Raw genomic sequence first — 55,209 nt, 5'->3', positions numbered from 1 at the left:
ACTCCTGGATCAAGTCATCAAGGCACACGCCCGCTGGCGTTGGCGCGCCTGAATTCTTTTGCCGGCCCCGCCGGACCTGTACCGCTTTGCCTTCTTCACCCGTATGACATACCGCTTTGCTGGCGCACCCGGCGACTGACAAAGCGCAGGACACTGCGGGTAATCATTCGAAGGCTGAATTAAAAGTCAGTGAATTCAAGAGGTTCCAAACGCCATGTTGCTGATGATCGATAACTACGACTCTTTTACCTACAACGTTGTGCAATACCTCGGTGAGCTCGGCTCCCAGGTCAAAGTCGTGCGCAACGATGAACTCACCATTGCCGACATCGAAGCCCTCAACCCTGAGCGCATCGTCGTGTCCCCCGGCCCTTGCACCCCGACTGAAGCCGGCATCTCGCTCGAGGTGATCAAGCACTTCGCCGGCAAACTGCCGATTCTCGGCGTCTGCCTCGGCCACCAGTCCATCGGCCAGGCCTTTGGCGGTGATGTGGTCCGCGCCCGGCAAGTCATGCACGGTAAGACTAGCCCGGTATTCCACGAGGACAAGGGTGTATTCGAAGGTCTGAACCGTCCGCTGACGGTGACGCGCTATCACTCGCTGATCGTCAAGCGCGAAACCCTGCCGGACTGCCTGGAGCTGACCGCATGGACCCAGCTCGAAGACGGTTCGGTCGACGAGATCATGGGCCTGCGCCACAAGACATTGAACATCGAGGGTGTGCAGTTCCACCCCGAGTCTATCCTCACCGAGCAGGGCCACGAGCTGTTCGCTAACTTCCTCAAACAAACCGGCGGCACGCGCTAAGGACTTTTCATGAATATCAAGACAGCCCTGAGCCGTATCGTCGACCACCTCGACCTCAGCACCGATGAGATGCGCGATGTGATGCGCGAAATCATGACCGGGCAATGCACGGATGCGCAGATCGGCGCGTTCATGATGGCCATGCGCATGAAGAGCGAGAGCATCGACGAGATCGTCGGCGCGGTGTCGGTCATGCGCGAGCTGGCGGACAAGGTCGAACTCAAGACCCTCGACGGCGTAGTCGATGTCGTCGGCACCGGCGGTGATGGTGCGAACATTTTCAACGTCTCGACGGCGTCCTCCTTCGTGGTGGCGGCAGCGGGTTGCACCGTGGCCAAGCACGGTAACCGTGCAGTATCGGGCAAAAGCGGCAGCGCCGACTTGCTTGAGGCAGCCGGTATCTACCTGAACCTGACCCCGGTCCAGGTGGCGCGTTGCATCGACAACGTCGGTATCGGTTTCATGTTTGCCCAGACCCATCACCGTGCCATGAAGTACGCCGCCGGCCCGCGCAAGGATCTTGGCCTGCGTACCCTGTTCAACATGCTCGGCCCGCTTACGAATCCGGCCGGTGTGAAACATCAGGTGGTGGGCGTGTTCAGTCAGGCGTTGTGCCGGCCATTGGCCGAAGTCTTGCAACGACTGGGCAGCAAGCACGTACTGGTGGTGCACTCGAAGGATGGCCTGGACGAGTTCAGTCTGGCGGCGCCAACCTTTGTGGCAGAGCTGAAGAATGACCAGATCACCGAATATTGGGTCGAACCAGAAGACCTGGGCATGAAGAGTCAGAGCCTGCACGGCCTGGCAGTGGAAAGTCCGGCGGCGTCCCTTGAGCTGATTCGCGATGCCTTGGGCAAGCGCAAGACCGAGAGCGGTCAGAAAGCGGCCGAGATGATCGTGCTCAATGCCGGTGCGGCGCTGTACGCCGCCGACTTGGCGACCAGTTTGAAAGAAGGCGTTGCCCTGGCGCACGATGCGCTGCACACAGGCCTCGCTCGGGAAAAACTTGAGGAGTTGGGTGCATTTACCGCGGTATTCAGAGTGGAGAATGAGGGATGAGTGTACCGACGGTTCTGGAAAACATTCTGGCCCGCAAAGTCCAGGAAGTTGCCGAGCGTAGCGCCCGTGTGAGTCTGGCGGAGCTGGAAAGTCTGGCCAAGGCGGCCGATGCACCCCGTGGTTTTGCCAAGGCGCTGATTGCTCAGGCCAAGCTGAAACAGCCGGCAGTCATTGCCGAAATCAAGAAAGCCTCGCCGAGCAAAGGCGTGATCCGCGAGCACTTCGTTCCCGCCGACATCGCGAAAAGCTACGAGAAGGGCGGCGCGACTTGCTTGTCGGTGCTGACCGATATCGATTACTTCCAGGGCGCTGATGCGTATCTGCAACAGGCGCGGGCGGCGTGCAGCCTGCCGGTGATCCGCAAGGACTTCATGATCGATCCTTACCAGATCGTCGAAGCCCGTGCCTTGGGCGCTGACTGCGTGCTGTTGATCGTCTCCGCATTGGATGACGTGAAAATGGCCGAGCTGGCGGCCGTGGCGAAAAGCGTCGGTCTCGATGTGCTGGTGGAAGTCCACGACGGCAACGAGCTGGAGCGGGCCTTGAAAACCCTCGACACGCCACTGGTAGGCGTGAACAACCGCAACCTGCATACCTTCGACGTCAGCCTGGAAACCACGCTGGACCTGTTGCCGCGTATCCCGCGAGATCGTTTGGTGATTACCGAAAGCGGCATCCTCAACCGGGCCGATGTGGAACTGATGGAAATCAGCGACGTGTACGCGTTCCTGGTGGGCGAGGCGTTCATGCGCGCCGAAAGCCCGGGCACCGAGTTGCAGCGTCTGTTCTTTCCTTAGCGCGGCGGTCCGGTCAGCGGTTCTACGCTCGACTGAACACAGATCGGAAGCCGGGGTGCCACCATTCGCGAGCAAGCCCGCTCCCACATTAATCCGCGCTAGTACAGACTAACGCCGATCCAATGTGGGAGCGGGCTTGCTCGCGAAGAGGCCCTCAAATTCCCCAAAGACCTCATGTCTTACGGAGTTGTTCATGTTCAAACCCACCTCACTGGCTGTCGAAGCTGGCCTCTTGGCCGAGCAGGACCTATTAGGTTCAGTCTGCACCGGCGATTCAGAGTTTGGTCTGCTGTTCTGGCAACCCGGCGATCAAGCGCTGGTCATGCCTCGGCGCTTGAATCGTCTGCCTGGCTTCGAGGCAGCATGCGAAGTATCGGCTGCAGCAGGTTGGCCAGTGCTGTTGCGTGAAACCGGCGGTGAGCCAGTGCCGCAATCGGCCTCCACCATCAATATCGCCTTGGTCTACGCACCCCCGCGTAGCGAAGGCGATCAAAACCGCATTGAAACCGCTTATCGCCGACTCTGCGATCCAATCTGTCAGTTGCTGGATGAGCTTGGCGGCGTTTCGTCATTGGGCGAAGTCGACGGCGCATTTTGCGATGGACGTTTCAACGTCAACCTCGACGGCCGCAAGATGGTCGGCACCGCTCAGCGCTGGCGCCAAAGCAAGGGTGGTCAGCGCCCGGTGGGATTGGTGCACGGTGCTTTGTTGCTCGATAACGAGCGTGAATCAATGGTCGCCGCGGTCAATCGCTTCAATGAAACGTGCGGTCTTGAACAGCGGGTGCGCGCCGAAAGCCACATTGCCCTGCATGAGAAGTTTGCCGCCCCCGATGCGTTGGATCGGCTTGACACGCTTTATCGCCAGTTGCTGGCAGACATGCTCGGCGCTTGAGTGTTCGAGCTTAGCGCGTACCGAAGACCACCATGGTCTTGCCTTTGACGTCCACCAGGTTGCGTTCTTCCAGATCCTTGAGCACGCGACCGACCATCTCACGTGAACAACCGACAATTCGGCCGATTTCCTGGCGGGTCACTTTTATCTGCATGCCGTCCGGGTGGGTCATGGCATCCGGCTGTTTGCACAACTCCAGCAGGCAGCGGGCGACGCGGCCAGTGACGTCGAAGAAGGCCAGGTCACCGACCTTGCGCGTGGTATTGCGCAGACGCTGTGCGATTTGTCCGCTGAGCACGTAAAGAATGTCTGGATCTTGCTGGGACAGCTCGCGGAATTTTGCGTAGCTGATTTCCGCCACTTCACACTCGATCTTCGCGCGCACCCAGGCGCTGCGCTCCTGTTCCAGGCCAGCCTGTTCGAACAGACCCAACTCACCGAAAAAGTCCCCGGAGTTCAGGTAGGCGATGATCATTTCGCGGCCGTCGTCATCCTCGATCAGGATCGTGACGGAGCCTTTGATGATGAAGAACAGCGTTTCCGAGCGATCACCGGCACAAATGATGTTGCTCTTGGCCGCATAACGACGGCGCTGGCAATGCATCAACAGCTTGTCGAGGTTCTTGATTTTGGGGGTTGGGGCAATAGCAACCATGGTTGTATCCCGAAAAGACTTCACGGTGTGTTTGGTTTTTTTATGAGTCGCAGACGACGGTTGCGGCAAAGGCTGGCCAAGCGCCAGCGAATTGGCGCCAGCTTAACAGACACTTCCTGCAATATTCGAGCATTTACCTACGGCTCGGAAGGTTATGTCCTATAAATGCCGGGCACTGTCAATCCGGGGCCCTGTGCTAAGCTGGCGACCCTTTTTTATGCAGTGGAGTCTGGCGATGAAGGCACGCATCCAATGGGCTGGCGAAGCCATGTTCCTCGGTGAATCCGGCAGCGGTCACGTCGTGGTCATGGACGGTCCGCCCGATGCAGGCGGTCGCAACCTGGGTGTCCGGCCGATGGAAATGCTCCTGCTGGGTGTCGGCGGTTGCAGCAATTTCGACGTGGTCAGCATCCTCAAGAAGTCCCGTCAGGCCGTCGAAAGCTGTGAAGCCTTCCTCGAAGCCGAGCGTTCAACCGAAGATCCGAAAGTCTTCACCAAGATCCACATGCACTTCGTGGTCAAGGGTCGCGGGCTGAAAGAGGCCCAGGTCAAACGCGCTATCGAACTGTCCGCCGAGAAGTATTGCTCGGCGTCGATCATGCTTGGCGCGGCGGGCGTAGCGATTACCCACGACTACGAGATCATCGAACTCGGTTGAATCGACATTCAACTATCATAAAAGCAGTGCAGACTCTGGCGATCCCAAGCTGACGTCTGCATAATGCGCCACTTTTTTCAGGGTCGTGGCCCGTCATCGACAGGCTGCGCACCCGAACAGACAACCAAAATCGCCATCGCGAAGAGGTGTTAACCGTCCTACGCAGGTGCGTTGATCGCATCTGACGGGCATGCTTGATCACGCGGCCCGGGCCGCAATACATAGAGAGTTTTTAACGGTGAAAAGCAAACTCAAGCTCCACGGGTTCAATAACCTGACAAAGACCTTGAGCTTCAACATCTATGACATCTGCTATGCGGAAACCCCGCAAGACCAACAGGCTTACGTTGAGTACATCAATGAAGAGTACAACGCGAAGCGCCTGACGCAGATCCTCACAGAAGTTGTCGATATCATTGGTGCCAACATCCTGAACATCGCCAGTCAGGACTACGATCCACAGGGTGCCAGCGTCACGATTCTGATCTCTGAAGAGCCGGTGACCCCGACCGACAGCCAGATCGAAGAATCCCCGGGTCCGTTGCCCGAGATTATCCTGGCCCACCTCGACAAGAGCCACATCACGGTGCATACCTACCCGGAAATCCATCCGGACGACGGCATTGCGACATTCCGTGTGGACATCGACGTGTCGACATGTGGCGTCATTTCACCGCTTAAGGCGCTCAACTTCCTGATTCACCAGTTCGATTCGGACATCGTGACCGTGGATTATCGCGTGCGCGGTTTCACCCGTGACGTCGAAGGCAATAAGCACTTCATCGATCACGAAATCAACTCGATCCAGAACTACCTCTCCGACGACACCCGCGACGCGTACCAGATGACCGACGTGAACGTGTACCAGGAAAACCTGTTCCACACCAAAATGCTGTTGAAGAACTTCGAACTGGATAACTACCTGTTCGGAGACGCGACCAACAACCTGTCCCCTGAGCAGCGTGCTCAAGTGACCGATCGTGTGAAACACGAAATGCTCGAAATCTTCTATGCGCGCAACATGCCGACCTAAGATTTTCAGGTACAAAAAAGGCGACTACCTCACGGTAGTCGCCTTTTTCATGTCTGTCGCAAACTCCTTGTAGGAGCGAGGCTTGCCCGCGAAGAACGATAACGCGGTGTTTCGGTGAAACCTTGTAGCGGCCTCCGCGGGCAAGTCGGGTCGCCGCATCGCACGCTCCTACGAAAAGCCCCTTGAATCAGATCCGATAAGTACTCTTGGTCATCACTTTAGCCATCAAACTCATCCCGAACTTCACCGGTGCCGGAAAACGAAAGCCTCCAGCCTCCAGCGCGCTTTCAGCATGGTGCTCTTCATCAACCCGCATCTGCTCCAGAATCGCCCGGGATTTTTCGTCTTCCGCCGGCAATTGTTCAAGGTGCTCGTTCAAGTGTTTGCACACCTGATGCTCGGTGGCGGCCACGAAACCCAGGCTGACCTTGTCGCTGATCAATCCGGCCACCGCACCAATTCCGAACGACATGCCGTAGAACAGCGGGTTGAGAATGCTGGTGTGGCTGCCCAGTTGTTTGATGCGTTGCTCGCACCAGACCAGGTGATCAATTTCTTCTTCGGCAGCATGTTCCATGGCGGCACGCACGTGCGGCAGCTTGGCGGTCAGGGCCTGACCCTGATACAGCGCCTGGGCACAGACTTCACCGGTATGGTTGATGCGCATCAAGCCGGCAACGTGGCGGGTGTCTTCGTCACTCATTTGCGCATCCGGCTGCACGATGGCGGGCGACGGACGGTACGGCTGGCCACTGAAGGGCAGCAACGTACGCATCGCGGCATCGGCTTGCAGCAGAAGACGGTCAATCGGCGAGTAGTGACGCTGGTTAGTCATGCTGACCTCCGGGAAGAATCTCGGCGGCCAGTTTAACCCAATCGGCCGGGGAAGGTTTGCGCTGGGTCATTTCCAGTGGGAGCACCAGCAAACCTGTAGGAGCGAGCGGTGCGGCGATCCGACTTGCCCGCAATTGGTGCGACGCAGTCATCCAAATCGACCGCGTTATCGTTCTTCGCGGGCAAGCCTCGCTCCTACAAAGGGCAGGGTCTGTGGATCAGCCCGGCGGCCAGTGCATCTGGCGCTGACCCAGCACATGCATATGAATGTGATAGACAGTCTGCCCACCTTCTTCATTGCAGTTCATGACAACGCGGAAGCCTTTTTCGCAGCCCAGTTCCAGGGCGAGGCGCTGGGCAGTGAACAGAATATGCCCGGCCAATGCCTTATCGTCCTCGGTGAGGTCGTTAAGGGTGCGCACCGCTTTTTTCGGAATGACCAGAAAATGCACCGGTGCCTGTGGGGCGATGTCGTGGAAGGCCAGTACCTGGTCGTCCTCGTAAATGATCTTGGCCGGGATTTCCCGGTTGATGATCTTGGTGAACAGAGTATCCACAGCTGTTTTCTCCGTTGTTTGGGCTGGCCTGAGTGTACTCATGGGTTACCCTCGAGCCCAGCCATTTACTTTCAGGTCTGGTCAGCGCGGGCAGTAGGCCTTGTTGACCATGCCAGCGATTGTCCGGATCAACCAGCGAGAGCCGAGCCGCGGCAGAAGGGCGCGCCAGCGGTTCCCTCGACCCGGAATGATGATCGCGCGATTTTTCTCCATGGCCCGCACGGTATACAGCGCCACTTCTTCGGGACTCATCAGCATTTTGCTGTCGGCCAGTTTGCCGGTGTTCAATTGCGCGGTGCGGAAGAACCCCGTACGTGTCGGGCCGGGGCAAAGCACCGAGACCTTGACCGCACATTTTTTCAGCTCGACGCGCAACCCTTCGGAAAAGTGCAGCACGTAGGCTTTGCTGGCGTAATACGTGCTCATCCACGGCCCGGGGTGGAATGCCGCCATTGAAGCGACGTTCAGAATCTGCCCGCCCCCCTGCAAGGCCATGCTGTTTCCGATGGCATGGCACAAACGGGTGAGTGCCAGGATGTTCACTTCGATCAGGTCCTGCTCGGTCATCCAGTCCTGGGCCAGAAATGGCCCGCAGGTGCCGATGCCGGCGCAGTTGATCAGCAAATCGATTTGCCGGTCACCTTCTTCCAGTTCCAGCAGGAACCCGGACAGTCGTAACGGCTCACCAAGGTCGCAGGCGCGGAACAAGACTTCCACGCCAAACCGTTGGGTCAGTTCAATTGCAATACTTTCCAGCTGATCACGTTGACGGGCCACCAGAATCAGGCTGCGGCCACGGCGGGCCAGCGCTTCGGCCATCGCCAGGCCGATGCCGCTGGAAGCACCAGTGATCAGAGCGTAACGGGTCATGCAGTTCTCCATCGCAACAGCTCCGCGCCGGCGACGCGGGTGTCACGGGCGGGGAGCGCTGTTCATACTTTCGCAGAGTCTACAGGGGCGGGGGCTTATTCGGCTTCATCGTCTGCAGAGTCGGGTGCTTGCTCGGCCTCTGCGGCCGGCTCGACTTCAACTTCTTCGGTAGTCACCGAGCTACTGTCAAAGCTGGTTTCGGCCGCGGTTTCATACTCTTCCTGGATCGCCGTAAGACCTCCTGCCAGTGCGCCAATCAAGACGATGGCAATCAACACGACCCACAGCGAAGACAGCACTTTGACCGCTGTGGTGTTAGGTGGAGGTGGTGCGCCATATTGATTGGCGATGTTGGTGCCCGGAGCGATCATGATCACAAACGGGAAGAAGCTGCCCACGAACGGGACCAGGTTCAGCAGCCAGAGCCAGCCGGACCAGCCGATGTCATGCAGACGCTGAACGCTGATCTGAATGCTCACGACCGCCATGGCAATGAACAGGATGAATGCCACCAAGCCCCCGAGAATCAGGCCAGTGGTCGAATCGGCGCTGATGATGGCGAAGGCGAAAATGGCCAATAGCGAACCGACGGCCAGCGTGACCAGCGTCAGGGACATCGTCCAGGCCAGATAACGCAAACGACCGATGCGGCCTTCGACGCTGAATGGCTTGAGTGGAGCGTACGCGGGCAAGCTTTCGCCGACAGTGGCCCGGGGCGGTGCGTAAGGGGATGCGGGGTCGGCGAATACCGGTTGGCTGCTGGCGGGCGCGTGTTCGCGGGCGTCGGCCAGGTTCAGCTCTATGGATGATTCACTTTCGATGCGAGCATCGATGCCGGTTTTGTTCAGCGCCTGAAGGTAAGTTTGCGCGTCAACTTGCGACAGGTCTTGTTTGAGCGTAACCGTCTTGCCAGTGAACAGTCGCTCGACAGCCGCGACCTCACTTTTGTACAGCGCGGCCAGATTCTGTCTGGCGGTGGTGACGTCAACGCCTGGCAGCAGAGCGCCGTCGAACACGATCTTGAAACGGTTGTCGCTCATTGCGAGGCATCCTTGTCGCGAGTTTTTGAATGAGGAAATGTTACGGGCATGGAGTGTAAGGCCAGCCGGAGCGGGCTGGCCAAACTTTCATCTCAGCGCGGCCAGCGTTTAGGCAGCTGTGCCGCCAGTTCCAGTGCCTTGCGGTACTCCGCGTCCAGCCGTGCGACCAATTGATCGACGCTCGGCAAATCATCGATTTCCCCGACACCCTGGCCCGCGGACCATACGGTTTTCCAGGCTTTGGCTTCATCGCTGATGGGTTTGAGTTTGGAGCCGAAGTCGACCTCGCCTTTGCCTTGCAGTGCCGCCATGTCAAAACCGGCAGCCTCCAGGCTTTGACGCATGAAACTCGCCGGTACACCCGAGACCGCCGGAGTATGGACGATGTCCGCGGCTCTGGAATTCAGCAACATCTCTTTGTAGGCGTCAGGCGCATGACTTTCAGTGGTGCCGATAAATCGCGTACCGAAGTAGGCCAGATCCGCGCCAAGCAATTGCGCCGCAAGAACCTCGTGGCCGTGGTTCAGGCAGCCCGCCAATAGCAGGGTCTTGTCGAAAAACTGTCGAATCTCGGCAATCAGCGAGAACGGGCTCCAGGTCCCGGCGTGTCCACCGGCGCCTGCTGCCACGGCGATCAAACCGTCCACACCGGCTTCGGCGGCTTTCTCGGCATGTCGACGCGTTGTCACGTCATGGAACACCAGGCCGCCATAGCTGTGGACGGCGTCGACCAGTTCTTTCACGGCGCCGAGGCTGGTGATCACGATCGGCACTTTATGCTCGACGCAGATAGCAAGGTCCGCTTGCAGTCGCGGGTTGCTGTTGTGGACGATCAGGTTCACCACGTAAGGCGCCGGGTTCTCCAGTGTCGCCAACCCTGCTTCGATCTCTTCCAGCCAGGCCTTGAAGCCACTGCTCTCGCGCTGGTTCAGCGCGGGGAAACTGCCCACCACGCCGTTACGGCAGCAGGCGAGCACCAATTGCGGATTGGAAATCAGGAACATCGGCGCAGCCACCACGGGCAGGCGCAAACGTTGTTCGAGCAAAGCGGGCAGCGACATTGGAAGTACCCCGGTGAGTTGTGCCTATTGGAGTTAGAACGGCCGAACGACGACCAGAATTACGATAGCCAGCAATATCAGAACCGGCACTTCATTGAACCAGCGATAAAAGACATGGCTGCGGGTGTTTTCGCCACGGGCAAAACGTTTTACCTGTGCGCCGCACATGTGGTGGTAGCCAATCAGGATCACCACCAGCGTCAACTTGGCATGAATCCAGGCACCTTGACTGAAAATGCTTGGGTTAAGCCAGATCAGCGCGATACCGAAAATCAGGGTGGCGATCATCGCCGGGCCCATGATGCCGCGGTACAGCTTTCGCTCCATGATGCTGAAGCGTTCCTTGCTGACGGTGTCTTCGCTTTGGGCGTGATAAACGAACAGGCGCGGCAGGTAAAACAGGCCGGCAAACCAGCAGACCATGCTGATGATATGAAGCGCTTTGAGCCACAGATAAAGCATTTTTAGTTATTCCCAGGTTCACGGTAGCCCGAATAGTAGAGGCTTGAGCCGCCGCACGTCACCTTGACAGTTGTCGCAGGGCTGCGCGGCCCCTATTATCGACGGCTTTCCAGTGGGTTCGTTGAGGGCAGGTTTATGGTCAAGGTCGGTATCGTCGGCGGTACGGGTTACACCGGTGTCGAATTGCTGCGTCTGTTGGCACAGCATCCGCAAGCTGAAGTGGTAGTGATCACTTCCCGATCCGAGGCCGGACTTGCCGTGGCTGATATGTACCCGAACCTGCGAGGCCACTACGACGGCCTGGCTTTCAGCGTTCCGGACATCAAGACGCTGGGTGCGTGTGATGTGGTGTTCTTCGCCACGCCTCACGGTGTTGCTCATGCGCTGGCTGGCGAACTGCTGGCAGCCGGGACCAAGGTCATCGATCTGTCGGCGGACTTCCGTCTGCAAGACCCTGTCGAGTGGGCCAAGTGGTACGGCCAGCCGCACGGTGCGCCGGAACTGCTGGAAGAAGCGGTCTACGGTTTGCCGGAAGTCAATCGCGAGAAAATCAAGGAAGCTCGCCTGATCGCCGTCCCGGGTTGCTATCCAACGGCGACGCAGTTGGGTTTCCTGCCGTTGCTCGAAGCGGGCCTGGCCGATACCAGCCGTTTGATCGCTGACTGCAAATCCGGTGTCAGCGGTGCGGGCCGTGGCGCCTCTGTGGGTTCGCTGTACTCCGAGACGTCGGAAAGCATGAAAGCCTACTCCGTCAAAGGTCACCGTCACTTGCCGGAAATCCGCCAGGGCCTGCGTCGTGCAGCGGGCAAGGACGTCGGCCTGACCTTCGTTCCACACCTGACGCCTATGATTCGCGGCATTCACTCGACGTTGTACGCGACCGTCGTCGATCGCTCGGTGGATCTGCAAGCGCTGTTTGAAAAGCGTTACGCCAACGAACCGTTCGTCGACGTAATGCCGGCCGGCAGCCATCCGGAAACCCGCAGCGTGCGCGGTGCCAACGTTTGCCGTATTGCCGTGCATCGTCCGCAGGACGGTGATCTGGTAGTGGTGTTGTCGGTGATCGATAACCTGGTCAAAGGTGCGTCGGGTCAGGCGGTGCAGAACCTGAACATCCTGTTTGGTCTGGATGAACGTCTGGGCCTGTCCCACGCCGGTATGCTGCCGTAGGGCTTTATCCTGGTCAGCAAAAAGGCCCGTCTGACGGGCCTTTTTGCGTTTTGCGCCGGCAATCGGGTTTATTGATATACCGTAACAATAGTTGACCGATTTTCTAGGAGAAGCGGATAATGCGCGTCATCACGCATTATGGCGGCGTAACGCCGGGAGATAGTCAGCATGAGCGTCGAATCCTTCACCCCCACCGCTTTGCAATTCACCCACGGTGCCGCGCACAAGGTGAAGAGCCTGGTCGATGAAGAGGGGAATGATCGCTTGAAGCTGCGCGTATTCGTTACGGGTGGCGGTTGTTCAGGTTTTCAGTACGGCTTCACCTTCGATGAAGAAGTGGCCGATGACGACACCATCGTCGAGCGCGAAGGTGTGAGTCTGGTCGTAGATCCGATGAGCTTCCAGTACCTGGCCGGTGCCGAGGTGGATTATCAGGAAGGTCTGGAAGGTTCGCGTTTCGTGATCAAGAACCCGAACGCCAGCACCACGTGTGGCTGCGGCTCTTCGTTCTCGATCTGATCGCGCTTCACCGCATTATCAAGCGCCGCATGGCTTCAGGGCTTTGCGGCGTTTTGCTGTGTGGAGTTTATGCCGGGTAGATGGCGCCGAGTACGCGCAGGCCGCGGGCACCGGTGACGCTTGGGCGATTGGCAGCGATGCCTTCCAGGCAGCAATGGGCCAGCCAGGCGAAGGCCATGGCTTCGACCCAGTCCGGGTCCACGCCGTAAGCGGCGGTGCTGCTGACGGTCGCGTTTGGCAACAGGCTGGCCAAGCGCTTCATCAGTGTGGCGTTGTGCGCGCCACCACCGCAGATCAGCAATTCCTGAGTGTCCGATTGGGCGTGCTGCAGTGACTCGACGATGGTCAGTGCGGTCAGCTCAAGCAGAGTTGCTTGCACGTCTTCAGTCGCGAAGGGTGGCAGTTTCGCTAAATGTTGTGTCAGCCATGACAGGTTGAACACTTCGCGGCCGGTGCTTTTCGGGCCTTTGGTTACGAAGAACGGATCACTCAGCAATTCATTCAGCAGAACCGGTTCAACCTTGCCGCTGGCAGCCCATTGGCCGTCACGGTCAAAGTTGTCGCCGCGCTGCTGATGAATCCAGGCATCCAGCAGGACGTTCCCCGGGCCGCAGTCGAAACCGGCGACAGGCTTGCCGGGCTCGATCAGGCTGAGGTTGCTGAATCCGCCAACATTCAATACCGCGCGATTGCCGACACGTTTTTCAAACAAGGCTTCGTGGAAGGCTGGAACCAGAGGTGCGCCTTGCCCGCCAGCGGCAACATCACGGCTGCGGAAGTCGCTGACCACGGTGATTCCGGTCAACTCGGTCAGCAGCGCAGGGTTGCCGATTTGCACCGTGAAGCCGCGTGCCGGTTCATGGCGAATGGTCTGGCCGTGGCTGCCAATCGCGCGAATGTCTTCGGGCTTCAGGTTGTGCTGGTGGAGGAGGGTGTTAATGCCCTGCGCTGCCAGTTTCACCCAGTTTTGCTGGGCGATGGCGGAACGGGCTATCTCGTCCGGGCCGCTGGCGCACAAGCCAAGCAGCTCGGCGCGCAGGGAATCAGGCATCGGGGTGTAGTGCGTGGCGATCAGGTTGATCGCCGGAGTCAGCTCGATCAGCGCGATGTCCAGGCCATCGAGGCTGGTCCCGGACATCACACCTATATAGAGCGTCATGATTTAGCGCTTCGAAGCCAGCATGGTGGCTTTCTCTTGGTCCATGCGCGCCATTAACGGCTGGCTCTGCGCGAGGAAGCGTGCGCGTTCCGCTTTGGAGATGGGGTCAGCCATCGCAACCTTCTGGCCCAGTGGGTCGACGTGCACGCCATTGACCTGGAACTCGTAGTGCAAGTGCGGGCCGGTGGAGAGGCCGGTAGTACCGATGTAGCCGATCACTTGGCCTTGTTTGACGGTGCCGCCTGTCTGCACGCCTTTGGCAAAGCCTTGCATGTGGCCGTACAGCGTACGGTAGGTATTGCCATGCTGAATGATCACGGTATTGCCGTAGCCGCCGCGGCGACCTGCCAGCAACACCTTGCCGTCACCGGCCGCTTTGATCGGCGTGCCGCGTGGTGCTGCGTAATCCACGCCTTTGTGGGCGCGGATCTTGTTCAGGATCGGGTGCTTGCGGCCCATGGAGAACTTCGAACTGATGCGGGCGAAGTCGACCGGAGTGCGGATAAACGCCTTGCGCATGCTGTTGCCATCAGCGGTGTAGTAGCTGCTGTTGCCTTGCTTGTTGGTGTAACGCACGGCGGTGTAGGTCTTGCCGCGGCTGGTGAAGCGTGCGGAAAGGATCGGACCGTTGCCGATAGCCTTGCCGTTGACGACTTTCTGCTCATAGATCACATCAAACTCGTCACCCTGGCGAATATCCTGGGCGAAGTCGACGTCATAGCCAAACACACTGGCCATGTCCATGGTCAGGCTGTGGGACAGGCCGGCACGCGCGGCAGACTGCGACAGCGAGCTGTTGATCACGCCATGAGCGTAGGCAGAACGCACGGTAGGCTTGGCGGTAATGCGGTTGAACGTATAGCCCTTGTCACTCTTGGTCAGCGTGATGCTTTCGAGGTCGCTCACCTTGCTGTGCAAGTTGGTCAGCTGGCCGTCGGGGGTCAGTTCGAATTCGAGTTTCTGGCCGTGTTTGAGTTGGCTGAATTGCTTGGCCTGCTTATCGCTGGCCAGTACTTCATGCACGGAAGTGGCTGGAAGGCCGACTTTCTCAAACAGCGTGGAGAGAGTATCGCCTTTGGAAACGATCACTTCCTTATGGCCTGGTGCCTTCTTTTCTTCGACGACAGGTGCCGGCGCTGGTGCAGCCTGGGCTGTTTTCTGAGGTTCTTCCGCACTGTTTTCGATCTGCGCGAAAGGGGAGGCTGCCGGCTCATTTGTGGCTTGAACGGCTTCGGCAGCGTCTTGATCTTGTGTCAGTTGTTCAGCAGGGCTTTCCAGTTCAAGACTCAGGGTCGTCTTTTTGGCTTCTACATCACTGGAAGGGAATACCAGAAGCGCCAAGCTCAGAAGAGCGGCGATACCACTTGCTGCGAGCAGGTGGGTCTTCGGGTAAAGCGGTGGCGCTTTAGACGATTCTTTGGTCATAGGTAATTTTTGACTTTGAAAAAAGATGAATTGGAAAAGATGAATGACATGATGAAGATGAAATAACTGTATAAAATATAACCAAATCATCTCTGAAGCAAGTCCGTGGTCACTCTGCCAGCGGATTGGCGTCATTGCGCCGGCCAAACTTTGTATTTGACGCGTGATCTTGTATGGTTGGTTCCCTTTGAATTCGAGCCTTGCGGGTCTGTTATGAAGTCGGTTGAAGAGCAGCTAGCGCTGATAAAACGTGGTGCGGAAGAACTGTTGGTCGAGTCCGAGCTGATCGAAAAGCTCAAGCGTGGCCAGCCGCTACGTATTAAGGCAGGCTTCGATCCGACTGCGCCGGATTTGCACCTGGGTCATACCGTGCTTATTAATAAGCTGCGCCAGTTCCAGGAGCTGGGTCATCAGGTCATCTTCCTTATAGGTGACTTCACCGGGATGATCGGTGATCCGAGCGGCAAAAGCGCGACACGTCCTCCGCTCACTCGCGAGCAGGTTCTCGAGAATGCCGAGACCTACAAGACTCAAGTCTTCAAGATTCTTGATCCGGCCAAGACCGAAGTGGCGTTCAACTCCACTTGGATGGATCAGATGGGGCCGGCGGACTTCATTCGTCTGACTTCGCAGTACACCGTGGCTCGCATGCTTGAGCGCGACGACTTCGACAAGCGCTACACCACCAACCAGCCAATCGCTATTCACGAGTTTCTCTATCCGTTGGTTCAAGGGTATGACTCGGTCGCTTTGCGCGCGGATGTCGAGTTGGGCGGTACCGATCAGAAGTTCAACCTGCTGATGGGACGTGAGCTGCAGCGCAGTTATGGTCAAGAGGCTCAATGCATCCTGACTATGCCGCTGCTCGAAGGTCTGGATGGCGTGAAGAAGATGTCCAAGTCCTTGGGCAACTACGTCGGTATCCAGGAGGCGCCGGGTGTCATGTACGGCAAGCTGGTCTCTATTCCGGATGCGCTGATGTGGCGCTACTTTGAGTTGCTCAGTTTCCGCTCCATGGATGAGATCAATGCATTCCGTGCCGATGTCGAGGCGGGTGCCAACCCGCGTGATATCAAGATCAAGCTGGCCGAAGAGATCGTTGCACGTTTCCATGGTGAAGAGGCTGCGGCCAATGCTCACCGTGCGGCGGGCAACCGTATGAAGGAAGGCGAGCTGCCGGACGATCTGCCAGAGATCGAATTGACCGCGACTGAAGACATGCCGATCGCTGCCGTCCTTAATAAGGCGGGCCTGGTCAAGAACTCGGCCGTCGCTCGAGACCTGCTGGGTTCCGGTGGTGTGCGTATAGATGGTGAGGTTGTCGATCGCACCTTTATATACGTACTGGGCGCGACCCATGTTTGCCAGGCGGGAAAGAAGGCATTTGCGCGTATTTCGCTCAAATCCGAGTAAAGCTGAAATTAGGGGTTGACGGCAGATTCTGGAAGTCTATAATTCGCCCCACTTCCGGCGCAGTCGAAACGGAAAACTCCTTGGTAAACAAAGAGTTACGCAGTTTTCGACAGCGAGTTGCTTCAGATCATCGGAGCGCAGAAGGAGTTGATCAAGCAGGTGGGTTTGGCTTGATTGACGGTTCGATCTTCTCGGTCGAAAGCGGAGAAAAAGAGGTGTTGACAGCAGCGAGTAACGCTGTAGAATTCGCCTCCCGCTAACGAGAGATCGGAAGCGCAAGTGGTTGAAGTTGCAAGGAAACTTTGAAAACTTCTGAAAATAACCGCTTGACAGCAACAGAGGCTGCTGTAGAATGCGCGCCTCGGTTGAGACGAAAGATCTTAACCAACCGCTCTTTAACAACTGAATCAAGCAATTCGTGTGGGTGCTTGTGGAGTCAGACTGATAGTCAACAAGATTATCAGCATCACAAGTTACTCCGCGAGAAATCAAAGATGTAACCAACGATTGCTGAGCCAAGTTTAGGGTTTCTTAAAAACCCAAAGATGTTTGAACTGAAGAGTTTGATCATGGCTCAGATTGAACGCTGGCGGCAGGCCTAACACATGCAAGTCGAGCGGCAGCACGGGTACTTGTACCTGGTGGCGAGCGGCGGACGGGTGAGTAATGCCTAGGAATCTGCCTGGTAGTGGGGGATAACGCTCGGAAACGGACGCTAATACCGCATACGTCCTACGGGAGAAAGCAGGGGACCTTCGGGCCTTGCGCTATCAGATGAGCCTAGGTCGGATTAGCTAGTTGGTGAGGTAATGGCTCACCAAGGCGACGATCCGTAACTGGTCTGAGAGGATGATCAGTCACACTGGAACTGAGACACGGTCCAGACTCCTACGGGAGGCAGCAGTGGGGAATATTGGACAATGGGCGAAAGCCTGATCCAGCCATGCCGCGTGTGTGAAGAAGGTCTTCGGATTGTAAAGCACTTTAAGTTGGGAGGAAGGGCATTAACCTAATACGTTAGTGTTTTGACGTTACCGACAGAATAAGCACCGGCTAACTCTGTGCCAGCAGCCGCGGTAATACAGAGGGTGCAAGCGTTAATCGGAATTACTGGGCGTAAAGCGCGCGTAGGTGGTTTGTTAAGTTGGATGTGAAATCCCCGGGCTCAACCTGGGAACTGCATTCAAAACTGACAAGCTAGAGTATGGTAGAGGGTGGTGGAATTTCCTGTGTAGCGGTGAAATGCGTAGATATAGGAAGGAACACCAGTGGCGAAGGCGACCACCTGGACTGATACTGACACTGAGGTGCGAAAGCGTGGGGAGCAAACAGGATTAGATACCCTGGTAGTCCACGCCGTAAACGATGTCAACTAGCCGTTGGGAGCCTTGAGCTCTTAGTGGCGCAGCTAACGCATTAAGTTGACCGCCTGGGGAGTACGGCCGCAAGGTTAAAACTCAAATGAATTGACGGGGGCCCGCACAAGCGGTGGAGCATGTGGTTTAATTCGAAGCAACGCGAAGAACCTTACCAGGCCTTGACATCCAATGAACTTTCCAGAGATGGATTGGTGCCTTCGGGAACATTGAGACAGGTGCTGCATGGCTGTCGTCAGCTCGTGTCGTGAGATGTTGGGTTAAGTCCCGTAACGAGCGCAACCCTTGTCCTTAGTTACCAGCACGTAATGGTGGGCACTCTAAGGAGACTGCCGGTGACAAACCGGAGGAAGGTGGGGATGACGTCAAGTCATCATGGCCCTTACGGCCTGGGCTACACACGTGCTACAATGGTCGGTACAGAGGGTTGCCAAGCCGCGAGGTGGAGCTAATCCCAGAAAACCGATCGTAGTCCGGATCGCAGTCTGCAACTCGACTGCGTGAAGTCGGAATCGCTAGTAATCGCGAATCAGAATGTCGCGGTGAATACGTTCCCGGGCCTTGTACACACCGCCCGTCACACCATGGGAGTGGGTTGCACCAGAAGTAGCTAGTCTAACCTTCGGGAGGACGGTTACCACGGTGTGATTCATGACTGGGGTGAAGTCGTAACAAGGTAGCCGTAGGGGAACCTGCGGCTGGATCACCTCCTTAATCGACGACATCAGCTGCTCCATAAGTTCCCACACGAATTGCTTGATTCATTGAAGAAGACGATAGAAGCAGCTTTAAGCTCCAAGCTGATAGCTCACAGCTAACAGTTACGCGCTCGAAATTGGGTCTGTAGCTCAGTTGGTTAGAGCGCACCCCTGATAAGGGTGAGGTCGGCAGTTCGAATCTGCCCAGACCCACCAATTTTGTATGGGGCCATAGCTCAGCTGGGAGAGCGCCTGCCTTGCACGCAGGAGGTCAACGGTTCGATCCCGTTTGGCTCCACCATTAACTGCTTCTGCTGTTAGAGTTTAGAAATGAATATTCTGAAGTGAATATTGATTTCTAGTCTTTGATTAGATCGTTCTTTAAAAATTTGGGTATGTGATAGAAAGATAGACTGAACGTTACTTTCACTGGTAACGGATCAGGCTAAGGTAAAATTTGTGAGTTGCTCTTAATTGAGTATTATCGAATTTTCGGCGAATGTCGTCTTCACAGTATAACCAGATTGCTTGGGGTTATATGGTCAAGTGAAGAAGCGCATACGGTGGATGCCTTGGCAGTCAGAGGCGATGAAAGACGTGGTAGCCTGCGAAAAGCTTCGGGGAGTCGGCAAACAGACTTTGATCCGGAGATGTCTGAATGGGGGAACCCAGCCATCATAAGATGGTTATCTTAAGCTGAATACATAGGCTTAAGAGGCGAACCAGGGGAACTGAAACATCTAAGTACCCTGAGGAAAAGAAATCAACCGAGATTCCCTTAGTAGTGGCGAGCGAACGGGGACTAGCCCTTAAGTGGCTTTGAGATTAGCGGAACGCTCTGGAAAGTGCGGCCATAGTGGGTGATAGCCCTGTACGCGAAAATCTCTTAGTCATGAAATCGAGTAGGACGGAGCACGAGAAACTTTGTCTGAATATGGGGGGACCATCCTCCAAGGCTAAATACTACTGACTGACCGATAGTGAACTAGTACCGTGAGGGAAAGGCGAAAAGAACCCCGGAGAGGGGAGTGAAATAGATCCTGAAACCGTATGCGTACAAGCAGTGGGAGCCCACTTTGTTGGGTGACTGCGTACCTTTTGTATAATGGGTCAGCGACTTATTTTCAGTGGCGAGCTTAACCGAATAGGGGAGGCGTAGCGAAAGCGAGTCTTAATAGGGCGTCTAGTCGCTGGGAATAGACCCGAAACCGGGCGATCTATCCATGGGCAGGTTGAAGGTTGGGTAACACTAACTGGAGGACCGAACCGACTACCGTTGAAAAGTTAGCGGATGACCTGTGGATCGGAGTGAAAGGCTAATCAAGCTCGGAGATAGCTGGTTCTCCTCGAAAGCTATTTAGGTAGCGCCTCATGTATCACTGTAGGGGGTAGAGCACTGTTTCGGCTAGGGGGTCATCCCGACTTACCAAACCGATGCAAACTCCGAATACCTACAAGTGCCGAGCATGGGAGACACACGGCGGGTGCTAACGTCCGTCGTGAAAAGGGAAACAACCCAGACCGTCAGCTAAGGTCCCAAAGTTATGGTTAAGTGGGAAACGATGTGGGAAGGCTTAGACAGCTAGGAGGTTGGCTTAGAAGCAGCCACCCTTTAAAGAAAGCGTAATAGCTCACTAGTCGAGTCGGCCTGCGCGGAAGATGTAACGGGGCTCAAACCATACACCGAAGCTACGGGTATCACTTAGGTGATGCGGTAGAGGAGCGTTCTGTAAGCCTGTGAAGGTGAGTTGAGAAGCTTGCTGGAGGTATCAGAAGTGCGAATGCTGACATGAGTAACGACAATGGGTGTGAAAAACACCCACGCCGAAAGACCAAGGTTTCCTGCGCAACGTTAATCGACGCAGGGTTAGTCGGTCCCTAAGGCGAGGCTGAAAAGCGTAGTCGATGGAAAACAGGTTAATATTCCTGTACTTCTGGTTATTGCGATGGAGGGACGGAGAAGGCTAGGCCAGCTTGGCGTTGGTTGTCCAAGTTTAAGGTGGTAGGCTGGAATCTTAGGTAAATCCGGGATTCTAAGGCCGAGAGCTGATGACGAGTGTTCTTTTAGAACACGAAGTGGTTGATGCCATGCTTCCAAGAAAAGCTTCTAAGCTTCAGGTAACCAGGAACCGTACCCCAAACCGACACAGGTGGTTGGGTAGAGAATACCAAGGCGCTTGAGAGAACTCGGGTGAAGGAACTAGGCAAAATGGCACCGTAACTTCGGGAGAAGGTGCGCCGGTGAGGGTGAAGCATTTACTGCGTAAGCCCATGCCGGTCGAAGATACCAGGCCGCTGCGACTGTTTATTAAAAACACAGCACTCTGCAAACACGAAAGTGGACGTATAGGGTGTGACGCCTGCCCGGTGCCGGAAGGTTAATTGATGGGGTTAGCTAACGCGAAGCTCTTGATCGAAGCCCCGGTAAACGGCGGCCGTAACTATAACGGTCCTAAGGTAGCGAAATTCCTTGTCGGGTAAGTTCCGACCTGCACGAATGGCGTAACGATGGCGGCGCTGTCTCCACCCGAGACTCAGTGAAATTGAAATCGCTGTGAAGATGCAGTGTATCCGCGGCTAGACGGAAAGACCCCGTGAACCTTTACTATAGCTTTGCACTGGACTTTGAATTTGCTTGTGTAGGATAGGTGGGAGGCTTTGAAGCGTGGACGCCAGTTCGCGTGGAGCCAACCTTGAAATACCACCCTGGCAACTTTGAGGTTCTAACTCAGGTCCGTTATCCGGATCGAGGACAGTGTATGGTGGGTAGTTTGACTGGGGCGGTCTCCTCCTAAAGAGTAACGGAGGAGTACGAAGGTGCGCTCAGACCGGTCGGAAATCGGTCGTAGAGTATAAAGGCAAAAGCGCGCTTGACTGCGAGACAGACACGTCGAGCAGGTACGAAAGTAGGTCTTAGTGATCCGGTGGTTCTGTATGGAAGGGCCATCGCTCAACGGATAAAAGGTACTCCGGGGATAACAGGCTGATACCGCCCAAGAGTTCATATCGACGGCGGTGTTTGGCACCTCGATGTCGGCTCATCACATCCTGGGGCTGAAGCCGGTCCCAAGGGTATGGCTGTTCGCCATTTAAAGTGGTACGCGAGCTGGGTTTAGAACGTCGTGAGACAGTTCGGTCCCTATCTGCCGTGGACGTTTGAGATTTGAGAGGGGCTGCTCCTAGTACGAGAGGACCGGAGTGGACGAACCTCTGGTGTTCCGGTTGTCACGCCAGTGGCATTGCCGGGTAGCTATGTTCGGAATAGATAACCGCTGAAAGCATCTAAGCGGGAAACTAGCCTCAAGATGAGATCTCACTGGGACCTTGAGTCCCCTGAAGGGCCGTCGAAGACTACGACGTTGATAGGTTGGGTGTGTAAGCGCTGTGAGGCGTTGAGCTAACCAATACTAATTGCCCGTGAGGCTTGACCATATAACACCCAAGCAATTTGAGCGTAAAAGCCAGATTGCGGTGTGTGAAGACGAAACGAACCGAAAGTTCGAGATACTCACAAAACACCAAACTATCGCATACCCATTCGCTGGAGCGTGAACCTGAAAAGGCCCACGACCTGGCTACCGAATTTCTTGACGACCATAGAGCATTGGAACCACCTGATCCCATCCCGAACTCAGCAGTGAAACGATGCATCGCCGATGGTAGTGTGGGGTTTCCCCATGTGAGAGTAGGTCATCGTCAAGATTAAATTCCGAAACCCCAATTGCGTAAGCAGTTGGGGTTTTGTTTTGTCCGCAGGAAAGTGCTGGCTCTCGGGTTTTCTATGCAACAGCTCGGGGCATGGCTATCATGCGGGCCTCATTGTGAGGCGAGACTTGCATGCTGACGTTGTTAAAGCTTCTTAAGGATGGCAAGTTCCATTCGGGTCAGGCCCTGGGTGTCGCCTTGGGTATTAGTCGTAGCGCGGTATGGAAGCAGCTTCAGCATTTAGAGGCTGAGCTAGGCTTGTCCATCCACAAGGTGCGCGGTCGCGGCTATCAAATGGCTGCGCCATTGACGCTGCTTGATTCTTCCGACATAAAATCGCAGGCATCCTCATGTGACTGGCCTATTCTGGTCTTCGACTCCATTGACTCCACTAACGCTGAAGCCTTGCGCGCAATCGAGCGTGGCCAGGCTGCGCCATTTTTGGTGCTCTCCGAGCGGCAGACTGCGGGGCGCGGCCGACGTGGCCGTAATTGGGCCAGCCCTTTCGCGGAAAACATCTATTACAGCCTCGTATTGCGTATCGAAGGTGGAATGCGTCAGCTCGAGGGCTTGAGCCTTGTGGTTGGGCTTGCTGTCATGCAGGCTTTGCGAGATCTCGGTATTCCGGGCGCGGGCTTGAAGTGGCCCAACGATGTTTTGGTTGGCCAGAAAAAAATTGCCGGAATATTGCTCGAGTTGGTGGGAGATCCTGCTGATGTGTGTCACGTAGTGCTGGGCGTTGGAATTAATGTGAACATGCAGGCGACCGATGAGATTGATCAGCAATGGACATCCATGCGGCTGGAGTCGGGCAGGGTGTTTGATCGCAATCACCTCGTCGCGCAATTAGGGTTAATGCTTCAGAAGTATCTGGCTCGTCATCAGATCGATGGGTTTTCCGCCATACAGCGGGAATGGGAGCAGAACCATCTTTGGCAAGGGCGGGCAGTCTCGTTGATTGCTGGCGTTAACCAGATAGATGGCGAAGTATTGGGTATCGACAGTCAAGGTGCCTTGCGCTTGAAGGTAGATGGTGTGGAAAAAGTCTTTAGTGGTGGTGAGCTCAGCCTGAGGTTGCGTGATGATTCTTGAGCTCGACTGCGGAAACAGTTTCATAAAGTGGCGTGTTCTCCATGCTGATGCCGGGCAGGTGTTTGGTGAGGGCGTGGTGGATTCGGATCTCGCATTGCTGGAAAGCCTGAATGGACTTGAAGGGCTGGTCCTCAAGCAGTGCCGGCTGGTCAGTGTCAGAACGACCGAAGAGACTGGCGGGTTGACTTCTCTGCTGGCGCAAGCATTCTCTGTGTCCGCGATATGCGCTGCACCGGCGTGCGAAATGGCTGGCGTTCGAAATGGGTACGAGGAGTTCGAGCGGTTAGGGCTTGATCGCTGGCTTGCGATGCTCGGTGGATTTCACCTGGCCGCAGGAGCGTGCCTGGTACTCGATTTCGGAACTGCAGTGACTGCTGATTTCATTGCGGAGGATGGAGAGCATCTTGGTGGGTTTATTTGTCCAGGAATGCCTTTAATGCGCAATCAGTTGCGAACCCATACCCGCAAGATTCGCTACGGCGATATTGCTGCCGAGCGCGCCCTGGAAAGCCTCGTGCCTGGCCGAACAACTGTTGAAGCGGTTGAACGGGGATGTTCGCTTATGTTGAGGGGCTTCGTTCTGACTCAACTGGAAATGGCGCGTAGTTATTGGGGGGAGGATTTTGCTGTATTCCTCACGGGAGGTGATGCGGCGCTCGTCTCTGAAATCGTGCCTGATGCCAGGCTTGTTCCGGACCTGGTATTTGTAGGTCTGGCGATGGCATGTCCTTTGTCTTGAGGTTTTTATGCGTTGGTTGTTCCTGCTGCTGCTTGTTCTCAATGTCTTCTATTACATCTGGCATCAACAAGAAGCTCCGCTGCGTGCCAAAGACGTCACGCCATTGAGTTTGTATCGAGGATCGCAGCAGGATATCCGCTTGCTGAGCGAGGCGACTGATACGGCTCGTGAGAAAGGAAAGTCGGCGTCGGCGGACAGTGGGTGCCTTTATCTGGGTGGATTTACTCGTCAGGAGATCGCACTGGCAGCTGAGCGGCGATTGGGCGGGATGGATATCAAATTTCAGTCTTTGCCAAAAGACTCCTCTGATTCTGCTGGTTACTGGGTCCGCGTAGCGCCCGAAAGCCGGCGTTTAGTGGATGATCTTCAGCTGCTAAACCTTTCTAGAGAATTCAATGAGTTAAAACATAAAATAATGCCGTGCGAGGGGGTTGCGCCTGCGGAATAGTTTGCATAGAATGGCGCCCGCTTCGCAGTGAAGACTTTTAAAGGTCAACGGTGCAAAGCGGTGTCAACGCAGCTAACCTCAGGTTTTTAATGAGAAAATGCTTGACAGAAGGTCGGCATGATATAGAATGCCGGCTCGCTTAGGAGGGGTTCCCGAGCGGCCAAAGGGATCAGACTGTAAATCTGACGTCTACGACTTCGAAGGTTCGAATCCTTCCCCCTCCACCATTTTTAGCGAGAGCTGCAAGCTCCGCGGGTATAGTTTAGTGGTAGAACCTCAGCCTTCCAAGCTGATGATGCGGGTTCGATTCCCGCTACCCGCTCCAAGTTTGCAGGTCCTGCAAGGCGTTACGCTCTTGTAGCTCAGTTGGTAGAGCACACCCTTGGTAAGGGTGAGGTCAGCGGTTCAAATCCGCTCAAGAGCTCCATATAACAAGGCAGATATGAAAATATCTGCCTTTGTTTTAATGGCTGGTATTACTGCTTAATTCTTCTGCTGGGGGTTGCTTCGATGGCTAAGGAAAAGTTCGAACGTAATAAGCCGCACGTCAACGTAGGCACCATTGGTCACGTCGACCACGGTAAAACTACCCTGACCGCTGCGCTGACCCGTGTCTGCTCCGAAGTTTTCGGTTCGGCAAAGGTTGATTTCGACAAGATCGATAGCGCCCCAGAAGAAAAAGCACGTGGTATCACCATTAACACTGCTCACGTTGAATACGATTCGGCCGTACGTCACTACGCACACGTTGACTGCCCAGGTCACGCCGACTACGTAAAGAACATGATTACCGGTGCTGCTCAGATGGATGGCGCTATCCTGGTTTGCTCGGCCGCTGACGGTCCTATGCCGCAAACCCGTGAGCACATCCTGTTGTCCCGCCAGGTAGGCGTTCCGTACATCGTTGTCTTCCTGAACAAGGCTGACATGGTTGACGACGCTGAGCTGCTGGAGCTGGTTGAGATGGAAGTGCGCGATCTGCTGAGCACTTACGATTTCCCGGGTGACGACACTCCGATCATAATCGGTTCGGCGCTGATGGCGTTGAATGGTCAAGACGACAACGAGATGGGCACCACTGCCGTCAAGAAGTTGGTCGAGACACTGGATAGTTATATTCCGCAGCCTGAGCGTGCCATTGATAAGCCGTTCCTGATGCCGATCGAGGATGTGTTCTCGATCTCCGGTCGCGGTACTGTTGTGACCGGTCGTGTTGAGCGTGGCATTGTCCGCATTCAGGAAGAAGTTGAGATTGTTGGTCTTCGTGACACTGTCAAAACTACTTGTACTGGTGTTGAAATGTTCCGCAAGCTGCTCGACGAAGGTCGTGCTGGCGAGAACTGCGGCGTACTGCTGCGTGGTACCAAGCGTGATGATGTTGAGCGTGGCCAGGTTCTGGTCAAGCCGGGCACCGTCAAGCCGCATACCAAGTTCACTGCTGAAGTTTACGTTCTGAGCAAGGAAGAAGGCGGGCGTCATACTCCGTTCTTCAAAGGCTACCGCCCGCAGTTCTACTTCCGTACGACTGATGTGACCGGTAACTGTGAGCTGCCAGAAGGCGTTGAAATGGTGATGCCAGGTGACAACATTCAGATGACTGTCACTCTGATCAAAACCATCGCGATGGAAGATGGCTTGCGTTTCGCTATCCGTGAAGGCGGTCGTACCGTCGGCGCTGGTGTCGTAGCCAAAGTCATCGAGTAAATTGTTGTAATGTCTTTTTCGGGCCGGCATAATGGTCGGCCTGATTTTGTTTTAGGTCAGTAGCTCAATTGGCAGAGCGACGGTCTCCAAAACCGTAGGTTGGGGGTTCGATTCCCTCCTGACCTGCCAGATTCACTTCGTGTGTCTGGCTTTCTTTTCACAGGATCTTCATAGATGACTCCTAAAGCTGAAGCTCAAGGCTCTCGCTTCGATCTACTCAAGTGGCTTGTAGTAGTCGCCTTGGTGGTTGTTGGCGTTGTTGGCAATCAGTATTACTCTGCTTCGCCGATCCTGTACCGCGTACTTGCATTGCTCGCCATTGCTGCTGTAGCTGCCTTTGTAGGCCTGCAGACAGTCAAGGGCAAGTCTTTCTTTGTACTGGTCAAGGAAGCTCGCACCGAAATTCGTAAAGTCGTATGGCCAACTCGCCAAGAAACCACGCAGACCACGCTGATTGTTGTGGCTGTTGTTCTGGTTATGGCGTTGCTGTTGTGGGGGCTTGATTCCCTGCTCGGCTGGCTTGTTTCCTTGATTGTCGGCTAAGGGTGTCCCGTGGCTAAGCGTTGGTACGTTGTGCATGCTTACTCCGGTTACGAGAAGCATGTCATGCGCTCGTTAGTAGAGCGCGTAAAGCTGGCTGGCATGGAAGATGGCTTTGGCGAAATTCTGGTTCCCACTGAAGAAGTGGTTGAAATGCGTAATGGCCAGAAACGCAAAAGCGAGCGCAAGTTCTTCCCAGGTTATGTGCTGGTTCAGATGGACATGAACGAGGGTACTTGGCACTTGGTCAAGGATACTCCTCGGGTGATGGGTTTCATCGGCGGTACCGCTGATAAGCCTGCACCGATCACAGATAAAGAGGCAGAAGCGATTCTGCGTCGTGTTGCTGATGGTAGCGACAAGCCGAAGCCGAAGACGTTGTTCGAGCCGGGTGAGTCGGTACGTGTCAATGACGGTCCGTTTGCCGATTTCACTGGCACGGTCGAAGAAGTTAACTACGAAAAGAGCCGGATCCAAGTGGCAGTGCTCATTTTCGGTCGCTCTACTCCGGTAGAGTTAGAGTTCAGTCAGGTCGAAAAGGTCTAGCTGAACAAGCATCCCAACCCCGCAGCCCAGGCTGTGGGGTTTTGTCGTCACTGGGATAAACGCGCAAGTAACCGGGGAGCCTTTCGAGGCGTTCGAACCCGTAATTGGAGTGCCTCATGGCCAAGAAGATTACCGCTTACATCAAGCTGCAAGTGAAGGCCGCTCAGGCTAACCCAAGCCCACCTGTTGGTCCTGCTTTGGGTCAGCACGGCGTGAACATCATGGAATTCTGCAAGGCTTTCAACGCCCGTACTCAGGGTATTGAGCCAGGTCTGCCGACTCCAGTGATCATCACTGTCTACAGCGACCGTAGCTTCACTTTCGAAACCAAATCCACCCCTGCTTCGGTTCTGCTGAAGAAGGCTGCTGGTCTGACTAGCGGTTCCGCTCGTCCGAACACCGTTAAGGTTGGCACCGTGACCCGTGCTCAGCTGGAAGAAATCGCGAAAACCAAAAACGCGGATCTGACTGCAGCTGATATGGACGCAGCCGTGCGTACTATCGCCGGTTCTGCTCGTAGCATGGGCCTTAACGTGGAGGGTGTGTAATGGCTAAGTTGACCAAGCGTCAAAAGGCTATCGCCGGCAAAATCGAAGCAGGCAAGTCCTACAACTTTGTAGACGCTGCTGCTCTGCTGGCTGAGCTGTCGACTGTCAAGTTCAGCGAGTCGTTCGACGTTGCTGTAAACCTGGGTGTTGACCCGCGTAAATCTGACCAGGTTGTTCGTAGCGCTACTGTGCTGCCACACGGCACTGGCAAGACCGTTCGCGTAGCTGTGTTCACCCAGGGTCCAGCTGCTGAGGCCGCTCTGGCTGCCGGCGCTGACCGTGTTGGTATGGACGACCTGGCTGCTGAAATGAAAGGCGGCGACCTGAACTATGACGTAGTTATCGCATCCCCGGATGCAATGCGCGTTGTGGGTCAGTTGGGTCAGATCCTCGGCCCACGTGGCCTGATGCCTAACCCTAAAGTCGGCACCGTAACTCCAGATGTAGCTACCGCGGTTAAAAACGCCAAGGCTGGTCAGGTTCGTTATCGCACCGACAAAAACGGCATCATTCACACCTCCGTTGGCAAAGTCGGCTTTGATGCCGTCAAGCTGAAGGAAAACGTTGAAGCCCTGATCTCTGATCTGAAGCGTATCAAACCGGCTTCCTCGAAAGGCATTTATGTCAAGCGCATCACCCTGAGTACCACCATGGGGCCGGGCCTGGTCATCGACCAAGGTTCGCTGGAAGCGTAAGACAAAAATTGGCGCAAGCGATTGCGCCAATTGAAAGATTGGGGTCCCTGCCTGGCGGGGGCTATCCAAGACCGTAGGCGACGCAAGTCTTAAACCTCAAGCCTACGCAGATGGTGCTCCCGGTTCCTTACCGAATCAGACACCAAAACGACATCTGGCCTCGGTTGGATGAAACGGTAACAAGCAGGAGTTTTTCCCGTGGCAATTAAACTTGAAGACAAGAAGGCCATCGTCGCTGAAGTCAACAAGGCTGCCCAAGTTGCTCTGTCCGCTGTCGTGGCTGATGCCCGTGGCGTAACAGTAGGCGCTATGACCGGACTCCGTAAAGAGGCTCGTGAAGCTGGCGTTTACGTACGTGTTGTACGTAACACCCTGCTCAAGCGCGCCGTTGCTGGCACTCAATATGACGTGCTCAACGACGTGTTCACTGGCCCGACCTTGATTGCATTCTCCAAAGACCATCCGGGCGCTGCTGCCCGTATCTTCAAAGAGTTCGCAAAAGGTCAGGATAAGTTCGAGATCAAGGCAGCTGCGTTCGAGGGCAAGTTCCTCGCAGCTAATCAGATCGACGTACTGGCAAGCCTGCCGACCCGTGACGAAGCAATTTCTCAGCTGATGAGCGTGATTCAAGGCGCAACCAGCAAATTGGCTCGTACTCTGGCGGCTCTTCGCGACCAGAAAGAAGCAGCTGCAGCCTAAGGCTGAGCGACTCCTTTCAGCGTTTATTGTTTATTTCGATGGCCGCGTAGGCTGTCACCCCAATACAGGAATTTATAGTCATGTCTCTGACTAACGACCAAATCATCGAAGCAATCGGCGAAAAATCCGTTCTGGAAATCGTTGAGCTGATCAAGGCCATGGAAGAGAAGTTCGGCGTTTCCGCTGCCGCTGCTTCCGCTGGTCCAGCTGCTGTCGCTGCCGTTGTTGAAGAACAAACTGAATTCAACGTCATGCTGCTGGAAGCTGGCGAGAAGAAAGTTAACGTGATCAAGGCAGTACGTGAACTGACCGGTCTGGGCTTGAAAGAAGCCAAGGCTGTAGTTGACGGCGCTCCTGGCATGGTTCTGGAAGCTGTTTCGAAAGACGCAGCTGACAAAGCCAAAGCCACTCTGGAAGAAGCAGGCGCTAAAGTCGAGCTGAAGTAAGCATCGACTTTGCTCCTCCAGCCCGAGCGTTAAGCGAAAGGCTGATGGCTGGTGGCTCTTGCCACCGGCCTTTTTCCGTTATTGGCAGCCGACTGGGTCGGTGCTGGTAACGAGCTGTAACCACCCGATGCGGTGGCGCAAACCATGGGGTTTGCACGATTTTCTGGCTGCTCCCGTCGGGAGGGGCCAAACAAGCAGGTGACCAAGCTGGGGAACGCTGATGGCTTACTCATATACTGAGAAAAAACGTATCCGCAAGGACTTTAGCAAGTTGCCGGACGTCATGGATGTGCCGTACCTCCTGGCCATCCAGCTGGATTCGTATCGTGAATTCTTGCAAGCGGGAGCGACTAAAGATCAGTTCCGCGACGTGGGCCTGCATGCGGCCTTCAAATCCGTTTTCCCGATCATCAGCTACTCCGGCAATGCTGCGCTGGAGTACGTCGGTTATCGCCTGGGCGAACCGGCATTTGATGTCAAAGAATGCGTATTGCGCGGTGTAACTTACGCCGTACCTTTGCGGGTAAAAGTGCGCCTGATCATTTTCGACAAAGAATCGTCGAACAAAGCGATCAAGGACATTAAAGAGCAAGAAGTCTACATGGGTGAAATCCCCCTGATGACTGAGAACGGTACCTTCGTAATCAACGGTACCGAGCGTGTAATCGTTTCCCAGCTGCACCGTTCCCCGGGCGTGTTCTTCGACCACGACCGTGGCAAGACGCACAGCTCGGGTAAACTGCTGTATTCCGCGCGCATCATTCCTTACCGCGGTTCGTGGCTGGACTTCGAGTTCGACCCGAAAGACTGCGTGTTCGTGCGTATCGACCGTCGTCGCAAGCTGCCTGCATCGGTACTGCTGCGCGCGCTCGGCTATACCACCGAAGAAGTGCTCGACGCGTTCTACACCACCAACGTTTTCCATCTGAGCGGCGAAACCCTCAGTCTGGAACTGATTGCTTCGCGTCTGCGTGGTGAAATTGCGGTTCTGGATATTCAGGACGAGAAAGGCAAGGTCATCGTTGAGGCTGGTCGTCGTATTACTGCGCGCCACATCAACCAGATCGAAAAAGCCGGTCTCAAAACCCTGGAAGTGCCTCTGGACTACGTCCTGGGTCGCACTACCGCCAAGGTCATCGTGCATCCGGCAACCGGCGAAATCCTGGCAGAGTGCAACACCGAGCTGAACACCGAGATCCTGGCGAAAATCGCCAAGTCCCAGGTTGTTCGCATCGAAACTCTGTACACCAACGACATCGACTGCGGTCCGTTCGTCTCCGACACGCTGAAGATCGACTCCACCAGCAACCAATTGGAAGCGCTGGTCGAGATCTATCGCATGATGCGTCCAGGCGAGCCGCCAACCAAAGACGCTGCCGAGACTCTGTTCAACAACCTGTTCTTCAGCCCTGAGCGCTATGACCTGTCTGCGGTCGGCCGGATGAAGTTCAACCGTCGTATCGGTCGTACCGAGATCGAAGGTTCGGGCGTGTTGTGCAAAGAAGACATCGTCGCGGTACTGAAGACTCTGGTCGACATCCGTAACGGTAAAGGCATCGTTGATGACATCGACCACCTGGGTAACCGTCGTGTTCGCTGTGTAGGCGAAATGGCCGAGAACCAGTTCCGCGTTGGCCTGGTACGTGTTGAGCGTGCGGTCAAAGAGCGTCTGTCGATGGCTGAAAGCGAAGGCCTGATGCCGCAAGACCTGATCAACGCCAAGCCAGTGGCTGCGGCGGTGAAAGAGTTCTTCGGTTCCAGCCAGCTTTCCCAGTTCATGGACCAGAACAACCCGCTGTCCGAGATCACCCACAAGCGTCGTGTGTCTGCACTTGGCCCTGGCGGTTTGACTCGTGAGCGTGCTGGCTTTGAAGTTCGTGACGTACACCCGACTCACTACGGTCGTGTATGCCCGATTGAAACGCCGGAAGGTCCGAACATCGGTCTGATCAACTCCTTGGCTGCCTATGCGCGCACCAACCAGTACGGCTTCCTCGAGAGCCCGTACCGTGTGGTGAAAGACGCTCTGGTCACCGACGAGATCGTGTTCCTGTCCGCCATCGAAGAAGCTGATCACGTGATCGCTCAGGCTTCGGCCACGATGAACGACAAGAAAATGCTGGTCGACGAGCTGGTAGCTGTTCGTCACTTGAACGAGTTCACCGTCAAGGCGCCGGAAGACGTCACCTTGATGGACGTTTCTCCGAAGCAGGTAGTTTCGGTTGCAGCGTCGCTGATCCCGTTCCTCGAGCACGATGACGCCAACCGTGCGTTGATGGGGTCGAACATGCAGCGTCAAGCTGTACCAACCCTGCGCGCTGACAAGCCGCTGGTCGGTACCGGCATGGAGCGTAACGTAGCCCGTGACTCCGGCGTTTGCGTCGTGGCTCGTCGTGGCGGCGTGATCGACTCCGTTGATGCCAGCCGTATCGTGGTTCGTGTTGCTGATGACGAAGTTGAAACCGGTGAAGCTGGTGTCGACATCTACAACTTGACCAAGTACACCCGCTCCAACCAGAACACCTGCATCAACCAGCGTCCGCTGGTGCGTAAAGGTGATCGGGTTCAGCGCAGCGACATCATGGCTGACGGCCCGTCCACCGACATGGGTGAACTGGCGCTGGGTCAGAACATGCGCATCGCGTTCATGGCCTGGAACGGTTACAACTTCGAAGACTCCATCTGCCTGTCGGAACGAGTTGTTCAAGAAGACCGCTTTACCACGATCCACATTCAGGAACTGACCTGTGTGGCGCGTGACACCAAGCTTGGGCCAGAGGAAATCACTGCAGACATCCCGAACGTGGGTGAGGCTGCACTGAACAAACTGGACGAAGCCGGTATCGTTTACGTAGGTGCTGAAGTAGGCGCAGGCGACATTCTGGTCGGTAAGGTCACTCCGAAAGGCGAGACCCAGCTGACTCCGGAAGAAAAACTGTTGCGTGCCATCTTCGGTGAAAAAGCCAGCGACGTTAAAGACACCTCCCTGCGCGTGCCTACCGGCACCAAGGGTACCGTCATCGACGTACAAGTCTTCACCCGTGACGGCGTTGAGCGTGATGCTCGTGCACTGTCGATCGAGAAGACTCAACTCGACGAGATCCGCAAGGACCTGAACGAAGAGTTCCGTATCGTTGAAGGCGCCACTTTCGAACGTCTGCGTTCCGCTCTGGTCGGCCATAAAGCCGAAGGCGGCGCCGGTCTGAAGAAAGGTCAGGAAATCACCGACGAAGTTCTCGACGGTCTTGAGCATGGTCAGTGGTTCAAACTGCGCATGGCTGAAGATGCTCTGAACGAGCAACTCGAGAAGGCTCAGGCCTACATCGTTGATCGCCGCCGTCTGCTGGACGACAAGTTCGAAGACAAGAAGCGCAAACTGCAGCAGGGCGATGACCTGGCTCCAGGCGTGCTGAAAATCGTCAAGGTTTACCTGGCAATCCGTCGCCGCATCCAGCCGGGCGACAAGATGGCCGGTCGTCACGGTAACAAAGGTGTGGTCTCCGTGATCATGCCGGTTGAAGACATGCCGCACGATGCCAATGGCACTCCGGTCGACGTCGTCCTCAACCCGTTGGGCGTACCGTCGCGTATGAACGTTGGTCAGATCCTTGAAACCCACCTCGGCCTCGCGGCTAAAGGCTTGGGCGAGAAGATCAACCGGATGATCGAAGAGCAGCGCAAAGTCGCTGAGCTTCGTAAATTCCTCGACGAGATCTACAACCAGATCGGCGGTCGTAACGAAGATCTGGATAGCTTCTCCGACCAGGAAATCCTGGATCTGGCGAAGAACCTGCGTGGCGGCGTTCCAATGGCCACTCCAGTGTTCGACGGCGCCAAGGAAAGCGAAATCAAGGCCATGCTGAAACTGGCAGACCTGCCAGAAAGCGGCCAGATGCAGCTGACCGACGGCCGTACCGGCAACAAGTTCGAGCGCCCGGTTACTGTTGGCTACATGTACATGCTGAAGCTGAACCACTTGGTAGACGACAAGATGCACGCTCGTTCTACCGGTTCGTACAGCCTGGTTACCCAGCAGCCGCTGGGTGGTAAGGCGCAGTTCGGTGGTCAGCGTTTCGGGGAGATGGAGGTCTGGGCACTGGAAGCATACGGTGCTGCTTACACTCTGCAAGAAATGCTCACAGTGAAGTCGGACGATGTGAACGGCCGTACCAAGATGTACAAAAACATCGTGGATGGCGATCACCGTATGGAGCCGGGCATGCCCGAGTCCTTCAACGTGTTGATCAAGGAAATTCGTTCCCTCGGCATCGATATCGATCTGGAAACCGAATAACACGTGACGCGAATCGAGAGCGGGGCAGGATTGCCCGCTCTCTGCTCCGCCAGGAGGAAAGGCCTTGAAAGACCTACTGAATTTGCTGAAAAACCAGGGTCAAGTCGAAGAGTTCGACGCCATCCGTATTGGATTGGCATCGCCTGAGATGATCCGTTCGTGGTCGTTCGGTGAAGTTAAAAAGCCGGAAACCATCAACTACCGTACGTTCAAACCTGAGCGTGACGGCCTGTTCTGCGCCAAGATCTTTGGCCCGGTAAAGGATTACGAGTGCCTGTGCGGTAAGTACAAGCGCTTGAAGCACCGTGGTGTGATCTGCGAGAAGTGCGGCGTTGAAGTCGCGCTGGCTAAAGTTCGTCGTGAGCGCATGGCGCACATCGAACTGGCCTCGCCAGTTGCCCACATCTGGTTCCTGAAATCGCTGCCGTCGCGTATCGGCTTGCTGATGGACATGACCCTGCGTGATATCGAACGCGTTCTCTACTTCGAGAGCTATGTCGTTATCGACCCAGGCATGACCACCCTTGAAAAAGGTCAGCTGCTGAACGACGAGCAGTACTTCGAAGCGCTGGAAGAGTTCGGCGACGATTTCGATGCCCGCATGGGTGCCGAAGCTGTCCGTGAACTGCTGCACGCTATCGACCTGGAACACGAGATTGGCCGTCTGCGCGAAGAAATTCCGCAAACCAACTCCGAAACCAAAATCAAGAAGCTGTCCAAGCGTCTGAAGTTGATGGAAGCCTTCCAGGGTTCCGGCAACCTTCCAGAATGGATGGTGCTGACCGTTCTGCCGGTTTTGCCGCCAGATCTGCGTCCACTGGTCCCGCTGGATGGCGGTCGCTTCGCGACTTCCGACCTCAACGATCTGTATCGACGAGTGATCAACCGTAACAACCGCTTGAAGCGCCTGCTTGATCTGTCCGCTCCGGACATCATCGTGCGCAACGAAAAGCGTATGTTGCAGGAGGCCGTCGACGCACTGCTCGACAACGGTCGTCGTGGCCGCGCTATCACCGGTTCGAACAAGCGTCCTCTGAAATCCCTGGCTGACATGATCAAGGGTAAGCAAGGTCGTTTCCGTCAGAACTTGCTCGGTAAGCGTGTTGACTACTCGGGTCGTTCGGTAATTACCGTAGGTCCGACCCTGCGTCTGCACCAGTGCGGTCTGCCGAAGAAAATGGCTCTCGAGCTGTTCAAGCCGTTCATTTTCGGCAAGCTGGAAATGCGTGGTCTCGCAACCACCATCAAAGCTGCCAAGAAGATGGTCGAGCGCGAGCTGCCGGAAGTTTGGGACGTTCTCGCTGAAGTAATCCGCGAACACCCGGTTCTCCTCAACCGTGCACCGACCCTTCACCGTCTGGGTATCCAGGCGTTTGAACCGGTACTGATCGAAGGTAAGGCTATCCAGCTGCACCCTCTGGTCTGTGCTGCGTACAACGCCGACTTCGACGGCGACCAAATGGCCGTGCACGTACCGCTGACACTGGAAGCCCAGTTGGAAGCGCGTGCGTTGATGATGTCGACCAACAACATTCTGTCGCCAGCCAACGGTGAGCCAATCATCGTTCCGTCGCAGGACGTTGTATTGGGTCTGTACTACATGACTCGTGAAGCGATCAACGCCAAAGGCGAAGGTCGTGTGTTCGCGGATCTGCAAGAAGTTGACCGTGTGTTCCGTGCTGGCGAAGCCGCACTGCACGCTAAAGTCAAAGTGCGGATCAACGAAACCGTCAACGATCGTGATGGTGGCAGCGTCAAGAACACCCGTATCGTCGACACCACTGTCGGCCGTGCGCTGTTGTTCCAGGTTGTTCCACCTGGTCTGTCGTACGACGTCGTCAACCAGCCGATGAAGAAAAAGGCGATCTCCAAGCTGATTAACCAATGCTACCGCGTGGTTGGTTTGAAAGAGACCGTGATCTTCGCTGACCAGTTGATGTACACCGGTTTTGCCTATTCGACCATTTCCGGCGTTTCCATCGGTGTTAACGACTTCGTTATCCCGGATGAAAAAGCCCGCATCATCGGTGCTGCTACCGACGAAGTGAAAGAGATCGAAAGTCAGTACGCCTCCGGTCTGGTAACCCAGGGCGAGAAGTACAACAAGGTGATCGACCTTTGGTCCAAGGCGAACGACGAAGTTTCCAAGGCGATGATGGCCAACCTCTCGAAAGAGAAAGTCATCGACCGTCATGGCGTCGAAGTCGACCAAGAGTCCTTCAACTCGATGTACATGATGGCCGACTCGGGCGCACGGGGTTCTGCTGCGCAGATCCGTCAGCTCGCCGGTATGCGTGGCCTGATGGCCAAGCCGGACGGTTCCATCATCGAAACGCCGATTACTGCGAACTTCCGTGAAGGTTTGAGCGTACTTCAGTACTTCATCTCCACTCACGGTGCTCGTAAAGGTTTGGCGGATACCGCGTTGAAAACTGCGAACTCCGGTTACCTGACTCGTCGTCTGGTAGACGTGGCGCAGGATCTGGTTGTGACCGAGATCGATTGCGGCACCGAACATGGCCTGGTAATGACTCCGCACATTGAAGGCGGTGACGTTGTTGAGCCGTTGGGTGAGCGCGTATTGGGTCGTGTCATTGCCCGTGACGTGTTCAAGCCGGGTACCGAAGAAATCATCGTTCCTGCCGGTACGCTGGTAGACGAGAAGTGGGTCGAGTTCATCGAGCTGAACAGCATCGACGAAGTGATCGTGCGTTCGCCGATCAGCTGCGAAACCCGCTACGGCATTTGCGCCAAGTGCTACGGCCGTGACCTGGCTCGTGGTCACCAGGTGAACATCGGTGAAGCGGTCGGCGTTATCGCTGCCCAGTCCATCGGTGAGCCGGGTACCCAGCTGACCATGCGTACGTTCCACATCGGTGGTGCGGCAAGCCGGACTTCCGCAGCCGACAGCGTTCAGGTGAAGAATGGCGGTACCGTCCGTCTGCATAACCTGAAGCATGTTGAGCGAGTGGATGGTTGCCTGGTTGCTGTGTCCCGTTCCGGTGAGCTGGCGATCGCTGATGACTTCGGTCGTGAGCGCGAGCGTTACAAGCTGCCGTACGGTGCTGTGATTTCGGTTAAAGAAGGTGACAAGGTCGACGCTGGTGCAATCGTGGCCAAGTGGGATCCGCACACTCACCCAATCGTTACCGAAATGAAAGGTACCGTGACCTACGTGGGCATGGAAGAAGGCATCACGATCAAGCGTCAGACTGACGAATTGACCGGTATGACCAACATTGAAGTACTCGACGCCAAAGACCGTCCAGCTGCCGGTAAAGATATCCGTCCTGCTGTGAAGATGGTTGATGACAACGGCAAGGATCTCTTGCTGCCGGGTACCGACGTAATTGCTCAGTACTTCCTGCCTGCCAACGCCCTGGTCGGTGTAGCGGACGGTGCGAAAATCGCGATCGGTGATGTTATCGCTCGTATTCCGCAAGAGACTTCGAAGACCCGTGACATCACCGGTGGTCTGCCGCGTGTTGCTGACCTGTTCGAAGCTCGTCGTCCGAAAGAAGCCTCGATTCTGGCTGAAGTCAGCGGCACCATCGCGTTCGGTAAAGAGACCAAAGGCAAGCGCCGTCTGGTTATCACCCCGAACGACGGTAGCGATCCGTACGAAGAGCTGATTCCGAAGTGGCGTCACCTGAACGTCTTCGAAGGCGAACAGGTAAACCGCGGCGAAGTTATCTCCGACGGCCCGAGCGATCCACACGACATCCTGCGTCTGCTGGGTGTGAGTGCGCTGGCCAAGTACATCGTGAACGAGATCCAGGACGTTTACCGTCTGCAAGGCGTGAAGATCAACGACAAGCACATCGAGACCATCCTGCGTCAGATGCTGCGTAAAGTTGAAATCGCTGAATCCGGCGATTCCAGTTTCATCAAGGGCGACCAGATGGAATTGACTCACGTTCTGGTAGAGAACGAGCGTCTGGCTGGCGACGAGAAATTCGTTTCCAAGTTCACTCGTGTGCTGTTGGGTATCACCAAGGCGTCGTTGTCCACCGAATCGTTCATCTCGGCGGCTTCCTTCCAGGAAACCACTCGCGTACTGACCGAAGCGGCGGTAACCGGCAAGCGCGATTACCTGCGCGGCCTGAAAGAAAACGTGGTCGTGGGTCGTCTGATCCCGGCAGGTACCGGTCTGGCTTATCACAGCGAGCGCAAGCGCCGTCGTGATGCTGACAAACCGTTGCGCGTAAGCGCCAGTGAAGTGGAAGCTGCACTGACCGAAGCGCTGAACTCGAGCGGTAACTGAGTTCTGCGGTAAATGAGCGTAAGGCCCTGGCCGTTCCGTTCATCGAATCGAGACAATTTGTCGAGGTTGGATGAGCGGGGAGGTCGGGGCCTTGCCTTGACTGGGGACAAGATCCTCTTTAGACTCTTGTACCCCTAAATTTGGCGGGAATTCGTTCCTGCCATTTTGCTTTTCTTGCAAGACAATAGCGTCGCAAGACAACAGTGGAGCTAGTAGATGGCAACTATCAACCAGCTGGTACGTCAGCCGCGTAAGCGTATCGTCGAGAAATCCGACGTACCTGCGCTGCAGAACTGCCCGCAACGTCGTGGCGTATGCACCCGTGTGTATACCACCACGCCGAAAAAACCTAACTCGGCACTGCGTAAAGTATGCCGCGTGCGTCTGACCAACGGTTTCGAGGTTTCCTCGTACATCGGCGGTGAAGGCCACAACCTGCAAGAGCACAGCGTCGTACTGATCCGTGGCGGCCGTGTAAAAGACTTGCCAGGTGTTCGTTACCACACCGTTCGCGGCTCTTTGGATACTTCCGGCGTTAAAGGTCGTAACCAAGGTCGTTCGAAGTACGGTACCAAGAAGCCTAAGTAGTAGTGGCTTTTTGTAAAACTGATTTTCTATTTTTCTGAGTCGATAAGAGTAAGGTCGGAGGCGTCCCGAAAGGGCACCGATTCCGAGCGAACCTGAAGACCGTTTGAGGGCTTATCCATGCCAAGAAGACGCGTAGCAGCCAAGCGCGAAGTGCTTGACGATCCAAAATACGGCAGCCAGATTCTGGCCAAGTTCATGAACCACGTGATGGAAAGCGGCAAGAAAGCCGTTGCCGAGCGTATCGTTTATGGCGCGCTGGAAAAGGTTAAAGAACGCAAGAACAGCGATCCCCTGGAAATCTTCGAGAAAGCTCTCGACGCCATCGCTCCGCTGGTCGAAGTAAAGTCGCGCCGTGTAGGCGGTGCTACTTACCAGGTTCCGGTCGAAGTTCGTCCGTCCCGTCGTAACGCTCTGGCAATGCGCTGGTTGGTAGACTTCGCCCGTAAGCGCGGCGAGAAGTCTATGGCTCTGCGTTTGGCTGGCGAACTGTTGGACGCCGCTGAAGGCAAAGGTGCTGCAGTTAAGAAGCGTGAAGACGTGCACCGTATGGCTGAAGCCAACAAGGCTTTCTCGCACTACCGCTTCTAATTTTAGCGTCACTAATTTTGCGAGGGCTTTATGGCTCGTACAACACCGATTAACCGCTACCGTAACATTGGTATCGTTGCTCACGTGGATGCTGGTAAAACCACCACCACCGAGCGCGTCCTTTTTTACACTGGCAAAAGTCACAAAATGGGCGAGGTGCATGACGGCGCCGCGACCACAGACTGGATGGTTCAGGAGCAGGAGCGTGGTATTACCATTACTTCTGCTGCCATTACCGCCTTCTGGCAGGGTTCCGAGAAGCAGCACAAGGACCAATACCGCTTCAACGTCATCGACACCCCGGGCCACGTTGACTTCACTATTGAAGTTGAGCGTTCCCTGCGTGTTCTCGACGGCGCGGTCGTTGTGTTCTGCGGCACCTCGGGTGTTGAGCCTCAGTCGGAAACCGTATGGCGTCAAGCCAACAAGTACGGCGTTCCACGTCTTGTTTACGTAAACAAGATGGACCGTGCTGGTGCGAACTTCCTGCGCGTGATCGGTCAGATCAAGCAGCGTCTGGGTCACACCCCGGTTCCTATCCAGTTGGCTATCGGTTCCGAAGACAACTTCCAGGGTCAAATCGACCTGATGTCCATGGAAGCTGTTTACTGGAATGACGCTGACAAAGGCATGGTTCCAGTTCGCAAGCCTATCCCTGCGGAACTGCAGGAATTGGCTGACGAGTGGCGCGGTAACATGGTTGAGGCTGCGGCCGAAGCCAGCGAAGAGCTGATGAACAAGTACCTCGAAGGTGAAGAACTCACCAACGCGGAAATCAAGGCCGCTCTGCGTCAGCGTACTATCGCTGGTGAGATCGTTCTGGCTGTTTGCGGTTCTTCCTTCAAGAACAAGGGTGTTCCCCTGGTTCTCGACGCCGTTATCGACTACCTGCCTGCGCCTGTCGATATTCCTGCCATCAAGGGTACTGACCCGGATGACGAGACTATCGATCTGGAGCGTCATGCAGACGACAACGAACCGTTCTCCGCTCTGGCATTCAAAATTGCCACCGACCCATTCGTGGGTACCTTGACCTTTGTTCGAGTTTACTCGGGCGTGTTGGCCTCCGGCGACGGCGTGATCAACTCGGTTAAAGGCAAGAAAGAGCGCGTGGGTCGTATGGTGCAAATGCACGCAAACGCCCGTGAAGAAATCAAGGAAGTACGCGCTGGTGACATCGCGGCCTTGATCGGCATGAAGGACGTCACCACTGGTGAGACTTTGTGCAACGCTGACAAGCCAATCATCCTGGTTCGCATGGACTTCCCGGAGCCGGTTATTTCGGTTGCGGTAGAGCCTAAGACCAAGGACGACCAGGAAAAAATGGGTATCGCTCTGGGCAAACTTGCTCAGGAAGACCCGTCTTTCCGCGTCAAGACTGATGAAGAGACTGGTCAAACGATCATCTCCGGCATGGGCGAGTTGCACCTGGACATCCTGGTTGACCGGATGCGCCGTGAGTTCAACGTCGAAGCCAACATCGGTAAGCCTCAAGTTTCGTACCGTGAGCGCATCACGAAAAGTTGCGAAATTGAAGGCAAGTTCGTTCGTCAGTCCGGCGGTCGTGGCCAGTTCGGTCACTGCTGGATTCGTTTTGCTCCTGCTGACGAAGGTCAGGAAGGTCTGCAATTCCTGAACGAAGTAGTGGGTGGTGTGGTTCCTAAGGAATACATCCCGGCTATCCAGAAGGGTATCGAAGAGCAGATGAAGAACGGCGTTGTGGCCGGCTATCCGCTGATCGGCCTGAAGGCTACCGTGTTTGATGGTTCCTACCACGACGTCGACTCCAACGAGATGGCGTTTAAGGTGGCTGCTTCCATGGCGACCAAGCAACTGGCCCAGAAGGGCGGTGGTGAGTTGCTTGAGCCGATCATGGCGGTAGAGGTTGTTACGCCTGAAGACTATATGGGTGACGTGATGGGCGACCTTAACCGTCGTCGCGGCATGATTCTGGGTATGGAAGACACGGTCTCCGGCAAAGTAATTCGTGCCGAAGTTCCGCTGGGTGAGATGTTCGGTTACGCAACCGACGTTCGCTCCATGTCCCAGGGTCGCGCAAGCTACTCTATGGAATTCAAAAAATACAATACGGCTCCGTCGCACATCGTCGAAACCGTTACCAAAAAACAAGGCTGATTCAGCCCCTTTAGGCTAGGAGTTAATTGTCGTGGCTAAAGAAAAATTTGTACGTGACCTCCCGCACGTTAACGTTGGCACCATCGGTCACGTTGACCATGGTAAAACCACGCTGACCGCTGCTCTGACTCGCGTCTGCTCCGAAGTTTTCGGTTCGGCCGTTGTTGCTTTCGACAAGATCGACAGCGCTCCGGAAGAAAAGGCTCGTGGTATCACCATCAACACCGCGCACGTTGAATACAACTCGCTGATCCGTCACTACGCTCACGTTGACTGCCCAGGTCACGCTGACTACGTGAAGAACATGATCACCGGTGCTGCTCAGATGGACGGCGCTATCCTGGTTTGCTCGGCCGCTGATGGTCCGATGCCGCAAACCCGTGAGCACATCCTGCTGTCCCGTCAGGTTGGCGTTCCGTACATCGTTGTCTTCCTGAACAAGGCTGACATGGTAGACGACGCTGAGCTGCTGGAACTGGTTGAGATGGAAGTGCGCGATCTGCTGAGCACTTACGACTTCCCGGGCGACGACACTCCGATCATCATCGGTTCGGCTCTGATGGCTCTGAACGGCCAAGACGACAACGAAATGGGCACCACTGCCGTTCGTAAACTGGTTGAGACTCTGGACAGCTACATTCCAGATCCAGTCCGTGTTATCGACAAGCCGTTCCTGATGCCAATCGAAGACGTATTCTCGATCTCCGGTCGCGGTACTGTTGTAACTGGCCGTATCGAGCGCGGTATCGTCAAGGTTCAGGATTCACTGGAAATCGTTGGTCTGCGTGACACTACCGTCACCACCTGCACCGGTGTTGAAATGTTCCGTAAGCTGCTCGACGAAGGTCGTGCTGGCGAGAACTGCGGCGTTCTGCTGCGTGGTACCAAGCGTGACGACGTTGAGCGTGGCCAGGTTCTGGTTAAGCCGGGTTCGGTTAAGCCGCACACCAAGTTCGAAGCTGAAGTCTACGTTCTGAGCAAAGAAGAAGGCGGTCGTCACACTCCGTTCTTCAAAGGCTACCGTCCACAGTTCTACTTCCGTACTACTGACGTGACTGGTAACTGCGAACTGCCGGAAGGCGTTGAAATGGTAATGCCAGGCGACAACATCAAAATGGTTGTCACCCTGATCAAGACCATCGCAATGGAAGACGGTCTGCGTTTCGCTATCCGTGAAGGCGGTCGTACCGTCGGCGCTGGCGTCGTAGCCAAAATCATCGAGTAAGCTCTTTTTGAGTAAGCTTTGATGAATTGAAAAAGCCCCCGCTTAGCGGGGGCTTTTTTATTGGGTTGACACCTATATGGGGCGTCTATAGAATTGCGCCTCCTTTTAACGGGCGTATTGCGCTCGGTGGGAATAGCAGCCGGAGTCTGAAATCCAATGCAAAATCAGCAAATCCGTATCAGGTTGAAGGCTTTTGACCATCGCCTGATCGACCAATCCACCCAGGAAATCGTGGAAACCGCGAAACGTACTGGTGCTCAAGTGCGTGGTCCAATTCCACTGCCTACCCGTAAAGAGCGGTTCACCGTTCTGGTCTCCCCGCACGTCAACAAAGACGCGCGTGACCAGTACGAGATCCGTACTCATAAGCGCGTTCTGGACATCGTCCAGCCAACGGATAAAACCGTTGATGCGCTTATGAAGCTTGATCTTGCGGCCGGTGTGGAAGTGCAGATCAGCCTCGGCTAAGACTCGGTCTTAGTCGTGTAACGCTCTGAAATGGGCGGCCATAGCGGGTGAAAGCCCCGTACACTCATGAGGTTTACAACATGACTATTGGTGTAGTCGGTCGTAAATGCGGTATGACCCGTATTTTCACCGAAGAAGGTGTCTCCATTCCGGTCACGGTCATTGAGATCGAGCCGAATCGCGTCACCCAGTTCAAAACTGAAGAGACCGATGGCTATCGTGCAGTGCAAGTCACTGTAGGCGAGCGTCGTGCTTCGCGTGTTACAGCTGCTCAAGCTGGCCACTTCGCTAAAGCGAACGTTGCCGCTGGTCGTACCGTAATGGAATTCCGCCTTGAAGAAGGCGAGTACCAGGCCGGCGATCTGATCAACGCTGAAATCTTCGCCGCTGGTCAACTGGTTGATGTAACCGGTCAGTCCAAGGGTAAAGGCTTCCAGGGTACGATCAAGCGTTGGAACTTCCGCGGGCAAGATAATACCCACGGTAACTCCGTGTCCCACCGCGTTCCAGGCTCTATCGGCCAGTGCCAGACTCCTGGTCGTGTATTCAAGGGCAAAAAAATGTCCGGTCATATGGGCGCTGAGCGCGTGACCGTGCAGTCCCTCGAAGTAGTGCGCGTGGACGCTGAACGCAATCTGTTGTTGGTCAAGGGCGCTGTTCCTGGCGCTACTGGCGGCAACTTGGTTGTACGTCCAGCAGCCAAGGCTCGCGGTTAAGGGGAAGCTGACATGCAATTAAATGTAAATGACGCTCAAGCGATCGAAGTTTCCGAACTGACATTTGGCGGCGAATTCAACGAGACGCTGGTTCACCAAGCAGTCGTGGCCTACATGGCCGGCGGCCGTCAAGGTAGCAAGCAGCAAAAGACCCGTTCCGACGTTCGTGGTGGCGGTAAGCGCCCATGGCGTCAGAAAGGTACTGGCCGTGCTCGTGCCGGTACTATCCGTAGCCCAATCTGGCGTGGCGGCGGTACCACTTTCGCAGCTCGTCCTCAGGATCACACCCAGAAGCTGAACAAGAAGATGTATCGCGCAGCAATGCGTTCCATCCTTGCTGAGCTGGTGCGTACTGATCGTCTGGTTGTGGTTCAGGACTTCGCTGTTGATGCACCGAAGACCAAAGATCTGCTGAACAAACTGACCGGCATGGGCCTGACTGACGTCTTGATCGTGTCTGAAGTGGTTGATCAGAACCTGTACCTTGCTGCTCGCAACCTGCCACACGTCGATGTACGTGACGTGCAAGGTTCCGATCCAGTTAGTCTGATCGCATACGACAAGGTGTTGATCACCGTGTCGGCCGTGAAGAAATTCGAGGAGCTGCTGGGATGAACCAGGAACGCGTATTTAAAGTTCTGCTTGGCCCGCACGTTTCCGAGAAGGCTACGGTTCTGGCTGACAAGAAAGGCCAGTTCGTTTTCAAGGTTGCAACTGACGCAACCAAGCTGGAAATCAAGAAGGCCGTCGAAAGCCTGTTCAGCGTGAAAGTAGAGCGTGTTACTACCCTGAATGTTCTGGGTAAGAGCAAGCGCACTGCTCGCGGTCTGGGCAAGCGTAATGACTGGAAGAAGGCAGTTATCTCCCTTCAGCCAGGCCAAGATCTCGATTTCAGCAGCAGTGCTGAGTAAGGAAGGGGTGCATCATGGCAATCGTTAAATGCAAACCGACTTCCCCTGGCCGCCGTTTTGTGGTCAAGGTGGTCAACCAGGAGCTGCATAAAGGCGCTCCTCACGCACCGCTGCTCGAGAAAAAATCGAAGACTGGTGGTCGTAACAACAATGGTCGCATTACCACTCGTCACATCGGTGGTGGCCATAAGCAGCATTATCGTCTGGTCGATTTCCGTCGCAACGACAAAGATGGCATCTCTGCCACTGTCGAGCGTATCGAATACGATCCAAACCGTACTGCTCACATCGCTCTGCTGCTGTACGCAGATGGCGAGCGTCGCTACATCATCGCCCCTAAAGGCGTGAGTGCTGGTGACCAGCTGATCGCAGGTGCTTTGGCGCCGATCAAGCCGGGCAACGCTCTGCAACTGCGTAACATTCCAGTTGGTAGCACCGTACACGGCATCGAATTGAAGCCAGGTAAAGGCGCGCAAATCGCTCGTTCCGCTGGTGCTTCTGCTCAGCTGATCGCTCGTGAAGGTGTCTACGTGACCCTGCGTCTGCGTTCTGGTGAGATGCGTAAAGTGCTGGCTGAATGCCGCGCGACCCTGGGTGAAGTCTCGAACTCCGAGCACAGCCTGCGTTCGCTGGGTAAAGCTGGTGCCAAACGCTGGCGTGGCGTTCGCCCAACCGTTCGTGGTGTTGCCATGAACCCGGTTGACCACCCACATGGTGGTGGTGAAGGTCGTACCTCTGGTGGTCGTCATCCGGTATCGCCATGGGGCTTCCCGACTAAGGGCGCGAAGACTCGTGGTAATAAGCGTACCGACAAAATGATCGTCCGTCGTCGCAAGTAAATAGAGGGATACGACAGTGCCACGTTCTCTGAAAAAAGGTCCTTTTATTGATCTTCACCTACTGAAGAAGATCGAAGTGGCGGCGGAAAAGAACGATCGCAAACCAGTTAAGACCTGGTCGCGCCGTTCCATGATCCTGCCACAAATGGTCGGTTTGACCATTGCTGTGCATAACGGTCGTCAACATGTTCCAGTTCTCGTGAACGAAGACATGGTCGGCCACAAACTAGGCGAGTTTGCCGGTACCCGCACATATCGTGGGCACGTGGCAGACAAGAAAGCCAAGCGTTAAGGGGTAAGGAACGATGGAAGTAGCCGCTAAGTTGTCGGGCGCTCGAATCTCCGCCCAGAAAGCCCGCTTGGTCGCCGACCAGATCCGCGGGAAGAAGGTGGGCGAAGCGCTCAACCTGTTGGCTTTCAGCAGTAAGAAAGCCGCCGAGATCATGAAGAAAGTGCTGGAGTCGGCCGTAGCCAACGCCGAGCATAACGAAGGCGCAGACGTTGATGACCTTAAAGTCAGCACCGTTTTCGTCAACGAAGGGCGTTCGCTGAAGCGAATCATGCCACGTGCCAAAGGCCGTGCTGATCGCATCGTCAAGCGGTCTTGCCATATCACTGTCAAGGTTGCTGACAAGTAACGGAGTCGAAGAGATGGGTCAGAAAGTACATCCCATTGGCATTCGCCTGGGAATCGTCAAGGAGCACACCTCCGTCTGGTACGCAGACGGTCGGACTTATGCGGACTATTTGTTCGCTGATCTGAAGGTGCGCGAGTATCTCCAAGACAAACTAAAAAGCGCGTCCGTAAGCCGTATCGATATCCATCGTCCGGCTCAAACTGCACGTATCACCATCCACACCGCTCGTCCAGGTATCGTTATCGGGAAGAAAGGTGAAGATGTTGAGAAACTGCGTCAGGACCTGACCAAGCAAATGGGTGTGCCTGTGCACATCAATATCGAAGAGATCCGCAAGCCGGAGCTTGACGGTATGCTGGTTGCGCAGAGCGTAGCTCAGCAGCTGGAGCGTCGCGTAATGTTCCGTCGCGCTATGAAGCGCGCTGTTCAGAACGCCATGCGCATTGGTGCCAAAGGCATCAAAATCCAAGTGAGCGGTCGTCTCGGCGGTGCTGAAATCGCACGTACTGAATGGTATCGCGAAGGTCGTGTGCCACTGCACACCCTGCGTGCCGACATCGACTATGCCAACTACGAAGCTCACACCACTTACGGTGTGATCGGTGTAAAGGTTTGGATCTTCAAGGGCGAAGTAATTGGTGGTCGCCAAGAAGAACTCAAACCACAAGCACCAGCGCCTCGTAAAAAAGCTGCTAAGTAAGGGGTACGCCAAATGTTGCAACCAAAGCGTACGAAGTTCCGCAAGCAGATGACAGGCCACAACCGTGGTCTGGCTCAGCGCGGTAGCAAAGTCAGCTTCGGCGAATATGCGCTGAAGTCTGTAGCTCGTGGTCGTCTCACCGCTCGTCAGATCGAGTCAGCGCGTCGTGCACTGACCCGTCACGTTAAACGTGGTGGCAAGATCTGGATCCGTGTATTCCCGGACAAGCCTATTTCCAAAAAGCCACTCGAAGTTCGGATGGGTAAAGGTAAGGGTAGTGTGGAGTACTGGGTTGCCCAGATTCAGCCAGGCAAAGTCCTGTATGAAATCGAGGGTGTTACTGAAGAGCTGGCGCGTGAGGCTTTTGCCCTGGCTGCTGCAAAGCTGCCGCTCGCCACCGCCTTTGTTAAACGGACGGTGATGTGATGAAAGCGAATGAACTTCGTGAAAAATCCGCACAGCAGCTGAACGAGCAACTGCTCGGCTTGCTGCGCGACCAGTTCAATCTGCGTATGCAGAAAGCAACTGGCCAGTTGGGGCAGTCTCATCTGCTCTCGCAAGTTAAGCGTGACATCGCTCGCGTGAAGACTGTGCTCAACCAGCAGGCAGGTAAGTAATCATGGCTGAAGCCGAAAAAACTGTCCGTACGCTGACTGGCCGTGTTGTCAGCGACAAGATGGACAAAACCATCACCGTTCTGATCGAGCGTCGCGTTAAGCACCCGATCTACGGTAAATACGTTAAGCGTTCGACTAAGCTGCACGCGCACGACGAAACCAATCAGTGCCACATCGGCGACAAAGTCACTATTCGTGAAACTCGTCCTTTGGCCAAGACCAAGTCTTGGGCGCTGGTTGATGTTCTCGAACGCGCTGTGGAAGTCTAAGGACTAGGGGTCGGAGAAATTATATGATTCAGACTCAATCCATGCTCGATGTGGCCGATAACAGCGGCGCTCGCCGCGTTATGTGCATCAAGGTGCTGGGTGGCTCCCATCGTCGTTACGCTGGTATCGGTGACATCATCAAAGTTACCGTGAAGGAAGCAATTCCTCGCGGTAAAGTGAAAAAAGGCCAAGTGATGACTGCTGTTGTAGTCCGCACTCGTCACGGCGTACGTCGTGCTGATGGCTCCATTATCCGCTTTGATGGCAACGCTGCTGTTCTTCTGAACAACAAGCAAGAGCCGATCGGCACCCGTATCTTTGGGCCAGTGACCCGTGAACTTCGTACTGAGAAGTTCATGAAGATCGTCTCGCTCGCCCCAGAAGTGCTGTAAGGAGATCCGACATGCAAAAGATTCGTCGTGACGACGAGATCATCGTGATCGCCGGCAAAGACAAAGGTAAGCGCGGTAAGGTGCTTAAGGTTCTCGCTAATAACCGTCTGGTTATTGGTGGTCTGAACCTGGTTAAGCGTCATACCAAGCCTAACCCGATGTCGGGCGTACAAGGCGGTATCGTCGAAAAAGAAGCTCCACTGGACGCTTCTAACGTCGCCATTTTCAACGGCGAAACCAACAAGGCTGATCGCGTTGGTTTCAAAGTAGAAGACGGCAAGAAAATTCGTGTCTTCAAGTCGACCCAAAAAGCGGTTGATGCTTGAACACTGCTAGGTAGAAGACCATGGCACGACTAAAAGAGATTTACTGGAAGGAAATCGCACCGAAGCTTAAGGAAGAACTTAAGCTTTCGAACGTGATGGAAGTTCCACGCGTTACAAAAATCACCCTGAACATGGGTCTGGGCGAAGCGGTCGGTGACAAGAAAGTCATCGAGCACGCTGTTGCCGACCTGGAAAAGATCACCGGTCAGAAAGTCGTTGTGACTTACGCTCGGAAATCCATCGCTGGCTTTAAAGTCCGTGAAGGTTGGCCGATCGGCGTCAAAGTGACTCTGCGCCGTGAGCGTATGTACGAATTCCTGGATCGTCTGCTGTCGATCTCCCTGCCTCGGGTTCGCGACTTCCGCGGCCTGAATGCCAAGTCCTTCGATGGTCGTGGTAACTACAGCATGGGCGTTAAAGAGCAGATCATCTTCCCGGAAATCGACTACGACAAGATCGATGCTCTCCGCGGTCTGGACATTACCCTGACCACCACTGCCAAGAACGATGATGAAGGTCGCGCGCTGCTGCGTGCTTTCAAATTCCCGTTCCGCAACTGATTGGAGTAGGAAAATGGCCAAGATGAGCATGAAAAACCGCGAGCTGAAGCGTCAGCTCACGGTTGCCAAGTACGCCAAAAAGCGTGCAGCACTGAAAGCTATCATCGTTGATCTGAACGCAAGTCCAGAAGCACGTTGGGAAGCTACAGTAGCTCTGCAGAAGCAGCCACGTGACGCAAGCGCTTCGCGCATGCGTAACCGCTGCCGCCTGACCGGTCGTCCACACGGCGTTTACCGCAAGTTCGGCCTCGGCCGTAACAAACTGCGTGAAGCTGCAATGCGTGGTGACGTACCTGGTCTGGTTAAAGCCAGCTGGTAAGCACTATCAATGTCTCGGTGCTCGGGATCGAAAGATCCTGACCATCGGTGACCTTGAACTTGAATCAAGCCCCTTTTGGGGCTTGATTCATTTGTGGGGTGTGTCTAGAATACCCGGCTCGCCTGAGCCCGTGCTTTTTCCGCACGGATGTCCTCGGCGACAAGTAGTAGCCGCAAGGCTAATTTTTTTGTATTAGGAGCGTCTAGCCCATGAGTATGCAGGACCCGTTAGCGGACATGCTAACTCGAATCCGTAATGCCCAGATGGCTGAAAAGTCCGTCGTAAGCATGCCATCTTCTACTTTGAAGGTAGCTGTTGCCAAAGTCCTGAAGGACGAAGGTTACATTGCGGGTTATCAGATCAGCAGCGAAATCAAACCACTGCTGTCCATCGAGCTGAAGTACTTCGAAGGCCGTCCGGTCATCGAGGAAGTGAAGCGCGTTAGCCGTCCAGGCCTGCGTCAGTACAAGTCCGTCGATGATCTGCCAAAAGTTCGTGGCGGTCTCGGTGTGTCTATCGTCTCCACCAACAAAGGTGTGATGACGGATCGTGCTGCGCGCGCTGCCGGTGTCGGCGGCGAAGTTCTTTGCACTGTGTTCTAAGGGGGGATAAGCATGTCACGCGTCGCTAAGAACCCCGTTAAGCTGCCAGCCGGTGTCGAAGTAAAATTCGCAGGCCAACAGCTTTCGGTGAAGGGTGCCAAGGGCACTCTCGAACTGAACATCCATTCGTCCGTTGAGATCGTTGAAGAAGCTGGTGAGCTGCGTTTCGCTGCTCGCAATGGCGATCAACAAACTCGCGCAATGGCTGGTACCACTCGTGCGTTGGTAAACAACATGGTCCAAGGCGTAAGCCAAGGCTTCGAGCGTAAGCTCCAGCTGGTCGGTGTTGGTTACAAAGCGCAAGCAAAAGGCACAGTGCTGAACCTGGCTCTTGGCTTCTCGCACCCAGTGGATTATGAACTGCCGGAAGGCATCACCGCTGAGACTCCTAGCCAGACCGATATCCTGATCAAGGGCATCGATAAGCAGCTGGTAGGTCAAGTGGCCGCCGAGATCCGCGACTTCCGTCCACCAGAGCCGTACAAAGGCAAAGGTGTGCGCTACGCGGACGAAGTCGTCCGTCGTAAAGAAGCCAAGAAGAAGTAGGGCATAGCAAATGACCGACAAAAAAGTTACTCGACTGCGTCGCGCTCGCAAAGCACGCCTGAAAATGCACGAACTCGAAGTCGTGCGTCTCTGCGTGTTCCGCTCGTCGCAGCACATCTACGCCCAGGTCATTTCGGCCGACGGCAACAAAGTCCTGGCATCTGCCTCGACTTTGGATAAAGAACTGCGTGATGGCGCCACTGGCAACATCGACGCGGCCACTAAGGTTGGCCAGCTGGTCGCTACGCGTGCTAAAGCCGCTGGCGTCTCGCAGGTGGCTTTCGACCGCTCTGGCTTCAAGTACCATGGCCGCGTCAAGGCGCTGGCTGATGCTGCTCGTGAAGCTGGGCTGGAGTTCTAAGTTATGTCAAATAACGACCAAAAGCGCGACGAAGGCTACATTGAGAAGCTGGTTCAAGTTAACCGCGTAGCCAAAACCGTTAAAGGCGGCCGTATCTTCACTTTTACCGCGTTGACCGTGGTTGGTGATGGTAAAGGGCGTGTTGGCTTCGGCCGTGGCAAGTCACGTGAAGTGCCTGCTGCGATCCAGAAGGCAATGGAAGCTGCTCGTCGCAACATGATCCAAGTTGATCTGAACGGCACCACTCTGCAGTACGCTATGAAGTCCGGTCACGGCGCTTCGAAGGTGTACATGCAGCCTGCTTCTGAAGGTACCGGTATCATCGCTGGCGGCGCTATGCGTGCTGTCCTCGAAGTTGCTGGTGTTCAGAACGTTCTGGCCAAGTGCTACGGCTCGACTAACCCGGTAAACGTGGTTCACGCCACTTTCAAAGGTTTGAAAGCTATGCAGTCTCCTGAATCCATTGCCGCCAAGCGTGGCAAAAGTGTCAAGGAGATCTTCTGATCATGGCTACCGTTAAAGTTACGCTGATCAAAAGCATGACCGGCCGCATCCCTAACCACAAACTGTGCGTTAAGGGTCTGGGTCTGCGTCGCATCGGTCACACTGTAGAAGTACTTGATACTCCCGAGAATCGCGGGATGATCAACAAGGCTTACTACATGCTGCGTGTCGAGGGTTAATCGATGAAACTCAATGATCTGAGTCCAGCGCCGGGTTCCCGTCGCGAAAAGCATCGTCCGGGCCGTGGTATCGGTAGTGGTTTGGGCAAGACCGGTGGCCGTGGCCACAAAGGTCAGTCCTCCCGCTCCGGTGGCACCATTGCTCCAGGCTTTGAAGGCGGTCAACAGCCGCTGCATCGTCGCCTGCCGAAGTTCGGTTTCGTTTCCCTGAAAGCCATGGATCGCGCAGAAGTGCGTTTGTCCGAGCTGGCTAAAGTGGAAGGCGACATCGTCACCGTGCAGTCCCTGAAAGATGCCAACGTGATCAACGTCAACGTACAGCGTGTGAAAATCATGCTGTCCGGCGAAGTTACTCGCGCTGTGACCATCGGAAAGGGAATCGGCGCCACCAAAGGTGCGCGTGCGGCTATCGAAGCAGCTGGCGGCAAGTTCGAGGAATAAATGGCTAAGCAAGGTGCTCTCTCTGCGCTCGGCAAAGGCGGTATGTCTGAACTCTGGGCTCGTCTGCGTTTTCTGTTCCTGGCGATTATCGTCTACCGAATAGGCGCACACATCCCGGTTCCAGGTATCAACCCGGACCGACTCGCGGACCTGTTTCGACAGAATGAGGGGACCATTCTTAGCTTGTTCAACATGTTTTCCGGCGGTGCGCTGGAGCGGATGAGCATCTTTGCACTGGGGATCATGCCGTACATTTCGGCATCGATCATCATGCAGCTGATGACCGCCGTGAGCCCGCAGCTGGAGCAGTTGAAGAAGGAAGGTGAAGCTGGGCGTCGCAAGATTGCCCAGTACACCCGCTACGGCACTGTCGTTCTCGCTCTCGTTCAGGCAATTGGCATGTCCATTGGTCTGGCAGGGCAGGGCGTATCGTTCACTGGTGACTTTGGCTTCCATTTCGTCGCGGTATCCACGTTTGTGGCTGGTGCGATGTTCATGATGTGGCTGGGTGAGCAGATTACTGAGCGTGGTGTTGGCAACGGTATCTCGATGTTGATTTTCGCAGGTATCGTCGCCGGTCTTCCGAGGGCGATCGGGCAGTCTTTCGAGTCTGCGCGTCAGGGTGATATCAATATTTTCGCCTTGGTTGCCATCGGTTTGTTGGCAGTAGCGATTATCGGTTTCGTGGTGTTCATTGAGCGTGGTCAGCGGCGTATTGCTGTTCATTACGCCAAGCGTCAGCAGGGCCGCAAGGTCTTCGCTGCGCAGACCAGCCACTTGCCGTTGAAAGTGAACATGGCTGGTGTTATTCCGGCTATTTTCGCGAGCAGCATTTTGCTGTTCCCGGCTTCGTTGGGTACCTGGTTTGGTCAGTCTGAAGGTATGGGCTGGCTGCAGGACATCTCGCAGTCGATCGCTCCTGGTCAGCCGTTGAATATTCTGCTGTTTAGTGCAGGGATTATTTTCTTCTGCTTCTTCTATACGGCGTTGATGTTCAATCCGAAAGACGTAGCGGAAAACCTGAAGAAGTCCGGTGCCTTTATTCCGGGCATTCGTCCAGGCGAGCAGTCGGCGCGCTACATTGATGGCGTTCTGACCCGTTTGACCCTGTTCGGTGCTCTATATATGACGGCCGTGTGTCTGTTGCCCCAGTTCCTGGTGGTTGCAGCAAACGTACCGTTCTACCTTGGCGGGACCTCGTTGCTGATCGTCGTCGTGGTTGTGATGGACTTCATGTCCCAAGTACAATCGCACCTCGTTTCGCACCAGTACGAATCCCTGATGAAGAAAGCCAACCTGAAGGGTTACGGCAGCGGCATGTTGCGCTGAGTACCCATAAGGTTCGAGGAGTTGGTGATGAAAGTTCGTGCATCGGTGAAAAAGCTGTGCCGTAACTGCAAAATTATTCGCCGCGAAGGTGTTGTTCGAGTAATTTGCAGCGCGGAACCGCGTCACAAACAGCGCCAAGGCTGAGTGTGATTGTGCTTCAAGCCCGGTAGCTAGTGCGCTACCGGGTTGATTATTTGTTATTACAGCGATATTATCTCGCGCCCTATTTCTTGGCTTCCGGGGCGTAGGTAGCTGTCAATTGGAGTCCCACTGAATGGCCCGTATTGCAGGCGTTAACATTCCAGATAACAAGCATACTGTTATCTCGCTGACCTACATCTATGGTGTTGGTCGCACTACTGCGCAGAAGATCTGTGCAGTGACTGGGGTAAACCCAGCCGCAAAGATCAAGGATCTGAGCGACGAGCAGATTGAACAGCTGCGTGGCGAAGTGGCGAAGTTCACCACTGAAGGTGACCTGCGTCGCGAAATCAACATGAAAATCAAGCGTTTGATGGACCTCGGTTGCTATCGCGGTCTGCGTCATCGTCGTGGTCTTCCAGTTCGCGGTCAGCGTACCAAGACTAACGCGCGTACCCGTAAAGGTCCGCGTAAGCCGATCCGCAAGTAATCGCCCCAGCGAATCGACAGGAAATTAATCATGGCTAAACCTGCTGCTCGTCCTCGTAAAAAAGTTAAAAAGACAGTGGTTGATGGCATTGCCCACATCCATGCTTCTTTTAACAACACAATCGTGACCATCACCGACCGTCAAGGCAACGCTCTTTCCTGGGCTACCTCCGGTGGTTCGGGTTTCCGCGGTTCCCGCAAGTCCACCCCGTTTGCTGCTCAAGTAGCTGCTGAACGTGCTGGTCAAGCTGCGCTGGAATACGGTCTGAAAAACCTCGACGTTAACGTCAAAGGTCCAGGCCCAGGTCGTGAATCTGCAGTCCGCGCTTTGAACGGCTGTGGCTACAAGATCGCCAGCATCACCGACGTGACGCCAATCCCGCACAACGGGTGCCGTCCGCCGAAGAAGCGCCGCGTGTAATCCAGGAGATTGTAAAGAATGGCTCGTTACATTGGTCCAAAATGCAAACTCGCTCGTCGTGAAGGCACCGATCTCTTTCTGAAGAGCGGCGTGCGCGCGATCGAATCGAAGTGCAACATCGAAGCAGCACCTGGTATCCACGGCCAACGCCGCGGTCGCCAGTCCGATTACGGCACCCAACTGCGTGAAAAGCAGAAGGTCCGTCGTATCTACGGCGTTCTCGAGCGTCAATTCAGCGGCTACTACAAAGAAGCAGCTGGCAAGAAAGGTGCAACCGGTGAAAACCTGCTGCAACTGCTCGAATGCCGTCTGGACAACGTTGTATACCGTATGGGTTTTGGCTCTACTCGTGCCGAATCCCGTCAGCTGGTATCGCACAAATCCGTAAGCGTTAACGGTCAGACCGTAAACGTGCCGTCGTACCAGGTTCGTGCTGGTGACGTGGTCGCGATTCGCGAGAAAGCAAAGAACCAACTTCGCATTGTCCAAGCTCTCGATCTGTGTGCCCAACGTGGCCGCGTAGAATGGGTAGAAGTAGACACTGAGAAGAAGTCGGGCGTTTTCAAGAACGTTCCAGCTCGCAGTGATCTGTCCGCCGACATCAACGAAAGCCTGATTGTCGAGCTCTACTCCAAGTAAGGGCTAGAAAATAGGTGCATCCATGCAGATTTCGGTAAATGAGTTCCTGACACCCC

The 55,209-nt window shown here is 55.3% G+C and carries 62 protein-coding genes, 6 tRNA genes and 3 rRNA genes (1 of these 71 only partly in view); 61 read left to right on the top strand and 10 right to left on the bottom strand.

Features of this window, described 5'->3' with window-relative positions:
• Positions 1-214 precede the first annotated feature (214 nt).
• From ACYZTM_RS12340 to ACYZTM_RS12325, 4 genes are all read left to right on the top strand, one after another.
• The gene (locus tag ACYZTM_RS12340; RefSeq protein ID WP_131061013.1) at positions 215-808 is read left to right on the top strand and encodes an aminodeoxychorismate/anthranilate synthase component II; all 594 of its coding nucleotides are present in this window, start codon (positions 215-217) and stop codon (positions 806-808) included.
• 9 nt (positions 809-817) lie between these two features.
• On the top strand, positions 818-1,867 hold the full coding sequence (gene trpD / locus ACYZTM_RS12335; RefSeq protein WP_131061014.1) for an anthranilate phosphoribosyltransferase: 1,050 nt from the start codon (positions 818-820) through the stop codon (positions 1,865-1,867).
• Complete coding sequence (gene trpC / locus ACYZTM_RS12330; RefSeq protein WP_131061015.1) at positions 1,864-2,664, top strand: indole-3-glycerol phosphate synthase TrpC; 801 nt, start codon at positions 1,864-1,866, stop codon at positions 2,662-2,664. Before trpD ends, trpC begins: the two co-directional genes overlap by 4 nt.
• A 193-nt stretch (positions 2,665-2,857) precedes the next feature.
• Complete coding sequence (locus ACYZTM_RS12325; protein ID WP_131061016.1) at positions 2,858-3,559, top strand: lipoate--protein ligase family protein; 702 nt, start codon at positions 2,858-2,860, stop codon at positions 3,557-3,559.
• A 10-nt stretch (positions 3,560-3,569) separates the two neighbouring features.
• On the opposite strand, the gene crp is transcribed toward ACYZTM_RS12325, so the two are convergent.
• The gene (gene crp, locus ACYZTM_RS12320; protein ID WP_008027103.1) at positions 3,570-4,214 is read right to left on the bottom strand and encodes a cAMP-activated global transcriptional regulator CRP; all 645 of its coding nucleotides are present in this window, start codon (positions 4,212-4,214) and stop codon (positions 3,570-3,572) included.
• A 235-nt stretch (positions 4,215-4,449) separates the two neighbouring features.
• Between crp and ACYZTM_RS12315 the strand changes: the two genes are divergently transcribed.
• Together ACYZTM_RS12315 and speD are read left to right on the top strand one after the other, a co-directional pair.
• The gene (locus ACYZTM_RS12315; protein ID WP_461988841.1) at positions 4,450-4,872 is read left to right on the top strand and encodes an OsmC family protein; all 423 of its coding nucleotides are present in this window, start codon (positions 4,450-4,452) and stop codon (positions 4,870-4,872) included.
• A gap of 238 nt (positions 4,873-5,110) precedes the next feature.
• Positions 5,111-5,905 carry an adenosylmethionine decarboxylase gene (speD, locus tag ACYZTM_RS12310; RefSeq protein ID WP_131061017.1) on the top strand — a complete coding sequence of 265 codons (795 nt, stop codon included), beginning with the start codon at positions 5,111-5,113 and terminating at the stop codon, positions 5,903-5,905.
• A 187-nt stretch (positions 5,906-6,092) separates the two neighbouring features.
• Here speD and coq7 read toward each other — a convergent pair whose 3' ends face one another.
• From coq7 to hemJ, 7 genes are all read right to left on the bottom strand, one after another.
• On the bottom strand, positions 6,093-6,740 hold the full coding sequence (coq7, locus tag ACYZTM_RS12305; protein ID WP_461988840.1) for a 2-polyprenyl-3-methyl-6-methoxy-1,4-benzoquinone monooxygenase: 648 nt from the start codon (positions 6,738-6,740) through the stop codon (positions 6,093-6,095).
• The gene (locus ACYZTM_RS12300) at positions 6,733-6,891 is read right to left on the bottom strand and encodes a hypothetical protein (protein WP_461988839.1); all 159 of its coding nucleotides are present in this window, start codon (positions 6,889-6,891) and stop codon (positions 6,733-6,735) included. The genes coq7 and ACYZTM_RS12300 overlap by 8 nt, the downstream gene beginning before the upstream one ends.
• A 66-nt stretch (positions 6,892-6,957) precedes the next feature.
• Positions 6,958-7,296, bottom strand: a complete 339-nt coding sequence (locus ACYZTM_RS12295) for a histidine triad nucleotide-binding protein (RefSeq protein ID WP_053162884.1) — start codon at positions 7,294-7,296, stop codon at positions 6,958-6,960.
• A gap of 81 nt (positions 7,297-7,377) precedes the next feature.
• Positions 7,378-8,166, bottom strand: a complete 789-nt coding sequence (locus ACYZTM_RS12290; protein WP_461988838.1) for an SDR family NAD(P)-dependent oxidoreductase — start codon at positions 8,164-8,166, stop codon at positions 7,378-7,380.
• A 95-nt stretch (positions 8,167-8,261) separates the two neighbouring features.
• Entirely contained in the window at positions 8,262-9,206 is a 945-nt protein-coding gene (locus ACYZTM_RS12285; RefSeq protein WP_461988837.1) for a DUF805 domain-containing protein, read from the bottom strand.
• 92 nt (positions 9,207-9,298) lie between these two features.
• Positions 9,299-10,267, bottom strand: a complete 969-nt coding sequence (locus ACYZTM_RS12280) for an NAD(P)H-dependent flavin oxidoreductase (protein WP_461988836.1) — start codon at positions 10,265-10,267, stop codon at positions 9,299-9,301.
• A gap of 33 nt (positions 10,268-10,300) precedes the next feature.
• Positions 10,301-10,729 (bottom strand): protoporphyrinogen oxidase HemJ, encoded by a 429-nt coding sequence (hemJ, locus tag ACYZTM_RS12275; protein WP_131061022.1) that lies wholly within the window; start codon positions 10,727-10,729, stop codon positions 10,301-10,303.
• Positions 10,730-10,864: 135 nt separating this feature from the next.
• Here hemJ and argC point away from each other — a divergent pair, with 135 nt between their 5' ends.
• Positions 10,865-11,899, top strand: a complete 1,035-nt coding sequence (gene argC, locus ACYZTM_RS12270) for an N-acetyl-gamma-glutamyl-phosphate reductase (protein WP_461988835.1) — start codon at positions 10,865-10,867, stop codon at positions 11,897-11,899.
• A 168-nt stretch (positions 11,900-12,067) separates the two neighbouring features.
• On the top strand, positions 12,068-12,418 hold the full coding sequence (erpA, locus tag ACYZTM_RS12265) for an iron-sulfur cluster insertion protein ErpA (protein WP_007947969.1): 351 nt from the start codon (positions 12,068-12,070) through the stop codon (positions 12,416-12,418).
• Between the two features lie 67 nt (positions 12,419-12,485).
• On the opposite strand, the gene ACYZTM_RS12260 is transcribed toward erpA, so the two are convergent.
• The gene (locus ACYZTM_RS12260; RefSeq protein WP_131061024.1) at positions 12,486-13,577 is read right to left on the bottom strand and encodes an anhydro-N-acetylmuramic acid kinase; all 1,092 of its coding nucleotides are present in this window, start codon (positions 13,575-13,577) and stop codon (positions 12,486-12,488) included.
• 3 nt (positions 13,578-13,580) lie between these two features.
• Entirely contained in the window at positions 13,581-15,002 is a 1,422-nt protein-coding gene (locus ACYZTM_RS12255; protein WP_131061025.1) for a peptidoglycan DD-metalloendopeptidase family protein, read from the bottom strand.
• Positions 15,003-15,215: 213 nt separating this feature from the next.
• Here ACYZTM_RS12255 and tyrS point away from each other — a divergent pair, with 213 nt between their 5' ends.
• From tyrS to ACYZTM_RS11990, 53 genes are all read left to right on the top strand, one after another.
• A complete protein-coding gene (gene tyrS / locus ACYZTM_RS12250) occupies positions 15,216-16,415 on the top strand; it encodes a tyrosine--tRNA ligase (protein ID WP_461988834.1) in 1,200 nt (399 codons plus the stop codon).
• A gap of 551 nt (positions 16,416-16,966) precedes the next feature.
• Positions 16,967-18,505, top strand: a 16S ribosomal RNA gene (locus ACYZTM_RS12245).
• A gap of 123 nt (positions 18,506-18,628) precedes the next feature.
• Positions 18,629-18,705: transfer RNA gene (locus ACYZTM_RS12240), tRNA-Ile, on the top strand.
• A gap of 9 nt (positions 18,706-18,714) precedes the next feature.
• A tRNA-Ala gene (locus ACYZTM_RS12235) sits at positions 18,715-18,790 on the top strand.
• 239 nt (positions 18,791-19,029) lie between these two features.
• Positions 19,030-21,921, top strand: a 23S ribosomal RNA gene (locus ACYZTM_RS12230).
• Positions 21,922-22,075: 154 nt separating this feature from the next.
• Positions 22,076-22,191 (top strand): 5S ribosomal RNA (gene rrf / locus ACYZTM_RS12225).
• Together the 16S, 23S and 5S rRNA genes with 2 tRNA genes alongside form the textbook arrangement of a ribosomal RNA operon.
• Before the next feature lie 135 nt (positions 22,192-22,326).
• A complete protein-coding gene (birA, locus tag ACYZTM_RS12220; protein ID WP_461988833.1) occupies positions 22,327-23,286 on the top strand; it encodes a bifunctional biotin--[acetyl-CoA-carboxylase] ligase/biotin operon repressor BirA in 960 nt (319 codons plus the stop codon).
• Positions 23,276-24,025 (top strand): pantothenate kinase, encoded by a 750-nt coding sequence (locus ACYZTM_RS12215; protein WP_461988832.1) that lies wholly within the window; start codon positions 23,276-23,278, stop codon positions 24,023-24,025. The genes birA and ACYZTM_RS12215 overlap by 11 nt, the downstream gene beginning before the upstream one ends.
• Before the next feature lie 7 nt (positions 24,026-24,032).
• On the top strand, positions 24,033-24,473 hold the full coding sequence (locus ACYZTM_RS12210; protein ID WP_461988830.1) for a hypothetical protein: 441 nt from the start codon (positions 24,033-24,035) through the stop codon (positions 24,471-24,473).
• 142 nt (positions 24,474-24,615) lie between these two features.
• Positions 24,616-24,700 (top strand) — tRNA-Tyr (locus ACYZTM_RS12205).
• 24 nt (positions 24,701-24,724) lie between these two features.
• A tRNA-Gly gene (locus ACYZTM_RS12200) sits at positions 24,725-24,798 on the top strand.
• A 26-nt stretch (positions 24,799-24,824) separates the two neighbouring features.
• Positions 24,825-24,900 (top strand) — tRNA-Thr (locus ACYZTM_RS12195).
• A gap of 83 nt (positions 24,901-24,983) precedes the next feature.
• Positions 24,984-26,177, top strand: coding sequence for an elongation factor Tu (gene tuf, locus ACYZTM_RS12190; RefSeq protein WP_092277391.1), 1,194 nt, complete (start codon positions 24,984-24,986; stop codon positions 26,175-26,177).
• A 53-nt stretch (positions 26,178-26,230) separates the two neighbouring features.
• Positions 26,231-26,306, top strand: a tRNA-Trp gene (locus tag ACYZTM_RS12185).
• 45 nt (positions 26,307-26,351) lie between these two features.
• Positions 26,352-26,720, top strand: a complete 369-nt coding sequence (secE, locus tag ACYZTM_RS12180) for a preprotein translocase subunit SecE (RefSeq protein ID WP_008145488.1) — start codon at positions 26,352-26,354, stop codon at positions 26,718-26,720.
• Between the two features lie 9 nt (positions 26,721-26,729).
• Complete coding sequence (gene nusG / locus ACYZTM_RS12175; protein ID WP_007896622.1) at positions 26,730-27,263, top strand: transcription termination/antitermination protein NusG; 534 nt, start codon at positions 26,730-26,732, stop codon at positions 27,261-27,263.
• 116 nt (positions 27,264-27,379) lie between these two features.
• Entirely contained in the window at positions 27,380-27,811 is a 432-nt protein-coding gene (gene rplK / locus ACYZTM_RS12170; RefSeq protein ID WP_003210097.1) for a 50S ribosomal protein L11, read from the top strand.
• Positions 27,811-28,506 carry a 50S ribosomal protein L1 gene (gene rplA / locus ACYZTM_RS12165; protein WP_128872506.1) on the top strand — a complete coding sequence of 232 codons (696 nt, stop codon included), beginning with the start codon at positions 27,811-27,813 and terminating at the stop codon, positions 28,504-28,506. The genes rplK and rplA overlap by 1 nt, the downstream gene beginning before the upstream one ends.
• A 198-nt stretch (positions 28,507-28,704) precedes the next feature.
• Positions 28,705-29,205: a 50S ribosomal protein L10 gene (gene rplJ / locus ACYZTM_RS12160; RefSeq protein WP_008145489.1), complete on the top strand. Its 501-nt coding sequence runs from the start codon at positions 28,705-28,707 to the stop codon at positions 29,203-29,205.
• 80 nt (positions 29,206-29,285) lie between these two features.
• Complete coding sequence (gene rplL, locus ACYZTM_RS12155) at positions 29,286-29,651, top strand: 50S ribosomal protein L7/L12 (RefSeq protein ID WP_010467258.1); 366 nt, start codon at positions 29,286-29,288, stop codon at positions 29,649-29,651.
• Between the two features lie 220 nt (positions 29,652-29,871).
• A complete protein-coding gene (rpoB, locus tag ACYZTM_RS12150; protein ID WP_461988827.1) occupies positions 29,872-33,945 on the top strand; it encodes a DNA-directed RNA polymerase subunit beta in 4,074 nt (1,357 codons plus the stop codon).
• A 64-nt stretch (positions 33,946-34,009) separates the two neighbouring features.
• On the top strand, positions 34,010-38,209 hold the full coding sequence (rpoC, locus tag ACYZTM_RS12145) for a DNA-directed RNA polymerase subunit beta' (protein WP_007896632.1): 4,200 nt from the start codon (positions 34,010-34,012) through the stop codon (positions 38,207-38,209).
• A 216-nt stretch (positions 38,210-38,425) separates the two neighbouring features.
• On the top strand, positions 38,426-38,797 hold the full coding sequence (gene rpsL / locus ACYZTM_RS12140; protein ID WP_002555494.1) for a 30S ribosomal protein S12: 372 nt from the start codon (positions 38,426-38,428) through the stop codon (positions 38,795-38,797).
• A 117-nt stretch (positions 38,798-38,914) separates the two neighbouring features.
• Complete coding sequence (gene rpsG, locus ACYZTM_RS12135; RefSeq protein WP_002555493.1) at positions 38,915-39,385, top strand: 30S ribosomal protein S7; 471 nt, start codon at positions 38,915-38,917, stop codon at positions 39,383-39,385.
• A 30-nt stretch (positions 39,386-39,415) separates the two neighbouring features.
• Positions 39,416-41,521: an elongation factor G gene (gene fusA, locus ACYZTM_RS12130; RefSeq protein WP_438662389.1), complete on the top strand. Its 2,106-nt coding sequence runs from the start codon at positions 39,416-39,418 to the stop codon at positions 41,519-41,521.
• A 31-nt stretch (positions 41,522-41,552) separates the two neighbouring features.
• Positions 41,553-42,746: an elongation factor Tu gene (gene tuf, locus ACYZTM_RS12125; protein ID WP_131062045.1), complete on the top strand. Its 1,194-nt coding sequence runs from the start codon at positions 41,553-41,555 to the stop codon at positions 42,744-42,746.
• 156 nt (positions 42,747-42,902) lie between these two features.
• Positions 42,903-43,214 carry a 30S ribosomal protein S10 gene (gene rpsJ, locus ACYZTM_RS12120; RefSeq protein WP_003186070.1) on the top strand — a complete coding sequence of 104 codons (312 nt, stop codon included), beginning with the start codon at positions 42,903-42,905 and terminating at the stop codon, positions 43,212-43,214.
• Positions 43,215-43,294: 80 nt separating this feature from the next.
• Positions 43,295-43,930 (top strand): 50S ribosomal protein L3, encoded by a 636-nt coding sequence (gene rplC / locus ACYZTM_RS12115; RefSeq protein WP_003186059.1) that lies wholly within the window; start codon positions 43,295-43,297, stop codon positions 43,928-43,930.
• A gap of 12 nt (positions 43,931-43,942) precedes the next feature.
• On the top strand, positions 43,943-44,545 hold the full coding sequence (rplD, locus tag ACYZTM_RS12110) for a 50S ribosomal protein L4 (protein ID WP_007896707.1): 603 nt from the start codon (positions 43,943-43,945) through the stop codon (positions 44,543-44,545).
• Positions 44,542-44,841, top strand: a complete 300-nt coding sequence (gene rplW, locus ACYZTM_RS12105; RefSeq protein WP_002555488.1) for a 50S ribosomal protein L23 — start codon at positions 44,542-44,544, stop codon at positions 44,839-44,841. Before rplD ends, rplW begins: the two co-directional genes overlap by 4 nt.
• Before the next feature lie 14 nt (positions 44,842-44,855).
• Positions 44,856-45,680: a 50S ribosomal protein L2 gene (gene rplB, locus ACYZTM_RS12100; RefSeq protein ID WP_003176423.1), complete on the top strand. Its 825-nt coding sequence runs from the start codon at positions 44,856-44,858 to the stop codon at positions 45,678-45,680.
• Between the two features lie 16 nt (positions 45,681-45,696).
• Positions 45,697-45,972 (top strand): 30S ribosomal protein S19, encoded by a 276-nt coding sequence (rpsS, locus tag ACYZTM_RS12095; RefSeq protein WP_002555486.1) that lies wholly within the window; start codon positions 45,697-45,699, stop codon positions 45,970-45,972.
• A 13-nt stretch (positions 45,973-45,985) separates the two neighbouring features.
• Entirely contained in the window at positions 45,986-46,318 is a 333-nt protein-coding gene (rplV, locus tag ACYZTM_RS12090) for a 50S ribosomal protein L22 (protein ID WP_003103908.1), read from the top strand.
• Between the two features lie 13 nt (positions 46,319-46,331).
• On the top strand, positions 46,332-47,018 hold the full coding sequence (gene rpsC / locus ACYZTM_RS12085; protein WP_003176422.1) for a 30S ribosomal protein S3: 687 nt from the start codon (positions 46,332-46,334) through the stop codon (positions 47,016-47,018).
• Between the two features lie 12 nt (positions 47,019-47,030).
• Positions 47,031-47,444: a 50S ribosomal protein L16 gene (rplP, locus tag ACYZTM_RS12080; protein WP_045057467.1), complete on the top strand. Its 414-nt coding sequence runs from the start codon at positions 47,031-47,033 to the stop codon at positions 47,442-47,444.
• Entirely contained in the window at positions 47,444-47,635 is a 192-nt protein-coding gene (rpmC, locus tag ACYZTM_RS12075; protein ID WP_002555481.1) for a 50S ribosomal protein L29, read from the top strand. The genes rplP and rpmC overlap by 1 nt, the downstream gene beginning before the upstream one ends.
• A gap of 2 nt (positions 47,636-47,637) precedes the next feature.
• Positions 47,638-47,904, top strand: coding sequence for a 30S ribosomal protein S17 (rpsQ, locus tag ACYZTM_RS12070; protein WP_003176419.1), 267 nt, complete (start codon positions 47,638-47,640; stop codon positions 47,902-47,904).
• Positions 47,905-47,927: 23 nt separating this feature from the next.
• Entirely contained in the window at positions 47,928-48,296 is a 369-nt protein-coding gene (rplN, locus tag ACYZTM_RS12065) for a 50S ribosomal protein L14 (RefSeq protein WP_002555479.1), read from the top strand.
• 11 nt (positions 48,297-48,307) lie between these two features.
• Entirely contained in the window at positions 48,308-48,622 is a 315-nt protein-coding gene (rplX, locus tag ACYZTM_RS12060) for a 50S ribosomal protein L24 (protein WP_003176416.1), read from the top strand.
• Between the two features lie 20 nt (positions 48,623-48,642).
• Complete coding sequence (gene rplE, locus ACYZTM_RS12055) at positions 48,643-49,182, top strand: 50S ribosomal protein L5 (protein WP_003176415.1); 540 nt, start codon at positions 48,643-48,645, stop codon at positions 49,180-49,182.
• 13 nt (positions 49,183-49,195) lie between these two features.
• Complete coding sequence (gene rpsN, locus ACYZTM_RS12050; RefSeq protein ID WP_003176414.1) at positions 49,196-49,501, top strand: 30S ribosomal protein S14; 306 nt, start codon at positions 49,196-49,198, stop codon at positions 49,499-49,501.
• Between the two features lie 209 nt (positions 49,502-49,710).
• Positions 49,711-50,103 carry a 30S ribosomal protein S8 gene (gene rpsH / locus ACYZTM_RS12045; RefSeq protein WP_003186040.1) on the top strand — a complete coding sequence of 131 codons (393 nt, stop codon included), beginning with the start codon at positions 49,711-49,713 and terminating at the stop codon, positions 50,101-50,103.
• 12 nt (positions 50,104-50,115) lie between these two features.
• Positions 50,116-50,649 carry a 50S ribosomal protein L6 gene (gene rplF / locus ACYZTM_RS12040; RefSeq protein WP_003176412.1) on the top strand — a complete coding sequence of 178 codons (534 nt, stop codon included), beginning with the start codon at positions 50,116-50,118 and terminating at the stop codon, positions 50,647-50,649.
• A gap of 10 nt (positions 50,650-50,659) precedes the next feature.
• Positions 50,660-51,010, top strand: coding sequence for a 50S ribosomal protein L18 (rplR, locus tag ACYZTM_RS12035; RefSeq protein ID WP_003186037.1), 351 nt, complete (start codon positions 50,660-50,662; stop codon positions 51,008-51,010).
• 3 nt (positions 51,011-51,013) lie between these two features.
• Entirely contained in the window at positions 51,014-51,514 is a 501-nt protein-coding gene (gene rpsE, locus ACYZTM_RS12030) for a 30S ribosomal protein S5 (protein WP_007943782.1), read from the top strand.
• Between the two features lie 2 nt (positions 51,515-51,516).
• A complete protein-coding gene (gene rpmD, locus ACYZTM_RS12025; protein ID WP_003186033.1) occupies positions 51,517-51,693 on the top strand; it encodes a 50S ribosomal protein L30 in 177 nt (58 codons plus the stop codon).
• A gap of 3 nt (positions 51,694-51,696) precedes the next feature.
• Positions 51,697-52,134, top strand: coding sequence for a 50S ribosomal protein L15 (gene rplO, locus ACYZTM_RS12020; protein ID WP_007896782.1), 438 nt, complete (start codon positions 51,697-51,699; stop codon positions 52,132-52,134).
• A complete protein-coding gene (gene secY / locus ACYZTM_RS12015) occupies positions 52,135-53,463 on the top strand; it encodes a preprotein translocase subunit SecY (protein ID WP_008073883.1) in 1,329 nt (442 codons plus the stop codon). It begins immediately after the preceding gene.
• A gap of 27 nt (positions 53,464-53,490) precedes the next feature.
• Positions 53,491-53,607, top strand: a complete 117-nt coding sequence (rpmJ, locus tag ACYZTM_RS12010) for a 50S ribosomal protein L36 (RefSeq protein WP_002555468.1) — start codon at positions 53,491-53,493, stop codon at positions 53,605-53,607.
• 130 nt (positions 53,608-53,737) lie between these two features.
• A complete protein-coding gene (rpsM, locus tag ACYZTM_RS12005) occupies positions 53,738-54,094 on the top strand; it encodes a 30S ribosomal protein S13 (protein WP_003186020.1) in 357 nt (118 codons plus the stop codon).
• Positions 54,095-54,124: 30 nt separating this feature from the next.
• Complete coding sequence (rpsK, locus tag ACYZTM_RS12000; RefSeq protein ID WP_002555466.1) at positions 54,125-54,514, top strand: 30S ribosomal protein S11; 390 nt, start codon at positions 54,125-54,127, stop codon at positions 54,512-54,514.
• 18 nt (positions 54,515-54,532) lie between these two features.
• A complete protein-coding gene (gene rpsD / locus ACYZTM_RS11995; protein WP_003210056.1) occupies positions 54,533-55,153 on the top strand; it encodes a 30S ribosomal protein S4 in 621 nt (206 codons plus the stop codon).
• Between the two features lie 22 nt (positions 55,154-55,175).
• Positions 55,176-55,209, top strand: partial view of a DNA-directed RNA polymerase subunit alpha gene (locus tag ACYZTM_RS11990; protein WP_003176403.1) — the beginning only. Its footprint extends 968 nt past the window's final position; the window shows 34 of its 1,002 coding nt (coding positions 1-34); it begins with the start codon at positions 55,176-55,178; its stop codon lies off the right edge, out of view.

This window comes from Pseudomonas sp. MDT2-39-1 (assembly GCF_054898085.1).
Note: the sequence above shows the minus strand (reverse complement) of the source record. Positions and strands in the feature narration are given on the sequence as shown.

Excerpts from the sequence above, each read along its gene's own strand:
- rpsE (WP_007943782.1), top strand. The coding sequence starts at position 51,014 with ATGTCAAATAACGACCAAAAGCGCGACGAAGGCTACATTGAGAAGCTG.
- ACYZTM_RS12210 (WP_461988830.1), top strand. The coding sequence starts at position 24,033 with ATGCGTTGGTTGTTCCTGCTGCTGCTTGTTCTCAATGTCTTCTATTAC.
- trpD (WP_131061014.1), top strand. The coding sequence starts at position 818 with ATGAATATCAAGACAGCCCTGAGCCGTATCGTCGACCACCTCGACCTC.
- rpsQ (WP_003176419.1), top strand. The coding sequence starts at position 47,638 with ATGGCTGAAGCCGAAAAAACTGTCCGTACGCTGACTGGCCGTGTTGTC.
- ACYZTM_RS12260 (WP_131061024.1), bottom strand. The coding sequence starts at position 13,577 with ATGACGCTCTATATAGGTGTGATGTCCGGGACCAGCCTCGATGGCCTG.
- rpsK (WP_002555466.1), top strand. The coding sequence starts at position 54,125 with ATGGCTAAACCTGCTGCTCGTCCTCGTAAAAAAGTTAAAAAGACAGTG.
- ACYZTM_RS12280 (WP_461988836.1), bottom strand. The coding sequence starts at position 10,267 with ATGTCGCTGCCCGCTTTGCTCGAACAACGTTTGCGCCTGCCCGTGGTG.
- rplF (WP_003176412.1), top strand. The coding sequence starts at position 50,116 with ATGTCACGCGTCGCTAAGAACCCCGTTAAGCTGCCAGCCGGTGTCGAA.
- rplB (WP_003176423.1), top strand. The coding sequence starts at position 44,856 with ATGGCAATCGTTAAATGCAAACCGACTTCCCCTGGCCGCCGTTTTGTG.
- rpsM (WP_003186020.1), top strand. The coding sequence starts at position 53,738 with ATGGCCCGTATTGCAGGCGTTAACATTCCAGATAACAAGCATACTGTT.
- rpsD (WP_003210056.1), top strand. The coding sequence starts at position 54,533 with ATGGCTCGTTACATTGGTCCAAAATGCAAACTCGCTCGTCGTGAAGGC.
- rpmD (WP_003186033.1), top strand. The coding sequence starts at position 51,517 with ATGGCTACCGTTAAAGTTACGCTGATCAAAAGCATGACCGGCCGCATC.
- rplW (WP_002555488.1), top strand. The coding sequence starts at position 44,542 with ATGAACCAGGAACGCGTATTTAAAGTTCTGCTTGGCCCGCACGTTTCC.
- fusA (WP_438662389.1), top strand. The coding sequence starts at position 39,416 with ATGGCTCGTACAACACCGATTAACCGCTACCGTAACATTGGTATCGTT.
- tuf (WP_092277391.1), top strand. The coding sequence starts at position 24,984 with ATGGCTAAGGAAAAGTTCGAACGTAATAAGCCGCACGTCAACGTAGGC.
- rpsJ (WP_003186070.1), top strand. The coding sequence starts at position 42,903 with ATGCAAAATCAGCAAATCCGTATCAGGTTGAAGGCTTTTGACCATCGC.
- rplP (WP_045057467.1), top strand. The coding sequence starts at position 47,031 with ATGTTGCAACCAAAGCGTACGAAGTTCCGCAAGCAGATGACAGGCCAC.
- tyrS (WP_461988834.1), top strand. The coding sequence starts at position 15,216 with ATGAAGTCGGTTGAAGAGCAGCTAGCGCTGATAAAACGTGGTGCGGAA.
- ACYZTM_RS12325 (WP_131061016.1), top strand. The coding sequence starts at position 2,858 with ATGTTCAAACCCACCTCACTGGCTGTCGAAGCTGGCCTCTTGGCCGAG.
- ACYZTM_RS12255 (WP_131061025.1), bottom strand. The coding sequence starts at position 15,002 with ATGACCAAAGAATCGTCTAAAGCGCCACCGCTTTACCCGAAGACCCAC.
- rplL (WP_010467258.1), top strand. The coding sequence starts at position 29,286 with ATGTCTCTGACTAACGACCAAATCATCGAAGCAATCGGCGAAAAATCC.
- ACYZTM_RS12300 (WP_461988839.1), bottom strand. The coding sequence starts at position 6,891 with ATGACTGCGTCGCACCAATTGCGGGCAAGTCGGATCGCCGCACCGCTC.
- rpsL (WP_002555494.1), top strand. The coding sequence starts at position 38,426 with ATGGCAACTATCAACCAGCTGGTACGTCAGCCGCGTAAGCGTATCGTC.
- rplO (WP_007896782.1), top strand. The coding sequence starts at position 51,697 with ATGAAACTCAATGATCTGAGTCCAGCGCCGGGTTCCCGTCGCGAAAAG.
- rplE (WP_003176415.1), top strand. The coding sequence starts at position 48,643 with ATGGCACGACTAAAAGAGATTTACTGGAAGGAAATCGCACCGAAGCTT.
- rplD (WP_007896707.1), top strand. The coding sequence starts at position 43,943 with ATGCAATTAAATGTAAATGACGCTCAAGCGATCGAAGTTTCCGAACTG.
- rplX (WP_003176416.1), top strand. The coding sequence starts at position 48,308 with ATGCAAAAGATTCGTCGTGACGACGAGATCATCGTGATCGCCGGCAAA.
- crp (WP_008027103.1), bottom strand. The coding sequence starts at position 4,214 with ATGGTTGCTATTGCCCCAACCCCCAAAATCAAGAACCTCGACAAGCTG.
- rplA (WP_128872506.1), top strand. The coding sequence starts at position 27,811 with ATGGCTAAGTTGACCAAGCGTCAAAAGGCTATCGCCGGCAAAATCGAA.
- rpsH (WP_003186040.1), top strand. The coding sequence starts at position 49,711 with ATGAGTATGCAGGACCCGTTAGCGGACATGCTAACTCGAATCCGTAAT.
- hemJ (WP_131061022.1), bottom strand. The coding sequence starts at position 10,729 with ATGCTTTATCTGTGGCTCAAAGCGCTTCATATCATCAGCATGGTCTGC.
- rplK (WP_003210097.1), top strand. The coding sequence starts at position 27,380 with ATGGCCAAGAAGATTACCGCTTACATCAAGCTGCAAGTGAAGGCCGCT.
- trpC (WP_131061015.1), top strand. The coding sequence starts at position 1,864 with ATGAGTGTACCGACGGTTCTGGAAAACATTCTGGCCCGCAAAGTCCAG.
- ACYZTM_RS12290 (WP_461988838.1), bottom strand. The coding sequence starts at position 8,166 with ATGACCCGTTACGCTCTGATCACTGGTGCTTCCAGCGGCATCGGCCTG.
- rpsN (WP_003176414.1), top strand. The coding sequence starts at position 49,196 with ATGGCCAAGATGAGCATGAAAAACCGCGAGCTGAAGCGTCAGCTCACG.
- rpmJ (WP_002555468.1), top strand. The coding sequence starts at position 53,491 with ATGAAAGTTCGTGCATCGGTGAAAAAGCTGTGCCGTAACTGCAAAATT.
- rplN (WP_002555479.1), top strand. The coding sequence starts at position 47,928 with ATGATTCAGACTCAATCCATGCTCGATGTGGCCGATAACAGCGGCGCT.
- rpsC (WP_003176422.1), top strand. The coding sequence starts at position 46,332 with ATGGGTCAGAAAGTACATCCCATTGGCATTCGCCTGGGAATCGTCAAG.
- rplR (WP_003186037.1), top strand. The coding sequence starts at position 50,660 with ATGACCGACAAAAAAGTTACTCGACTGCGTCGCGCTCGCAAAGCACGC.
- ACYZTM_RS12215 (WP_461988832.1), top strand. The coding sequence starts at position 23,276 with ATGATTCTTGAGCTCGACTGCGGAAACAGTTTCATAAAGTGGCGTGTT.
- secY (WP_008073883.1), top strand. The coding sequence starts at position 52,135 with ATGGCTAAGCAAGGTGCTCTCTCTGCGCTCGGCAAAGGCGGTATGTCT.
- rpmC (WP_002555481.1), top strand. The coding sequence starts at position 47,444 with ATGAAAGCGAATGAACTTCGTGAAAAATCCGCACAGCAGCTGAACGAG.
- ACYZTM_RS12315 (WP_461988841.1), top strand. The coding sequence starts at position 4,450 with ATGAAGGCACGCATCCAATGGGCTGGCGAAGCCATGTTCCTCGGTGAA.
- rplV (WP_003103908.1), top strand. The coding sequence starts at position 45,986 with ATGGAAGTAGCCGCTAAGTTGTCGGGCGCTCGAATCTCCGCCCAGAAA.
- rpoB (WP_461988827.1), top strand. The coding sequence starts at position 29,872 with ATGGCTTACTCATATACTGAGAAAAAACGTATCCGCAAGGACTTTAGC.
- erpA (WP_007947969.1), top strand. The coding sequence starts at position 12,068 with ATGAGCGTCGAATCCTTCACCCCCACCGCTTTGCAATTCACCCACGGT.
- ACYZTM_RS12285 (WP_461988837.1), bottom strand. The coding sequence starts at position 9,206 with ATGAGCGACAACCGTTTCAAGATCGTGTTCGACGGCGCTCTGCTGCCA.
- rpsG (WP_002555493.1), top strand. The coding sequence starts at position 38,915 with ATGCCAAGAAGACGCGTAGCAGCCAAGCGCGAAGTGCTTGACGATCCA.
- secE (WP_008145488.1), top strand. The coding sequence starts at position 26,352 with ATGACTCCTAAAGCTGAAGCTCAAGGCTCTCGCTTCGATCTACTCAAG.
- ACYZTM_RS12340 (WP_131061013.1), top strand. The coding sequence starts at position 215 with ATGTTGCTGATGATCGATAACTACGACTCTTTTACCTACAACGTTGTG.
- coq7 (WP_461988840.1), bottom strand. The coding sequence starts at position 6,740 with ATGACTAACCAGCGTCACTACTCGCCGATTGACCGTCTTCTGCTGCAA.
- birA (WP_461988833.1), top strand. The coding sequence starts at position 22,327 with ATGCTGACGTTGTTAAAGCTTCTTAAGGATGGCAAGTTCCATTCGGGT.
- rplC (WP_003186059.1), top strand. The coding sequence starts at position 43,295 with ATGACTATTGGTGTAGTCGGTCGTAAATGCGGTATGACCCGTATTTTC.
- argC (WP_461988835.1), top strand. The coding sequence starts at position 10,865 with ATGGTCAAGGTCGGTATCGTCGGCGGTACGGGTTACACCGGTGTCGAA.